This is a genomic window from Mycobacterium sp. IDUB_37 (assembly GCF_055419245.1).
In genome coordinates this window covers 454,743-512,413 of sequence record NZ_JBVAXG010000002.1, presented here as the reverse complement: position 1 = coordinate 512,413, position 57,671 = coordinate 454,743, and the positions used below count along the sequence as shown (strand labels likewise).

The 57,671-nt window shown below is 65.6% G+C and carries 52 protein-coding genes, 1 tRNA gene and 2 pseudogenes (2 of these 55 cut by a window edge); 25 read left to right on the top strand and 30 right to left on the bottom strand.

Going from position 1 to position 57,671, the window contains the following annotated elements; translation table 11 throughout:
* From ACZY1I_RS09020 to ACZY1I_RS08980, 9 genes and pseudogenes are all read right to left on the bottom strand, one after another.
* Positions 1-553 carry the beginning of an O-antigen ligase family protein gene (locus ACZY1I_RS09020; protein ID WP_463754008.1) on the bottom strand. The gene continues 872 nt to the left of window position 1, outside the view, so the window shows 553 of its 1,425 coding nt (coding positions 1-553); its start codon is at positions 551-553; its stop codon lies off the left edge, out of view.
* The gene (locus ACZY1I_RS09015) at positions 546-1,946 is read right to left on the bottom strand and encodes a lipopolysaccharide biosynthesis protein (protein WP_463754007.1); all 1,401 of its coding nucleotides are present in this window, start codon (positions 1,944-1,946) and stop codon (positions 546-548) included. The genes ACZY1I_RS09020 and ACZY1I_RS09015 overlap by 8 nt, the downstream gene beginning before the upstream one ends.
* Complete coding sequence (locus tag ACZY1I_RS09010) at positions 1,943-2,974, bottom strand: YveK family protein (protein WP_463754006.1); 1,032 nt, start codon at positions 2,972-2,974, stop codon at positions 1,943-1,945. The genes ACZY1I_RS09015 and ACZY1I_RS09010 overlap by 4 nt, the downstream gene beginning before the upstream one ends.
* Positions 2,975-3,123: 149 nt before the next feature.
* Positions 3,124-4,077: pseudogene (gene gmd, locus ACZY1I_RS09005) on the bottom strand (GDP-mannose 4,6-dehydratase); the annotation flags it as partial.
* Between the two features lie 37 nt (positions 4,078-4,114).
* A complete protein-coding gene (locus ACZY1I_RS09000; RefSeq protein ID WP_463754005.1) occupies positions 4,115-5,104 on the bottom strand; it encodes a GDP-L-fucose synthase family protein in 990 nt (329 codons plus the stop codon).
* 13 nt (positions 5,105-5,117) lie between these two features.
* Positions 5,118-6,407, bottom strand: a complete 1,290-nt coding sequence (locus tag ACZY1I_RS08995; protein ID WP_463754004.1) for a sugar transferase — start codon at positions 6,405-6,407, stop codon at positions 5,118-5,120.
* A 424-nt stretch (positions 6,408-6,831) separates the two neighbouring features.
* Positions 6,832-8,202, bottom strand: a complete 1,371-nt coding sequence (locus ACZY1I_RS08990) for a PPE family protein (RefSeq protein WP_463754003.1) — start codon at positions 8,200-8,202, stop codon at positions 6,832-6,834.
* An 18-nt stretch (positions 8,203-8,220) separates the two neighbouring features.
* Positions 8,221-8,520, bottom strand: a complete 300-nt coding sequence (locus tag ACZY1I_RS08985) for a PE family protein (protein ID WP_463754002.1) — start codon at positions 8,518-8,520, stop codon at positions 8,221-8,223.
* 520 nt (positions 8,521-9,040) lie between these two features.
* Complete coding sequence (locus tag ACZY1I_RS08980) at positions 9,041-9,727, bottom strand: TetR/AcrR family transcriptional regulator (protein WP_463754001.1); 687 nt, start codon at positions 9,725-9,727, stop codon at positions 9,041-9,043.
* A gap of 215 nt (positions 9,728-9,942) precedes the next feature.
* On the opposite strand from ACZY1I_RS08980, the gene ACZY1I_RS08975 reads away from it, so the two are divergent.
* A complete protein-coding gene (locus ACZY1I_RS08975; protein WP_463754000.1) occupies positions 9,943-11,181 on the top strand; it encodes a cytochrome P450 in 1,239 nt (412 codons plus the stop codon).
* A gap of 7 nt (positions 11,182-11,188) precedes the next feature.
* On the opposite strand, the gene ACZY1I_RS08970 is transcribed toward ACZY1I_RS08975, so the two are convergent.
* Entirely contained in the window at positions 11,189-12,136 is a 948-nt protein-coding gene (locus ACZY1I_RS08970) for an ankyrin repeat domain-containing protein (protein WP_463753999.1), read from the bottom strand.
* 46 nt (positions 12,137-12,182) lie between these two features.
* Between ACZY1I_RS08970 and ACZY1I_RS08965 the strand changes: the two genes are divergently transcribed.
* Positions 12,183-12,488 carry a hypothetical protein gene (locus tag ACZY1I_RS08965; protein ID WP_463753998.1) on the top strand — a complete coding sequence of 102 codons (306 nt, stop codon included), beginning with the start codon at positions 12,183-12,185 and terminating at the stop codon, positions 12,486-12,488.
* On the opposite strand, the gene ACZY1I_RS08960 is transcribed toward ACZY1I_RS08965, so the two are convergent.
* Positions 12,408-13,319 carry a helix-turn-helix transcriptional regulator gene (locus ACZY1I_RS08960; protein WP_463753997.1) on the bottom strand — a complete coding sequence of 304 codons (912 nt, stop codon included), beginning with the start codon at positions 13,317-13,319 and terminating at the stop codon, positions 12,408-12,410. The genes ACZY1I_RS08965 and ACZY1I_RS08960 overlap by 81 nt on opposite strands.
* A 132-nt stretch (positions 13,320-13,451) precedes the next feature.
* Here ACZY1I_RS08960 and ACZY1I_RS08955 point away from each other — a divergent pair, with 132 nt between their 5' ends.
* Both ACZY1I_RS08955 and ACZY1I_RS08950 read left to right on the top strand, forming a co-directional pair.
* Entirely contained in the window at positions 13,452-14,396 is a 945-nt protein-coding gene (locus ACZY1I_RS08955) for an SDR family oxidoreductase (protein ID WP_463753996.1), read from the top strand.
* A gap of 98 nt (positions 14,397-14,494) precedes the next feature.
* Positions 14,495-14,680, top strand: a complete 186-nt coding sequence (locus ACZY1I_RS08950; RefSeq protein WP_463753995.1) for a hypothetical protein — start codon at positions 14,495-14,497, stop codon at positions 14,678-14,680.
* Positions 14,681-14,686: 6 nt separating this feature from the next.
* Here the strand turns inward: ACZY1I_RS08950 and ACZY1I_RS08945 are convergent, their stop codons facing one another.
* On the bottom strand, positions 14,687-15,286 hold the full coding sequence (locus tag ACZY1I_RS08945) for an HD domain-containing protein (RefSeq protein ID WP_463753994.1): 600 nt from the start codon (positions 15,284-15,286) through the stop codon (positions 14,687-14,689).
* A gap of 365 nt (positions 15,287-15,651) precedes the next feature.
* Here ACZY1I_RS08945 and ACZY1I_RS08940 point away from each other — a divergent pair, with 365 nt between their 5' ends.
* On the top strand, positions 15,652-17,151 hold the full coding sequence (locus tag ACZY1I_RS08940) for an ATP-binding protein (protein WP_463753993.1): 1,500 nt from the start codon (positions 15,652-15,654) through the stop codon (positions 17,149-17,151).
* On the opposite strand, the gene ACZY1I_RS08935 is transcribed toward ACZY1I_RS08940, so the two are convergent.
* From ACZY1I_RS08935 to ACZY1I_RS08910, 6 genes are all read right to left on the bottom strand, one after another.
* Positions 17,148-17,558, bottom strand: a complete 411-nt coding sequence (locus ACZY1I_RS08935) for a PPOX class F420-dependent oxidoreductase (RefSeq protein WP_463753992.1) — start codon at positions 17,556-17,558, stop codon at positions 17,148-17,150. The genes ACZY1I_RS08940 and ACZY1I_RS08935 overlap by 4 nt on opposite strands.
* A gap of 153 nt (positions 17,559-17,711) precedes the next feature.
* Positions 17,712-17,784, bottom strand: a tRNA-Ala gene (locus ACZY1I_RS08930).
* A 48-nt stretch (positions 17,785-17,832) separates the two neighbouring features.
* Positions 17,833-18,939 (bottom strand): divisome protein SepX/GlpR, encoded by a 1,107-nt coding sequence (sepX, locus tag ACZY1I_RS08925; RefSeq protein WP_463753991.1) that lies wholly within the window; start codon positions 18,937-18,939, stop codon positions 17,833-17,835.
* A gap of 277 nt (positions 18,940-19,216) precedes the next feature.
* Complete coding sequence (locus tag ACZY1I_RS08920; protein ID WP_463754351.1) at positions 19,217-19,870, bottom strand: GNAT family N-acetyltransferase; 654 nt, start codon at positions 19,868-19,870, stop codon at positions 19,217-19,219.
* 16 nt (positions 19,871-19,886) lie between these two features.
* Entirely contained in the window at positions 19,887-21,179 is a 1,293-nt protein-coding gene (gene glp / locus ACZY1I_RS08915; RefSeq protein ID WP_463753990.1) for a molybdotransferase-like divisome protein Glp, read from the bottom strand.
* Positions 21,180-21,251: 72 nt separating this feature from the next.
* Entirely contained in the window at positions 21,252-22,163 is a 912-nt protein-coding gene (locus ACZY1I_RS08910) for a UTP--glucose-1-phosphate uridylyltransferase (RefSeq protein WP_463753989.1), read from the bottom strand.
* Between the two features lie 89 nt (positions 22,164-22,252).
* Here ACZY1I_RS08910 and ACZY1I_RS08905 point away from each other — a divergent pair, with 89 nt between their 5' ends.
* The 6 genes and pseudogenes from ACZY1I_RS08905 (at position 22,253) to mscL (ending at position 25,623) form a co-directional block, all read left to right on the top strand.
* Positions 22,253-22,846: a 5-formyltetrahydrofolate cyclo-ligase gene (locus ACZY1I_RS08905; RefSeq protein WP_463753988.1), complete on the top strand. Its 594-nt coding sequence runs from the start codon at positions 22,253-22,255 to the stop codon at positions 22,844-22,846.
* Between the two features lie 75 nt (positions 22,847-22,921).
* Positions 22,922-23,266 carry an FmdB family zinc ribbon protein gene (locus tag ACZY1I_RS08900; protein ID WP_463753987.1) on the top strand — a complete coding sequence of 115 codons (345 nt, stop codon included), beginning with the start codon at positions 22,922-22,924 and terminating at the stop codon, positions 23,264-23,266.
* A gap of 92 nt (positions 23,267-23,358) precedes the next feature.
* Positions 23,359-24,030: an SAF domain-containing protein gene (locus ACZY1I_RS08895; protein ID WP_463753986.1), complete on the top strand. Its 672-nt coding sequence runs from the start codon at positions 23,359-23,361 to the stop codon at positions 24,028-24,030.
* Between the two features lie 74 nt (positions 24,031-24,104).
* Positions 24,105-24,287 (top strand): annotated as a pseudogene (locus ACZY1I_RS08890) (polyprenyl synthetase family protein); the annotation flags it as partial.
* Positions 24,288-24,361: 74 nt separating this feature from the next.
* A complete protein-coding gene (locus tag ACZY1I_RS08885; RefSeq protein ID WP_463753985.1) occupies positions 24,362-25,000 on the top strand; it encodes a polyprenyl synthetase family protein in 639 nt (212 codons plus the stop codon).
* Positions 25,001-25,155: 155 nt separating this feature from the next.
* Complete coding sequence (gene mscL / locus ACZY1I_RS08880) at positions 25,156-25,623, top strand: large-conductance mechanosensitive channel protein MscL (RefSeq protein WP_463753984.1); 468 nt, start codon at positions 25,156-25,158, stop codon at positions 25,621-25,623.
* Positions 25,624-25,636: 13 nt separating this feature from the next.
* Here the strand turns inward: mscL and ACZY1I_RS08875 are convergent, their stop codons facing one another.
* From ACZY1I_RS08875 to rpmF, 5 genes are all read right to left on the bottom strand, one after another.
* Positions 25,637-26,182 carry a MogA/MoaB family molybdenum cofactor biosynthesis protein gene (locus ACZY1I_RS08875; protein WP_463753982.1) on the bottom strand — a complete coding sequence of 182 codons (546 nt, stop codon included), beginning with the start codon at positions 26,180-26,182 and terminating at the stop codon, positions 25,637-25,639.
* Complete coding sequence (locus ACZY1I_RS08870) at positions 26,182-27,681, bottom strand: S1C family serine protease (RefSeq protein ID WP_463753981.1); 1,500 nt, start codon at positions 27,679-27,681, stop codon at positions 26,182-26,184. Before ACZY1I_RS08870 ends, ACZY1I_RS08875 begins: the two co-directional genes overlap by 1 nt.
* Before the next feature lie 114 nt (positions 27,682-27,795).
* Positions 27,796-29,358, bottom strand: coding sequence for a sensor histidine kinase (locus ACZY1I_RS08865; RefSeq protein WP_463753980.1), 1,563 nt, complete (start codon positions 29,356-29,358; stop codon positions 27,796-27,798).
* Positions 29,358-30,044, bottom strand: a complete 687-nt coding sequence (gene mprA, locus ACZY1I_RS08860) for a two-component system response regulator MprA (protein ID WP_463753979.1) — start codon at positions 30,042-30,044, stop codon at positions 29,358-29,360. Before mprA ends, ACZY1I_RS08865 begins: the two co-directional genes overlap by 1 nt.
* Positions 30,045-30,354: 310 nt before the next feature.
* A complete protein-coding gene (rpmF, locus tag ACZY1I_RS08855) occupies positions 30,355-30,528 on the bottom strand; it encodes a 50S ribosomal protein L32 (RefSeq protein ID WP_463753978.1) in 174 nt (57 codons plus the stop codon).
* 302 nt (positions 30,529-30,830) lie between these two features.
* Between rpmF and ACZY1I_RS08850 the strand changes: the two genes are divergently transcribed.
* The 9 genes from ACZY1I_RS08850 (at position 30,831) to ACZY1I_RS08810 (ending at position 41,914) form a co-directional block, all read left to right on the top strand.
* Positions 30,831-32,522, top strand: a complete 1,692-nt coding sequence (locus tag ACZY1I_RS08850) for an acyclic terpene utilization AtuA family protein (protein ID WP_463754350.1) — start codon at positions 30,831-30,833, stop codon at positions 32,520-32,522.
* Positions 32,519-33,667: an acyl-CoA dehydrogenase family protein gene (locus tag ACZY1I_RS08845; RefSeq protein WP_463753977.1), complete on the top strand. Its 1,149-nt coding sequence runs from the start codon at positions 32,519-32,521 to the stop codon at positions 33,665-33,667. Before ACZY1I_RS08850 ends, ACZY1I_RS08845 begins: the two co-directional genes overlap by 4 nt.
* Positions 33,664-35,259, top strand: coding sequence for an acyl-CoA carboxylase subunit beta (locus tag ACZY1I_RS08840; RefSeq protein ID WP_463753976.1), 1,596 nt, complete (start codon positions 33,664-33,666; stop codon positions 35,257-35,259). The genes ACZY1I_RS08845 and ACZY1I_RS08840 overlap by 4 nt, the downstream gene beginning before the upstream one ends.
* Positions 35,260-35,264: 5 nt before the next feature.
* Positions 35,265-37,256 (top strand): acetyl/propionyl/methylcrotonyl-CoA carboxylase subunit alpha, encoded by a 1,992-nt coding sequence (locus tag ACZY1I_RS08835; protein WP_463753975.1) that lies wholly within the window; start codon positions 35,265-35,267, stop codon positions 37,254-37,256.
* Entirely contained in the window at positions 37,253-38,419 is a 1,167-nt protein-coding gene (locus ACZY1I_RS08830; RefSeq protein WP_463753974.1) for an acyl-CoA dehydrogenase family protein, read from the top strand. Before ACZY1I_RS08835 ends, ACZY1I_RS08830 begins: the two co-directional genes overlap by 4 nt.
* A complete protein-coding gene (locus ACZY1I_RS08825; RefSeq protein WP_463753973.1) occupies positions 38,419-39,222 on the top strand; it encodes an enoyl-CoA hydratase family protein in 804 nt (267 codons plus the stop codon). Before ACZY1I_RS08830 ends, ACZY1I_RS08825 begins: the two co-directional genes overlap by 1 nt.
* Positions 39,223-39,296: 74 nt before the next feature.
* Positions 39,297-39,899: a DUF1707 SHOCT-like domain-containing protein gene (locus ACZY1I_RS08820; RefSeq protein ID WP_463753972.1), complete on the top strand. Its 603-nt coding sequence runs from the start codon at positions 39,297-39,299 to the stop codon at positions 39,897-39,899.
* A gap of 99 nt (positions 39,900-39,998) precedes the next feature.
* Positions 39,999-40,295: a WXG100 family type VII secretion target gene (locus tag ACZY1I_RS08815; RefSeq protein ID WP_463753971.1), complete on the top strand. Its 297-nt coding sequence runs from the start codon at positions 39,999-40,001 to the stop codon at positions 40,293-40,295.
* Positions 40,292-41,914 (top strand): alpha/beta hydrolase, encoded by a 1,623-nt coding sequence (locus ACZY1I_RS08810; protein ID WP_463753970.1) that lies wholly within the window; start codon positions 40,292-40,294, stop codon positions 41,912-41,914. The genes ACZY1I_RS08815 and ACZY1I_RS08810 overlap by 4 nt, the downstream gene beginning before the upstream one ends.
* Here ACZY1I_RS08810 and ACZY1I_RS08805 read toward each other — a convergent pair.
* The 6 genes from ACZY1I_RS08805 to ACZY1I_RS08780 all read right to left on the bottom strand — a co-directional run bounded on the left by ACZY1I_RS08805 (position 41,911) and on the right by ACZY1I_RS08780 (position 50,123).
* Positions 41,911-43,902 (bottom strand): VWA domain-containing protein, encoded by a 1,992-nt coding sequence (locus ACZY1I_RS08805; protein WP_463753969.1) that lies wholly within the window; start codon positions 43,900-43,902, stop codon positions 41,911-41,913. The two genes, ACZY1I_RS08810 and ACZY1I_RS08805, sit on opposite strands and share 4 nt — an antisense overlap.
* Positions 43,895-45,280: a sigma 54-interacting transcriptional regulator gene (locus ACZY1I_RS08800; protein WP_463753968.1), complete on the bottom strand. Its 1,386-nt coding sequence runs from the start codon at positions 45,278-45,280 to the stop codon at positions 43,895-43,897. Before ACZY1I_RS08800 ends, ACZY1I_RS08805 begins: the two co-directional genes overlap by 8 nt.
* Before the next feature lie 100 nt (positions 45,281-45,380).
* Positions 45,381-46,946: a bifunctional phosphoribosylaminoimidazolecarboxamide formyltransferase/IMP cyclohydrolase gene (gene purH, locus ACZY1I_RS08795; RefSeq protein ID WP_463753967.1), complete on the bottom strand. Its 1,566-nt coding sequence runs from the start codon at positions 46,944-46,946 to the stop codon at positions 45,381-45,383.
* Entirely contained in the window at positions 46,943-47,572 is a 630-nt protein-coding gene (gene purN, locus ACZY1I_RS08790) for a phosphoribosylglycinamide formyltransferase (protein WP_463753966.1), read from the bottom strand. The genes purH and purN overlap by 4 nt, the downstream gene beginning before the upstream one ends.
* A 113-nt stretch (positions 47,573-47,685) precedes the next feature.
* Positions 47,686-49,149, bottom strand: a complete 1,464-nt coding sequence (locus ACZY1I_RS08785) for a cell division protein PerM (RefSeq protein WP_463753965.1) — start codon at positions 49,147-49,149, stop codon at positions 47,686-47,688.
* 59 nt (positions 49,150-49,208) lie between these two features.
* On the bottom strand, positions 49,209-50,123 hold the full coding sequence (locus tag ACZY1I_RS08780) for a DUF5336 domain-containing protein (RefSeq protein ID WP_463753964.1): 915 nt from the start codon (positions 50,121-50,123) through the stop codon (positions 49,209-49,211).
* Positions 50,124-50,317: 194 nt separating this feature from the next.
* Between ACZY1I_RS08780 and ACZY1I_RS08775 the strand changes: the two genes are divergently transcribed.
* Both ACZY1I_RS08775 and ACZY1I_RS08770 read left to right on the top strand, forming a co-directional pair.
* Positions 50,318-51,166 carry an LLM class F420-dependent oxidoreductase gene (locus tag ACZY1I_RS08775; protein WP_463753963.1) on the top strand — a complete coding sequence of 283 codons (849 nt, stop codon included), beginning with the start codon at positions 50,318-50,320 and terminating at the stop codon, positions 51,164-51,166.
* A gap of 139 nt (positions 51,167-51,305) precedes the next feature.
* On the top strand, positions 51,306-52,718 hold the full coding sequence (locus tag ACZY1I_RS08770; RefSeq protein ID WP_463753962.1) for a PE family protein: 1,413 nt from the start codon (positions 51,306-51,308) through the stop codon (positions 52,716-52,718).
* Between the two features lie 9 nt (positions 52,719-52,727).
* Here ACZY1I_RS08770 and ACZY1I_RS08765 read toward each other — a convergent pair whose 3' ends face one another.
* Entirely contained in the window at positions 52,728-54,260 is a 1,533-nt protein-coding gene (locus ACZY1I_RS08765) for an acetyl-CoA acetyltransferase (protein WP_463753961.1), read from the bottom strand.
* A 336-nt stretch (positions 54,261-54,596) separates the two neighbouring features.
* Between ACZY1I_RS08765 and ACZY1I_RS08760 the strand changes: the two genes are divergently transcribed.
* The 3 genes from ACZY1I_RS08760 to ACZY1I_RS08750 form a co-directional block, all read left to right on the top strand.
* Complete coding sequence (locus tag ACZY1I_RS08760; protein ID WP_463753960.1) at positions 54,597-54,857, top strand: hypothetical protein; 261 nt, start codon at positions 54,597-54,599, stop codon at positions 54,855-54,857.
* A gap of 2 nt (positions 54,858-54,859) precedes the next feature.
* Entirely contained in the window at positions 54,860-56,197 is a 1,338-nt protein-coding gene (locus tag ACZY1I_RS08755; protein WP_463753959.1) for a PE family protein, read from the top strand.
* Positions 56,198-56,393: 196 nt separating this feature from the next.
* Positions 56,394-57,671: the 5' portion of a PE family protein gene (locus ACZY1I_RS08750; RefSeq protein ID WP_463753958.1), read on the top strand. The gene runs 39 nt beyond the window's last position; the window shows 1,278 of its 1,317 coding nt (coding positions 1-1,278); the start codon lies at positions 56,394-56,396; its stop codon lies off the right edge, out of view.

Sequence of the window (57,671 nt, the reverse complement as noted above, 5' to 3'; positions counted from 1 at the left end):
AGTCTTTGTGAATGATGAAGGTCAGACCGCTCGCAATCGCGACAATCATGCAGGCGGTGCCGACGCCGAGGTGTATGCCCATCCCACGGGGCGCGACAGTGCAGACCGCCACGACAGCCAGAAACACCAGCGACAGCGGCCGGAACGGATTGTCACCGTGGATGAGTGCCGATTCCGCTGAGACGATCCCCATCAAGAGGAAAAGCACCGCAGGAATGTTGAGGACGGTGTCACCCCGCCGGAATCGCACGACGAACGCAACCGTCGCGAAGAGTCCCAACCCAAGGATGAGGACCTGCATCGCGAGGTGCGCGCTGGCCGGCACCGCCCAGACGGTGCTCTTGTAGTACGCGTTGGTGCTTTTCGTCCAGATGCCGAAGAACGTCACGAAGATTTCCACGGTGCTGACGGTCAGCATCACCATCGCAAAGCCGAACTTGGTTGTACCCGTCCACTCCCCGCGCGCCATCGACTTCCGCAGGGCGCTGAACAGGATCAGCGCGGCGACTATCGACAGCGCCCCCATGCCCGCCGATACAACTGACTCACCCATCGGCCGGCTCCGCGTCGCGCCGGCGGAGTGCGGCTTGCCTGGAAGTGGTGCGGTTCGCGACGACCAACCCGGGGATCAGCTGGCACACGGCCACCGTGATCGCGGAGGCCCAGACCGGTCCGGCGGCCCCCATGGTTCCCGCCAGTACCCAGGACAGCGGCAGGTTTGTGACGACGAGCGCCAGAACGCAGACTGCCTGGAATCGCAGCTGTCCCGGCGAGATCAGCATGATGCCGGACGCCAGGTGGACCGCCTGCACCACCAACAGCGCGGCGAAGGCGAACAACAACGACCACCGCGGGTGGGACGAGTCCGCGCTCATCCATTGAATCGCCAAGGGACTCAGCAGCAGAAATCCCGCCGCTGACACCAGGCCACCTGTACCCAGCACCGCCATTCCGGTCAACCAACTCTTGCGCTGTGCCTCCACAGGCAGGTTCTTGGCGGCGAAATGGGGCCACAATGCCAGTCCCGCAACCGAGATCACCGACCACAAGGGTGTATAGAGCTGAACCACGTAGGAGTAGTCCGAAAGGCTGGCGGGGTCCACTCGGTGCGAAAGGACAATGCGGTCCGACTGCAACGCCAACGGCAGACCGATCATCACCGCAAACATCGGCAGGGCGGTTGCGGAAATCGCCAGGCCCGGAAAGCGCTGCGGTCGAAGCACTTTGCGGAGTAGGCCGGCCATGATGGGCCGGTCGGTGCGGTGCGCGCGCAGCGCGGAGAATATGTAACCGAGTAGCACACCGACCGGGATCGGCAGGACGTACGCGAGGGTTGGGGCCTTCAGGACGTACAGCACCGCAGTGATCGCCAGCGACGCCGGACCGGACACGCCGGCAAGAAGCACCGCTTCGTGCAAACGGCCGCTACCTCTGAGCACATCGGCTCCGAGTGCAAAAGGCAGCGACACACAGAAAGCCGAAAGGGTCAGCACTGCGGCAAGATTCGCATCGGCACTGAAGTTGCTGTCATGCATTCCGAGCAAGGTGGGCCAGGCTCCGAGCAGAGCGATAACGGTCGCGACGACGCCGAGCAGTGCACCGGCACACAACGTGGTGCGGATCGCGGTTAGCAGGGTTCGCTGGAAATGGTCGGCGCCCGTGGGCGTTTCGTGCACCTGGGCGCGTCCCGTCGCGACGGCGGCGCCGGCCCCCAGATCGGCGAACATCAGCAGCTGACTCAGCATGGCCACCAACATGACCGCGCCGAACTGGTCGATGCCGACGGCAAGCGTGGTGAGACGAGAGACGATAAGCCCGCACACCGCACTCACCGGGAGTACGACTACGCGGGCGCCGCCGGTCGCCAGCAGCGATCGCCAAACGGACCTTTGCCGCCCGACCTCGGTGCTACCGACCGTTTCAGGGGACACGAGTTCAGTGGTCACCGGCCCACTTTCCGGGAAAAGTCGCGTCCATCCCCGACCCGAAGCATCACGACGCTCGGGCTGTCGTCGTCCGCGTCCGCCTTCGGTTTCACCGGCACGGCAGGCTCACGGGGGCCGCTCCGGCGGGACCGGATGAAGCGGAAGGCGAGAATGCCCAGGCCCAGCCCGACCACCAGGCCGCCCAGTGTTTTGAGGAATCCGCCGGTGGCCTCTGGCTGCTCCGGCGCGATCGCCGGTTGGACCGGGACGATCTGCACCGGTGGACGTTGGCCGTTGTCGCCCTCCAGCGTCGCGACGGAACGAGCGAGGTTGGCCATGACCGAGTCGGCCAAGTGGGCCGCAGCCTGGGGATCGCGGTCTTCGACCGTCACCCACAGCATCACGCCTCCGGTAGAGGAGACGTTCACATTCTTTGCTATCTCGGCGGCGTCGGGGCGATGTAACTCGTTGATCGCCGCCTGAATAACTTGCGGAGAAGTTGCCAGCTCGGCGTAGCTCTGTACCCGCTGCAAGGCAAACTGTGAGCCGCTGAATGGATCGCTGTGGTACGGATTGTCGGCGGGCAGCGCGGTCATGCTGACCATCGCTGCCGACTGCGACTTGTACATCGCCGGAGCCGAAGCCCCCCAGGTCAATCCCACGAGCAGGCCGAGCACCCCGAGAATCGGGATCAGCAGCCAATGCCGTGGCGAATAGTTGAATTTGAGGCGATGACCGTCGGGCCGTTTCTCGGCAGCGGCAGTCGACGACTTTTTACCCGCATGGGGCGGTCGGCGAAATAGCCGCTTGCGCCGATCCGGCTTGTCGGCTTCCGGTTCATCGGACGACGAGGCCTCGGGCGCAACTTGTGGTTTCGCGGGTGTTCTGCCATCCGGCGGTCCGCCGAGCCGTGACTCGACCCACTCGCTGGGAGACATACCCAGCGCCTGCGGTACACCGAGGCGAGCGCCTTCCTCTACCTGGCGCCGTGCGCCAGCAACAATTTGGCCGAGGCCTACGGTGTATTCTTCGGCGTCTTCGGGATTCATTGGACCTGCTACCCGACTTCGGTGAGATGCGGCTTCACAAATGTAGCGCGGTTATCGTCGCTGGTGGGAACTTGTGCGGGCTTGGCGTCAAACCTGTGGGCGTGCCTCTGGCGCTCTTTGTTGGCAGCCTGATCCATGGCCGTCTCGTAGTCGGCGTCCACCATAAGCCGGGCCAGTTCCGGCATGTAGATCTGCGGCGTCCAGCCGAGCTCTGATTCGGCCTTCGAGGCGTCACCGATGAGCGAGTCCACTTCGGCGGGACGGATGTAGCGCTCGTCGAACTTGACGTACTTCTCCCAGTCCAGGCCTGCGTGATCGAAGGCGACCGAGACGAAGTCGCGCACGGTGTACGACGTGCCGGTGGCCAGCACGTAGTCGCTGGGTTCGGGCGCCTGCAGCATCCGCCACATGCCCTCGACGTACTCCTTGGCGTAACCCCAGTCGCGCGCGGCGTCCAGGTTGCCCAGGTACAGATCCTTATCCAGCCCGGCTTTGATCCGTCCGACAGCCCGGGTGATCTTCCGGGTAACGAAGGTCTCTCCACGCCGGGGCGATTCGTGATTGAACAGGATCCCGTTCACCGCGTACATCCCATATGCCTCGCGGTAGTTGCGGGCCATCCAGTAGCCGTACACCTTGGCAGCGCCGTACGGGCTGCGGGGGTGAAAAGGGGTGTGCTCGTTCTGCGGCGGCGGCGTCGCGCCGAACATCTCCGAACTCGATGCCTGATAGAACCGGCATTCCAGCCCGATCATGCGAATCGCTTCGAGCAGACGAGTCGTGCCGATGCCCGTGGTGTCGCCGGTGAACTCGGGTTCGTCGAAGCTCACCCGCACGTGGGACTGCGCCCCAAGGTGATACACCTCGTCGGGCAGCACTTTCTGCAGCAGCGTCACCAGACGCGAACCGTCAGTCAGGTCACCGTAGTGCAGGAAAAAGCGGGTGTCCTCGTGCGGGTCCGTGTAGAGGTGGTCGATCCGGGAGGTGGTGAACGTGGAGCCACGCCGGATCACACCGTGCACTTCGTAGCCCTTGTCCAGCAGTAGCTCTGCCAGATAAGAACCGTCTTGTCCGGTCACACCGGTAATGAGAGCTTTCTTCACTTTTGTACCGCCTCTGGCAATTTGGTCATGGAGTCACTCACTGAGTCACCGCACTCAGCCGGGCTTCCTCGTGATGCTCGACGAACCACTGATAGGTGCTTTCCAGCCCCGATCGCAGCGTGATCGCCGGGCTCCAGCCGAGGCTGGTAATCCGAGATACATCAAGCAATTTGCGTGGAGTGCCGTCCGGACGACTGGTGTCCTGAACGATGCGGCCGTCGAAACCGACTACGTCGGCGATAGTTTCGGCGAGCTCGCGGATACTGATGTCCTTACCGGTGCCCACATTGATGGTCTGCGCGGAGTCGTAGCTGTCCAGCAGGCGAACGACCGCGTTTCCGAGGTCGTCCGAATGCAGAAACTCCCGCCGGGGAGTTCCACTCCCCCACAGCTCTACCTGCTCGCGGCCATCGCGCGCGGCTTCGTGGAAGCGTCGGAGCAAGCCCGGCAACACATGTGAAGATTCGGGATCGAAATTGTCGCCTGGCCCATACAGATTCGTCGGCATCGCCGAGATCCAGGGCAGCCCGTACTGGCGACGCACAGCGCCGATCTGCGTGATGCCGGCGATCTTGGCGACCGCGTATGCGTCGTTCGTCGACTCGAGTTCGCCGGTCATCAGGCTGGATTCCTTGATCGGCTGCTCGGCGAACTTGGGGTAGATGCAGGACGAGCCGAGGAACAACAACCGATCGACGCCGGCAGCAAGTGCTGCGTCCATCAAATTGACCTGAATGCGGAGATTATCGGACAGAAAGTCAACGGGGAACGTGCTGTTGGCGACGATGCCACCGACCCGGGCGGCCGCGATGACGACCACGTCCGGACGTACCGACTGGACGTAAGCGCACGCGGCTTCCCGGTCCCGCAAGTCAACATCACGTGAAGCCGCGCCGAAGAGATTCCGAAAGCCGGACCGCTGCATGGCTTTCCAGATCGCGGAGCCGGCCAGGCCACGATGGCCGGCTATGTATACCCGCGCGTCTCTTGGGAGCGGTTCACGAACCGCGTTGTCCTGATGATTCATTCGTTGTCTCTACTCAACTACCGCCGTGAAACACGACTTCGGAGAAGGTGCGGAAGATGATCTTGGTGTCGAGCCAGAGCGACCAGTTCTCGATGTAGAAGTTGTCGTAGCGGGCCCGGTCGGCGATCGAGGTGTTGCCCCGCAGGCCACTGACCTGCGCCAGGCCGGTGAGCCCGGCCTGCACCCGGTGGCGGTGGGCGTACCGGTCGAACTGCTGCGAGAACTGTTCGACGAAGTAGGGCCGCTCGGGCCGCGGTCCCACCAGCGTCATGTCACCACGAATGATGTTCCACAGCTGCGGCAGTTCGTCGACCGAGGTACGCCGCAGGAAACGGCCCACCGGACCGATGCGCGGATCGGTTGCCACTGACCAGTTGGTGTCCCCTTCGCGCTGGGTTGCCGGCTTCATCGAGCGGAACTTGAGTAGCTGGAAAGGCTTGCCGTTGTGGCCAATTCGGGTCTGGCGGAATAAGATGCCGGGCCCACCTTCAATGCGGACCGCGATCGCGGCACCCACCAGGATCGGCAGGACGGCCACCGCGGCGATCAACGCGATCACCACATCGAACAGGCGCTTGATGAGCCGAGACGGACCACGGAGGTTGGGCGTGCGAATCCGCATGACGGGGATGGAGCCGATGTGGTCGGCCATGCCGGTCTGAGTGTGGAAGTGGTGCATACGCGGCACGATCAGCAGGTCGGTGCGCTGGCACAGCGGCGTGCGCACCGCATCGTGCAACATACCTTCGGAGAAGTCGCCGTCGGCGATCAACAAGACGTCGGCTCCGGTGCGTTCGACGGCTTCGTCGAGGGCCCGCAGGGTGCCGAGGAACGGCAGCTCGCTCTCCGCCTGGTGGTCGTGACCGTCGTCGACGAATCCCTTGAGCGTCAGACCGTATTCGCGGTGCTCACCGAGAATCTTCGCCAGCTCCGCAGCAATCGGACCGCCGCCGATGCAGATGGTGTTGTGCCGGGTGATTCCGGTACGTCGTCCCAGCGCGATCAGTTGCGTGGTGACGAAACGGCCGATCACCACCAACAGCACCGCCCAGCAGGCCGTCTTGAGGAACATGATGACGGCATCCTGCGGATAGAGCATCGCGATCATCAGTGCAACCGCCGCCGCGGCCGTCAGCACCCGCGCCAGGATCGTCGGCAGCTCGTCAAGCACACTGAGGTGCAGACGCGCACGGTACCGACCGCCACCGGACAGCAGGAGGACCCCGAGCACGGCCATCACCAGCACCGCGTGAACCTGGTACGGTCGCCACAGGATGGGCAGCACGATCATCGCAAAGTCCATGGGAGGCACGCACATCCATGCCCGGACCTGCCGAAGATGCCGTAACCCCATCCGCCCCCTGTCCTTTGACCCGGACATCTCTGCCTCGACATCAGTGGCGGACGACAGGTGCAGCCTCGGCGCTGCCGGGGCCAGAGTCGTCGTTCCACCCGATCGGCGATCGCGGCTCGTCGCACGTTGACGGTCCAGTAGCGAAGCCACTTTAGGGTTCATGGGCCTCTCCGGCATGTCCATGAGGTCTGATGTCGTCATGATCGCTTAACCGTTCCGGCGTGATTCTGTGGATGTCATGGTCAGCTCACCGCGTTGAGACGCCGACCGTGGCTGGTGCGAGTAGGTGATGAAGCTTGCGGCCATTGAAATTCCCTCCCTTGTCTTCATCCGACGTGCGTTGCAAGCAATCACGACGGATGCCCCCCTGATATCAATTAGTCGGAGCGTGTCCGTTGGTCGGCACATACACGATCGCGGGCGTATACCCGGGCGGAGCTTGTCCGCTGAGCGGAAACCCTTCCGGTACTGGATAAGCCGCTGCGGGCGGTCCGCCTGCCCCCGGCCCGTATCCGGCGGCTGGCGGGCGCGTCATCACTGCGGGGAGCGGCAAACCGTACTTGGTGTTACCGCCTGCGGCGCCCCCTCGCGCCCCTCCGCCCATTACCATCGGCATACCGAGGCCAGCAGCAAGATTGGGATCCACCGAACCGATCGGCGCCGCCAGTGGCATGGTGCCAAGCATCGCTGCGGGACCCTTGGCGGCGTACCCCCAGCTCGACGGCACCGTAAGCCCGCCGACCGCGGCGGCCTGAGCCAATCCCGGTATTGCTCCCATACCTGCGAACCCGCCCATGCCACCGAAACCCGCTGCACCCTGCGCAGCGGCTGCCGCCGCGGCACCCTCAGCTGCAGCCTGTTGGGCTGCAGCTGACGAAAGCTGCGACCACAGACCGGGATTCATCAGCGGACCGAGCGCGTTGACGCCCATGAACAGACCGAACAGGCCCGGGTAGGTGGCGTACTGGGCGAGCACCGAGTCGGAGAGGCTGCTGCCGGGGATGCTTCCGAAAAGCCCCCCCAGGGAGGAGCTGTCAGCAGCGGTGGCGCCAGTGGTCCCGCCGGTGAGTCCGGACTGCGCCAGTGCCGTAGACCCAGGCGATGCGAGCTCCTGCAGCGCGCCGGGGACCGCGGTGACCACTTGCGACAATGCCGACTGCACGCCGCCCGACGACGAACCCAATTGGGAGGCCGCCTGCGCGGCGAGCCCGCCCGCGCTGGTGGTCTCCGGCGCCGAGGTGAACGGCGTCACGCCCGTCACGGCTGACACGGCGTTCGCCGCGTACGAGTACATGGCCATCGCGTCCTGCGCCCACATTTCGACGTACTCGGTTTCCAGGGCCGCGATCGCCGCCGTGTTCTGCCCGAGGAAGTTCGTCGCGGCAAGCATCAGCACCTGGGCGCGGTTCAGGGCAACCACCGGCGGCGGCACCGTCATGGCGAAGGCTGACTCGAATGCGCCCGCCGTCTGCTTGACGACGCTGCCGGCCATCTCGGCCTGCGACGCCGTTGCGCTCATCCACGCGACATAGGGTGCGGCCGCGGAGGCCATGGCAGCCGATGACGGGCCCACCCACGGCCCGCTGATCATCGACTCGATCACCGTTCCATACGCGGCTGCCGCTGAACGCAGTTCGAATGACAGGGCATCCCACGCCGCCGCAGCGGCAACCAACGGACCCGAGCCGGGTCCGGTGTACATCCGGGTGGAATTAATTTCGGGCGGTAAGGCTCCGTAGTCCATGGTGCGACCTCTGCAAACTCACTGGACCGTGGCCGCGTTGGCGACCTCGGTAGCCGCGTAGGAAGCAGCGCTGATCCCTAGGACATCGACAAAACGTTGGTGGATCTCGGCGGCCTGCGCACTGATTTGCTGGTATAGCAGCCCGTGCGCGGCGAACTGGACCGTTGTCAAGGTCGAAACCTCATCAGCGGCCGGAGGCAACACCTGAGTGGTCGGGACTGCGGCGGCCGCGTTACCGGCTTCAACAACAGCCCCGATGCTGCCAAGGTCTCCCGCCGCGGCGGTGAGCACCTCCGGCTGTGTATTCAAAAACGACATCTGTCCCCCTACCGACGTGGTCTCAGACCAGGCAGCTTCGTCGCTCCCCATTGGTCCGACTCGGTGTCTGTACCCCCGCTTCAGTCAAGTTATACCTATGTACTCCAATTCTTTGGTGATTCGTACTTTTTGTTTGAACAACTCTGGCGGAGCACAGCTAATAGTCTTTGACAGACGTTCAATAAACCTATTTACCTGTGATGTTTAAGATCGGGCGACACTGGGTATTCACCTTCGCCACGTGTGAGCAATATCCGCTGTCGGAAAAAGCAACTTCGCAGGCCGGGTGCCTGATCCACTATCGGAAGTAGCTGCTGATTCACTGAAAGTTCAATCGCCGGGTCAGACCTCGACCCGCTGCTTGATGTGATTTCGCCCACACTTCTGCAAATCGCACCGCAACGGCGATTTGACGCATCAGACAAATATGGCCGGATATTTCACAGCACCGTCACAGGCGACGCGGATAGCTGTGATCCATTTCACGAGAATGGCGGTACCGGAGGCGGTTCTCGACCGGCTATCCGTGGGCGGTGGGCGCGGGGTCGCCCAGAAGCACGGTGAGAAGGTCTAGCAACTCCCGCAGCACCTCGTCGGCATCCATGTCGATTCCGCCCGCCGCAACGGTGGCCCTGACGGCGCCGACGTTGCCCAACACCCGAAAAGTCAGCGACATCGCCTGCGACAATCGGAACACCACGGTTCCATTGCTCCAACCTGGATGAAGTCTTTCGACGAGAGCACGGAACCGCGTCCCGTGGTCGAAGAATCCTTGCGTCACGACATCAAGGGCCGGGTGGCCAGTGGCGATCATGTTCGAGATGAATCTGATCCATGCATCGCCGCCGGCGGCACTGAGTTCCGCGACCGGGATGGCGAAGGCTTCCGCCAGACCGCGCGCGGTCACCTCCTCTGAGTCCTCCAGATTCTCCAAGAGGCGTGACCTGGTGTTGCGGATTTCGCGACTGCGTTCGTGAATCACGGCTTCGAGCACGGCGTCTTTCGATCCGTAGTGGTAGTGCAATGACGCAACGTTGGTTCCGGCGGCCGCGTTGATAGCGCGCAGAGAGACCGCATCGACTCCCCTCTCCGCGAAGAGCCGTTCGGCCGCAAGCAACAGCCGCCGCTCCGTGGGCAACTCCCGCTCATCCTCGCGAATGAGAACACTCTTGCCCGGGGTCGCATCGGAGACCTCTGATGGCGTCATCGGGGTTGATCTGTTCTACCGGTAGTAGATGTCGAACGTCTGGATGCGGCCAGGTCGGCGCGGTTGACAGCGTCGACGTACGACTCGGCAATCAGACTCACCTGACAACTCCTTCGTAAAGAGTGATCGTCGGCTTGTGTCTATCACATGATTGAAACGTGTGATAGACATCATCGAGATGCTGCACGATGAGGCCGACAACCGAAGGAGTGGGGATGACGCCCGTCTGCCTGTCCGACATCGACCTGACTGATCTGGACAACTTCTCATCGGGCTTCCCGCATGACCTGTTCACATTGCACCGGCGTGAAGCACCCATCTACTGGCACCTCCCGACCGAAAACACCCCTGACGGCGAGGGATTCTGGTCCGTGGCCACGCATGCCGAGACGCTCGAGGTATTCCGCGACCCGACAACGTATTCATCGGTGACCGGCGGAGATCGCCCCTACGGCGGAACCCTGTTGCAGGACTTAGCGATTGCCGGACAAGTCCTCAACATGATGGACGACCCGCGGCACTCGGCCGTCAGGCGACTGGTCAGTTCCGGACTGACGCCGCGGGTGATCAAACGAGTCGAGGATGACCTGCGGGCCCGGGCCCGCCGACTGCTCGACGGCGTCACACCGGGCGAACCCTTCGACTTCCTGGTCGACGTGGCCGCGGAGCTTCCGATGCAGATGATCTGCATTCTGCTGGGAGTGCCTGAGTCCGAACGACATTGGCTCTTTCACGCCATCGAGCCGCAGTTCGACTTCGGCGGCTCACGCAAAGCCGACGTAGGGCAGATGTCGAACGAGGACGCCGCTTCACGCATGTACACCTACGGACAGCAGTTGATTGCGGACAAGCGCGCCAATCCGACCGACGACATGTTGTCCGTCGTTGCCAATGCTTCCGTCGCGGACGGCTCCGGCGAGGAACTCTCCGACCTCGAGTTGTATCTGTTCTTCAGCTTGTTGTTCAGCGCAGGTGCCGAAACCACCCGGAACTCGGTGGCCGGCGGGCTACTGGCGCTGGTCGAACACCCAGACCAGATGGACCTGCTGCGCAACGACCTCAGCCAGCTACCGACGGCGATTGAAGAGTTCGTACGCTGGTCATCGCCGTCGCCGTCGAAGCGTCGCACCGCCACCCGCGATGTCGACCTAGGCGGTTGCCATATCGAAGCGGGCCAGAAAGTCCAGATTTGGGAGGGGTCCGCGAACCGCGACGAGGCGGTGTTCGCGAACGCCTCGACATTCGACATAACCCGTAAACCCAACCCGCACTTGGGGTTCGGCTACGGTGTCCACTATTGCCTTGGCGCCAACCTGGCCCGCCTAGAGTTGAGAGTGCTATTCGAGGAGCTGCTCGACAGGTTTGACTCCATGAGACTGCTGCAGCCTCCGGAATGGACCCGGAGCAACCGTCATACCGGCATCCGACACCTCGTAGTCGAAGTTTGCCGGTAGCACCGTCCTAGTCCTGCAGCGCGGAAATGACGGCTGGCTCAACGGCGTTCGCCGCCAACTCGCGGTCGCGCTCGTTGACCACCGCTCCACCAGCACGCAAGATCTCGACGATGTCGACAACGTCGCCGCGTCGGTATCCGGCCCAGCGCGCATTCGCCGCCCACCAAATCAGCATGGCGGTCAGCGCTTTGGCCGGCGTTGCGCCCAAATCCAGCATGGTCGCCACTGTCGCCGGTAGCAGCCGCTGGGCCGCTCCCTCAATCGGCCGCTGACCGCTCGTCGTCGACGCATTCACGTCCGCGCCGGCGGCGACGAGTGAGCGCACCAGCTCCGGGTTGAGATGGTCGGATCGATCACCCAAACGATGCATCGGCGTCGCGCCGTCAGAATCCCGTAACGACGGGTCAGCCTGTCGAGCCAGCGCGTGTTCGAGCGCCGTCGACCGGCCGAGCAGCACGATCTCGTGCAGGATCGTGGTGAAACATGCTCCCTGCGCAGACAATTCGATTCGGCGGCCGGCGTCGGCGCCGGCGTCGATCAGCACCAGTGCGGCCTGCGGCTGCAGTGAACGCACCGCGTACCAGAGTGGTGTGGCCCCGCATGCGTCGACCGCGTCGACGTCGACCCCCGCTTCAAGAAGTCCGCCAACCGAGGCCCATCCGTTGGCTGCCCGCGCGAAGATCTGGAAAACCTCGGGAGCCAACGGTTCGGTCCATCGCTGCGCCGGCACACCGAGTGCGTCCAGCACCTGCAGTGCACCCGCTTGCCGGTCACGAAGGTCGTACCAGGGCCACGGGCCCTCGCCCTTCGCCACATAGTCGGCCACCGCCATCCGCGACTCCGACACGATCGACTTGCCGTTGTCGTCGAAGTCCGACCAGAACACCAGGTCGTCGCCGTCGCGCGACACGACCACCGAGGCGAATCCCTCCTGGTATCGCGCCAGTTCTTGCACATGCCCATCCTCGCCGACGGATGCCCCCGGCGGCGATAATCAAGCGGTGCCGGTCAAAGACATAGTCGCGCTCGTTCTCGGGCTCGGCATCGCCATCGTGGTGGCTGCGCTCGCGACTCAGGTCCGAGACTCCGGCGATCCGTCGATGAAGTGGGAGGCCGGAGTCGCCGTCGGATTCGGCGCGATCATCTCTCTTGGCCCGTTCTGGATCGCGCAGGCGGTTTTCACTGTTCTAGCGACCTTGGACGACGCAGGCGTGCGTCCGGGGTGGCTATGGGCGTGGTTGTTCTTGGCTCCGGTTATCGGAGCCTCGCCGCCGGCTTCCGGATTGATCCGGTTGCTCAAGCGATAGCGATGGCACGCCGATCACCGACAGCAACTGCAGCTTCTCGTAGCTCTCGCTGCCTGGTACCGCGGTATAGACCAACAGCGCGTGCGACTCCTCGGGGTCCAGCAGGATCTGGCAATTGAGCTCCAGGTGTCCGACTTCGGGGTGCAGGTACCGCTTGATGTCTCTTGGTCTGATACCGACCTCGTGCTCCTTCCAGAGTTCGCGGAAGTCTGCACTCTTGGCGAGGAGGAGGTCGGCAAGTCGTGCGGCCTTGGAATGGGACCCGCGGATGGCGAGCACTCCGCGAAGCCCTGAGACATACATCCGCGAGTAGAACTCGTGGTCCTCGCTGGGGTAGAGGTTTCGCACCGCCGGGTCGGTGAACCATCGGTACCCGATGCTGCGTGCCGGACCGGTGTGCCGGGACATGTCACCGACGAGCGCGACGCCGAGCGGGGTTTGCCGCAGAGTCTCGCCCAACTCGGTGACGATCTCGGCCGGGGTGTCGGTGAGCCGGTCGAAGATCCGCAACATGCCGGGGCCGATGTGGTCGGTGTCAGAGCCCCGGGCCGGCGGCTGTCGCCCGGCAAGCCGGAAGAGGTGGTCGCGCTCGTCGCGGGAAAGGTGCAAACCCTGGGCGATCGAGGCGATCATCGAGTCCGAGGGTTGCGGACCGCGCTCTCGCTCCAGGCGCGAGTAGTAGTCGGTCGACATGTGGCAGAGCGCCGCGACCTCCTCGCGCCGGAGTCCAGTCGTCCGACGGCGCTGCCCACGTGGCAGTCCGACATCCTCGGGACGTAGCGCTTCTCGGCGGCGGCGCAGGAACTCGGCCAGTCCCGTTCGGTCGATCATCCGTGCATCCTCCCCCGGTGTCAGACCAGTTAGCCACGGATCATCAGTCCGTGGATACATCGCCGCCCGCCAGGAAGTGTTGTCGGCAAGTCCCGAACCGGTGCCGAACCACACAAACATAGGAGCGCGCAAATGCCACGCGGGCAATACGACCTCACCATCACCGACCTCTCCGGAAAGCGGGCGGTGGTCACCGGCGCGAGTGACGGCGTCGGACTTCTTATCGCCACCGAACTCGCCGGTGCAGGGGTTGAGGTGGTCATGCCGGTTCGCAACCCCGACAAGGGTGAGGCGGCCGTCGCGACGATCCGCGAACGGCATCCGGCGGCGAAATTATCCCTCGAGTCGCTGGATCTGTCGTCCCTCGCGTCGGTGGCGGCACTCGGCGAGAAAATGCGTGCCGAGGGAGCTCCGATCCACTTGCTGATCAATAACGCGGGCGTCATGACGCCGCCCGATCGGCAGACCACCGCCGACGGGTTCGAGCTGCAATTCGGCACCAACCACCTGGGCCACTTCGCCCTGACTGGCCACCTGCTGCCGCTGCTGAAAGCGGGACGGGCGCGGGTTACGTCGCAAACCAGCATCGCCGCCCGTAGCGGGTCGATCAACTGGGGCGACCTGAACTGGGAGCACAAGTACGACGGCATGGGCGCCTACCGGCAGTCCAAAATCGCTGTCGGCCTGTTCGGCCTCGAACTCGGCCGCCGCAGCGCGGAAGCAGGCTGGGTAATCAGCAGCAACATTTCCCACCCAGGCGTCGCGCCGACCAACCTCCTTGCCGCACGCCCTGAGGTTGGACGGGCCGAAGACACCGTTGGTGTCCGAATCATCCGGTGGCTCTCGAAGCGCGGCCTGATCGTCGGGACGGTAGACAGCGCAAAGCTGCCCGCCCTGATGGCCGCCACCTCGCCGGAAGCCAGCGACGGCGGCTTCTACGGCCCCCAGTGGCCCGGGAACGTCGGCGGCCCTCCCGGCGAACAGAAGCTCTGGGCCCCACTTCGCAACGTGGACAACGCATTACGCATGTGGACGGTATCGCAGCAGCTGACAGGAGTCACTTTCGCGGGATCGTGATCGGTCGCAGTTCATCGCCGCGTAGCACGGTCAGCTCCGGCGCATCGGCATCGCCCGTCCGCGCCTCCCAGCCCAACCGGTCATGCTGGCCTGTGGCGATGACGACGGCCAAGAAGGTCACCGGTGATCTGGTGAGCGAACTGGGCTTCGAGTCTCTTGACCTCGGCGACATCACCATGGCCCGTCTGCTGGAGCCCTACGGACTGATCTGGATCCAGCTCGCACTGCGCCGGGGCCTGAGCACCGACTTCGCCTTCGGACTGCTGAGAAGCGTTGTAGCCTAACAACACTCAGCGATCGATGCCTTCATGGCCGGAACGGACGAGTGCGTTGTTGGGACGCAGGAAGCCGGGCTGCTGGAGCCTTCGGACTGCCCGCAGCGTCCCGGACGGGATCACGCGCTTGAAGAAGACGCGTGCGTCGAACGCGGCGCGCACCTCCTTGACATAGGAATTCGGGAGACCGAATCGGATCAGTCCCTGGCTGACATCGACGAGGTCGGCCCTTCGGAAGGCCTCCACCAGCGGCGCGTGCGGGCGGCCCGGTGCGTAATTGGAGAGGCGATGATGTTGCGCGACGATGAGCGCCAGTTCGTCCGACCAACTCTGCCGGCCGGTCTCTCGCAGCCACGAGTCCTGCGCCTCGATCGACGGCACCAGATAGTCGAGGGTGTCGAACGCGGCCAGGTCATGAAAGGCCGCGGCGATCGCGAATTTGTCGTCGCGGCCCGGTGCGTCGGGAGTCAGCGCGCGGGCGAAGTTGACGACACGATAGACGTGCGCCTTGTAGGCGTCATAGCCGGCGTCGTCGCCGTGGGCGTGCGGGCGGCGGTGGGATTCGAGGATCTCGTCTACCAGAGGCAAGCTACGGAGAATCTCCGGCGTGGTCACGACATGAGCGTACGGCCCAACATGCTGTGTCAGCGTGCGCGAATGAGTGAGGCTGCACTGCTCGTCCCTAATCGGTACCGGCTTTCCAGCCGGTTGATGTGGGTCTGCGCGTTGCGGATGTCTCGTCGCAACACGGCCGCCTCCAGTTGCGAGCCTTGGCGCTCCAGCCTGATCAGCCGGCGGGTCATTCGGTCCAATAATTCGTACAACGCCCGAACCAATTCCGCGGCATGGGCGGCGTCGCGTTCACCCGTCTCAGTAGCGTCGCACCTGGTGGACACTTTCTCGATACCGCGCGGACAACTGCGGAGACAGTCCACGTAACTGCGCCGCCGGGTACGTCAACACCTTGAGCTCAGGCGTCGATGACCGCCAGCGAGGTGCGCGATCGTCTCGATCAGCGGTTCCGGTTGCTGGTCGGTTCCAGGCGTGGGCTTGCACACCACCAGACGCTGCGCCAGGCGGTGGCGTGGTCCTACGACCTACTCGATGAGGCGGAGAAGCCACTGCTGGAAAGTTGTTCGGTGTTCGCCGGTGGATTTGACCTCGAAAGTGCTTGCACTGTAATGGAATCCGGGGAAGAGTTCGCCGTCTTGGATCTACTCGATGCGCTGGTGCGCAAGTCGCTGCTAGTCGTTGACAGGTCGTCGGGGCGGACCCGGTTTTCGATGCTGGAGACGATCCGCCAGTTCGCCGAGCAACAACTCGTCGCCCGCGGCGAAGCCTCCGCGATTCGGGCCGCCCACTCGCGCTACTTCGCCGGACGTGCAGCCGACATCATGGCCCGGTGGGACAGCCCCCGCCAGCGGGAGGCCTATGACTGGTTCACCGTCGAACTGGCCAATCTGCGGTCCGCGTACCGGCGGGCGGCTGAACTCGGCGACCTCGACGTCGCCGCCACCATCGCGACATGGACTGCATGGCTTGGCTTTTGGAGTCACAATTACGAACCGATAGCGTGGGCCGAGGAACTCATCAAACCAGCCCACGTGGCCGATCACCCGAAACTGGCTTTCCTGTACGCGATGGCGTCTTCATGCTGGTGGCTCGGACGGATCGAGGATGCCGTTGGCTACAGCGAAGCCGGCCAGCTGGCGATCGCCAGTGGCCGTTACGACGAGGTGCCTTTCGGCCTCGAAGGTGCACTCGGCTCTGGGTACCTGCACTCCGGCCAACCCGAACGGCAGGTCGAATGGTGCCGCGCCCGGCTTGTCTTCGGTCGCGACACACACGGGATCACCAGGACGTTCCTGACCGTCGCACTATCGCTCGCGGGCTGCGCTGACGAGGCGAGGGCCGCAGCGAATGGCCTGATCGAAGTTGCCGAGGCCACCGGCAATCCGGCTGCGCTTTCATTCGCCCTTTACGCCTATGGTTACGCGTTCGGTGACGCCGATCCCGCCGCGGCGCTAGACGCCCAGCGCCGCGGTCTGGCGATCGCTCAGGGCAGCGGCAACCGCAATACCGAAACACGCCTCGCTGGCAGTCTGGCCCGCCTAGAGGCCGTGTACGGAGACCCGTTGGCCGCGCTCGACTATGTCGCACTTGCGGTCCGGAATTTCCACGACGCGGGCAACGCAACCATGATCCGTTTCCCGCTGACTGTCCTTGCTGCCCTCCTTCACCGACTCGGACACCGCGAACCGGCAGCCGTCATCGCCGGCTTCGCCTCCAGTCCACTCACCGCGACAGCGAACCCCGAATTCACCACCACCGTCAGCGACCTGGGCGATGCGCTCGGCACCCAGAGCTACGAATCGCTGGCCCGCAGAGGTAAGACGATGACGACGGCCGCCATGGCGACCTACGCCTCCAACCAAATCGACCACGCCCGAACAGAACTCACGAACGACTCCTGCATCTAGCCTTCGCCAGGCGGAAGCGTCACTTTGTCCGCCCCAATCGTGACGATGAGCCTGGTCTCGTTCGGGTTGCCGTTGAAATCTGGGTACGGGATTCCGAGGTACTTCTGCGAGATGGCGTCGATGCTTTCACGCCCACCTTCGGTGGTTTTGGCAATAACCCGCCCGCGGACTGCATAGAACCGCGCGAAGTCGTCAGGGTCAACAACGTTGATGGCAACTCGCGGATCCCGGTCTAGGTTCCTCGCCTTCTGCATGCCGTCGACGATGTTGAGGACGATGTTTTCACCGTCGGTGTCGACCCACGTTTGCGTGAGTTGGGGCGAACCGTCTGGCATGAGAGTGGCGACGAAGCACGGACTGGCCTCGCGGAGAAGATCGATTAGACCTTCGGGCAATGACGTAGACATGAACAGTCCTTTCCATTGCACTCACTTCTTCGATGGCCCGGTCATCGAGTTGACTCTGCAGTCACGGCGACAAAGTTCGGGCACACCGCGCCCTGAGCGCAAAGTCAACATCAGCTAGCCGGGCCCACCAGCCACTGGCCTGCTCAATCTTTGTGGAGCTAGGGAGATTCGAACTCCCGACCTACTCGATGCGAACGAGTCGCGCTACCAACTGCGCCATAGCCCCTGACCGCTAGCAGGCTACCAGTCGTGAGCCTGTGGTCCGAACCGCACTCTATTGTCCGACGGCACGCGCGAGGTGTTCCCGGGCGTATCCATAGTGCCGCGAGGCCGTCGCGTACTCCAGGTGCTCGAAGATCGGGTCCTCGTCGTCGATCTCTAGAACTACCGCGCCAGGGCGGCGCAGCCGCGACGGGACCAGGTCGTATTCGCGGTCCTGGGTGTTCTCCACACCAAGCCGGGACCGGGCCATCCGCTGCGACCGGCGCCGGCGCACCCGCTCCTCGATCTTCGTCTGCCGACGCAGGTAGGACAGGTAGAACATGGTGAAGGTGGTGGCGATGCCGCAGATCCACCATGCCATCGACGTGACCTCAAAGGCTGCGATCGCCGACCCCACCAGGACCACTGCCATCGTCACCAACATGCGCTTGCGGAACGTGTACTTGCGGGCGCTGACCGCCGCGGCGGTCTTGTTCTCGAATCGGCGCCGCCGGTTGACGCCCGAGGCGTAGGACGGCGGAGCACCGCGGTCGTCTTCGTCGTCTTCCTCAGGCTCGAGACCGGAGGAATCTTCGATGTATTCGTACTCGTCGTCGGCGAGTTCGTCGTCGTCGTCCTCAGCGTGCTCAGCTTCGACGACCGGTCGGCCGTCGACCGCGAGCGGCGTGGGCCCCTGTGAGCGGGCGCTGGCACCTACCGGGAGGGCCGGTGCGTTCTCGTCGACCACGTCGACGTCCAGGTAGTCCGGCTCACCGGTCCCGGCCGGGTCGGCCTTGTCCGTTCTTGCCATCGCGGTCACGACCGACCTCGACCGCAGCACGACATCGGTGTCCTCTTCCTGTTCTTCAGGCTCTTCCCGTACTTCCGGCTTCACAGCCTCGAGACCATGATCGGTGTCGGCATCGGCGAACGCGCCGTCGAGACGATCGGTGTCCCACTCCTCTTCGTGCTTCCAGTCGGGGTCACTGCGATGACCGGCCGCCGGGCCGGGACGCTTCAACAGGCGGGAATTCCCACCACCGTTGAGCACTCTGGTCGCCAGGGCCACATCGCTGGTGCGCCGTACCGCGTCACGTTTGCTGATCAGCATCGGTACCAGCACAAACAGCCATAGCACCACGAGCGAGATCCACAACAACGACTGCGGAATGCTTGGCATGATGACCTGCTCTCGTTCAGTTCCAATCCGCCGAGGCCAGGTGAGTGGCCAGTGCGGTCGGGTCTCCGTGACCAGGGCAATTACACACCTGTAATTTCCCTCTTTCAAGCATCACACGCCACATATGTCACGCCAGCCACATTTTTATTTCAGTTGCCTCAAGGCGGCGCGCCCGGATGAGCACTTTTGCGGGACTCCCCGCGAGATTGCCCAGATGGTTGTGGTCAACCCACAGACCGCAGCCGGCACCGCAATCTCGGTGACCGACAGTCAAGGATCAAGCCCAGTTGGCGCGACCCGCGCGGACCAGTTGCGACGCCACTGATCCGTAGACCTCTTCGACGGTCAGCGCCACCAACAGGTGGTCGCGCCAAAGCCGGTCCACCTCGAGGTATCGCCGCAACAATCCCTCTTCCCGGAACCCGGCTTTGGCCAGAACGGCTCGGCTGGCCGCATTCTCCGGGCGCACGGTGGCCTCCACGCGATGCAGCATCACCGGACCGAAGCAGTGGTCGAGACCCAGTGCCACCGCCCCGGTAGCCACCCCACCGCCGGTCGCCTCGCTGGACACCCAGTAGCCGATCCAGGCCGATCGCAACGCGCCGTGGGTGATGTTCCCGACGGTCAACTGCCCGCAGAACTGCCCGTCCAACTCGATCACGAAAGGCAGCATCCGGCCCTTGCGGGCCTCGCCGCGCAGGCCGGAGCACACAGCCGGCCACACCGAAACGCCGTGCCGGACCGGCCAGTCGCCCTCCGTGCTCGGCTCCCACGGTTCGAGCTGTGCGCGGTCGGCCAACCGGATCCGGCTCCACTGCGCGCCGTCGCGCATCCGAACCGGACGCAACCGGATGACTCCCGCCGCAACCCGCAGCGGCCCTAGGTTCATCGGCCAGCCCGGGTGCCGGGCGTTGGATCTCAACAAGTGCACCTGCCCGCGGTCACGCTCAGCCGTGCTGAGCCAGAAAAGCGACGTCGACAATCTCACCGGTGCGAACCTGCTCCGCACCGCTGGGAACCACGACCAGGCAATTGGCCTCGGCGAGAGTGGCCAGCAGATGCGACGACGCACCCGGCGCCCCACCCAGGGCCTGAACCAGGTACTCACCGCTCTCCTGGTCCCGCATCAGCTGCCCGCGCAGATAACCCTTACGCCCGGCCACCGAGGTGATCGGCGACAGCGCGCGCGCCTGCACGACCCGACGCATCGGATGTCGCTTGCCCAGCGCCAGTCGGATCAACGGCCGCACCATCACCTCGAAGACCACCAGTGCGCTGACCGGGTTGGCCGGCAGCAGAAAAGTCGGAACGCGGTCGCGTCCGAGTTGCCCGAATCCCTGGACGGACCCGGGATGCATCGCGATCCGGACGACTTCCATGTCGCCGAGTTCAGACAGCACCGCCCGTACCGCCTCGGCGGCGGCACCACCCACTCCCCCGGCGATCACCAGCACCTCGGCCCGATTGAGCTGGCCCTCGACGGTCTCGCCCAGCTCCTTGGGGTTGTTGCTGACGATCCCGACGCGGTTCACCTCGGCACCGGCATCCCGGGCGGCCGCCGCCAGGGCGTAGGAGTTGACGTCATACACCTGCCCGTTTCCGGGATTGCGCGCGATATCGACCAACTCACCGCCCACGGCCATCACCGACACCCGGGGACGCGGATGGACCAGGACCCGCTCGCGGCCGACCGCCGCCAGCAGACCCACCTGGGCTGCGCCGATGATGGTTCCGGAGCGCACTGCCACATCACCGGGCTGCACGTCGTCGCCGGTGCGTCGCACGTAAGCACCTGATGGTGCGCCGCGCAGAATCCGGACTCGGTTCATCCCGCCGTCGGTCCACCGCAACGGAAGGACGGCGTCGGCAAGGGTCGGCAACGGTGCCCCGGTCTGGACGCGCGCGGCCTGGCGCGGCTGCAGCCTGCTCGGTGTGCGCGTCCCAGCGTCGATAGTTCCCATCACCGGCAGGGTCACCACGTCGCGGCCTTCGACACCGACTTCCAGGCCACCGTCCTCGGCGAGAGCTTCGGGAGCGCCCGAATCACCCACGCCCAGTACGTCGACGCTGCGTACCGCGTAGCCGTCGATGGCAGCTTGATCGAACCCGGGTAGCGGCCGTTCGGTGACGACTTCCTCCGCGCACAGCAATCCTTGCGCCTCGGCGATGGCAACTTTGATCGGTCTAGGGGCCACCGCGGACGCCGATATTCGGGCCTGTTGCTCCTCTACAGAACGCACGGTGTGCCTTCCTGCCCTCCGGTCTGGCGGGCGCCGCTTCCGGCGAACTGGGCCCGTGCGCCGGTGTGCCGGCTACTGTTCGGCCAGACCCAATCGCGCCACCAACCACCGCCGCAGTTCAGGGCCGTAGTCGTCACGATCCAATGCAAAGTCAACCGCAGCCTTGAGGTAGCCGCCGGGATTTCCCAAGTCGTGTCGGGATCCGCGATGCACGACGACATGAACCGGGTGGCCCTCGGTGATCAGCAAAGCGATGGCGTCCGTCAACTGAACTTCGCCGCCGGCGCCTTGGTCGATGCGGCGCAGCGCGTCGAAAATTGCGCGGTCCAGTAAGTACCGCCCGGCGGCCGCGTACAGCGATGGCGCGTCTTCGGCCTTGGGCTTTTCCACCATGCCCCTGACCCTCAGCACGTCTTCACTGAGGGACCCGGGAACCGGTTCGACGTCGAACACGCCGTACGCACTGATCTCTTCGGGCGTCACCTCGATGGCGCACAGAACCGTGCCACCGTGTTGAGCCCGTACCTGCGCCATCACCTCCAGGACGCCGGTCGGGAGCACCAGGTCGTCGGGCAGCAGCACCATCACGGCGTCTTCGTCGGCCATGAGGGTGGGCTCGACACAGCTGATCGCGTGCCCCAGCCCAAGCGGCTCGGCCTGCACGACAGACTCGACCTTGATCAGCGCCGGGGCACGCCGGACCTTTGCCAGCATCGCCTTCTTGCCGCGCGCCTCGAGGGTGCCTTCGAGGACCAAGTCCTCGACAAAGTGCGCGACGACCCCGTCCTTGCCTTCGGAGGTGATGATCACCAGACGTTCGGCACCGGCTTCCGCCGCCTCCGCGGCCACCAGTTCGATGCCGGGGGTGTCCACGACCGGCAACAATTCCTTGGGCACCGTCTTGGTCGCAGGGAGGAAACGCGTTCCTAGGCCGGCTGCGGGGACGATCGCCGTGAAGGGGACCGCGATTTCTGGTCGTGACATCGATTCACACCATATCCCTTAGGAGCTGCACAAGGACCGCATGTCGTCAAGAACACCGCGGCCGGAGATCGTCTGTCATCGTGAGAGTCATGGCAACCGCGAGCAAGGCGCAGTTGCGGGAACGGCTCGCTGTTGCCCGGCGTCGGGTCGGCGACCAGGTTCGAGCAGCCGAGGCCAGGATGCTGGCAGATCATCTGGAATATGCGGTGACCAGCGATAGCACCGTATGCGCGTATGTGCCGGTGGGCTCGGAACCGGGTTCGATCGAGCTGCTTGATGTGCTGCTGAGCCGCGCGGGTCGGGTGCTGTTGCCGGTTGCGCGGACGTCGGCGGACGATACGCCGCTGCCGCTGCAGTGGGGCGAGTACCGAACGGGCGAGCTGGTCATAGCCCGCTGGGGCCTGCTCGAGCCGCCCAAACCCTGGCTGGAAGCGTCGGCCCTGGCCGAAGCAGAACTGATCGTGCTGCCTGCACTGGCGGTCGACCGCCACGGGGTGCGGCTGGGACGCGGCCGGGGTTTCTATGACCGCTCGTTGCCGGCTCGGGATCCGCACGCCCGTCTGGTCGCGCTGGTGCGCGACGAAGAGCTGGTCGACAGACTGCCGTCGGAAACACACGATGTGCCGATGACGCATGCGCTCACCCCGACGGGCGGGCTGATCACGCTGCCGGCTCGGGAATGAGAGACATCACGTGGCGGTTCTAGCACTTGAAACGGTAGAGTGCTAAGTCAGTCTTAATATCATCCGGAGGTTTTTGTGCCGACGTACAGCTACGCGTGCACCGAGTGCGACAACCGCTTCGACAAGGTGCAGGCCTTTACCGAAGATGCGTTGACCACTTGCGACAAGTGCTCCGGTCGACTGCGCAAGTTGTTCAATTCCGTCGGCGTGGTGTTCAAGGGCAGCGGTTTCTACCGTACCGACAGTCGCGAGGTCGGCAAGAAAGAGAAGGCTTCGACCAACGGGGCCTCGTCGTCGAGTGACTCCGGGTCGAGTTCAAGCTCGAGTTCGGGCTCTAGCGAGAGCAAGTCGTCGGGGTCGACCGAGAAAGCCAGCAGCAGCAGTAGCAGCACCGCATCCACTGCGGCAGCTTCGAGCTAGCTAGATCCCTCGCCGGCAACGCGTCGGACTTATCCACACCCCAGAGCCGCAGCGGACAGCGCTGCCGCGGAATGCCACCTAGCGTGAGCAAAGTGCGGGAATCTTCGTCGCTCAATCCCACATTGCTCAGCCGCGTTTCGACGGCCTTGCGGCCGGACTGGACTCGGACCGTGCTGGCCCGACGGGTCGCGGCAGGCGGTCTCGTCGTCTTGGCCGGCATCGCGGCGCTACGGCCCGACCCCGACGGCAATCAGATCGACGTACTGGTGGCCGCGCGCGACCTCGCGCCCGGAGCGACCCTTACCGCCGACGATTTCAAACTGGAAAAGCGTTTGGCCACAACGGTTCCCGACGGATCCCAGGCCAATTCCGCAGTGCTGGCCGGTGCGACGCTGGCCAGTCCCACCCGCCGCGGCGAGGTGCTGACCGACGTCCGATTGCTCGGCAGCCGGCTCGCCGAGTCGACCGCGGGCCCCGGCGCACGGATCGTGCCGCTGCACCTGGCTGACAGCGCACTGATCGACCTGGTCAGAGTCGGCGATGTCGTCGACGTGCTGGCCGCCCCGGTCAACGAGACGCCGCCGGGCAGTCAGCCGGCCACCCGGGTGGTCGCCGTCGATGCCGTGGTGGTGCTGGTGTCGGCCAAGCAGCGCGCCCAGGCCGGCGAGAGTGATCGGGTCGTGCTGGTTGCACTGCCGGCCCGCGTGGCGAATACGGTGGCCGGTTCGGTGTTGGGGCAGTCGGTGACGCTAACGCTGCACTAACCCATATCTTAGTAAGCGTGCCCTTACTTACCAGCGTCGTCGCCGACGCCGACGTCCATGACGGCCTCGCCCGCATGGAAGCGCTGATCGCCGATGAGCTTGCGCAGGGCGACGAGGTGGTTCGAGACGCGGCGCTGGTTGGGCTCGAAACCGGAGGCATCCGACTCCGGCCGCTATTCACGGCGCTTGCCGCGCAATTCGGCCCGACTCCGGAGGCCTGGCAGGTCAAGGTCTCCGGCGCCGCCACCGAGCTGATCTACCTGGCAACGCTGTGCCACGACGACGTCATCGAGGACGCCGAGGTGCGCAGGGGCGCAGGGGCGCAGCGAGAATGGGCACCCGCAGCGCCAACAACTCCGCGATCCTGGCCGGTGACTACCAATTCGCAACGGCGTCGCGCCTGGGTTCGCGGCTGGGTCAGCAGGGTTTTCAAGTCATCGCCGAGGCGTTCGCCGAACTGGTCACCGGGAAGATGCGCGAGACTATTGGCGCCGCGCCCAATGCCGATCCGACTGAGCATCACCTCCGGTGCGCTGCGGAGAAGTCGGGCTCGCTGCTCGCAGCGGCCGGGCAATTGGGCAGCACCTTTTCCGGTGCGAATGAGGAACTGCGCGTTGCACTTTCGCTGCTGGGGCGCCTCGTCGGGATCGCCGCTCAGATCTCGAAGGACCTCGTCGACACCGCTGGCGCTTTGCGGCGAGGTGTGCAGACACTGCCGGTGTTTTTCGCGCTGCGCGACCAAGGGGCGGGTGCCGATCGGCTGCGCACCCTGGTGGCCGCCCCGATCGACGAAGACAACATCGCCGAGGCCGTTGCATTGGTGCGCTCCTCCCCCGGCATCGGGCAGGCAAGAAAATTGTTGGACGACTATGCCGAGCGGGCGGGCGAGCAACTGGCCTCGTTGCCCGATTGCGCTGGCCGCCAAGCATTGTCGACGCTCATCGAGGGCCTGATTGCCGGAGGAAATTGAGAATTGGCCGCCGTAAGCGGCTATTCAAACAACAATTCTTGGCCACATGTCGACACGTCAGTGATCTTGAACCATGGAAATCCACTGAATCTGCGTTAGGTTTTTCTCGCGTGCCAATCCGAAATAGCAGATGACCTCTGCAGAAAGGACATCCGATGCTCAAAGGGTTTAAGGAGTTTCTAGCGCGCGGCAATATCGTCGACCTGTCCGTCGCGGTTGTGATCGGCGCGGCGTTCACGACGGTGGTCAAGAGCTTCACCGACGGCGTCGTCAACCCGTTAGTCAGCTCCATCGGCGCAGGCCCGAAGTCAGAGCACGGCATCCTCAAGCAGCCCATTCCGGGCACCGATCAGTTCATCAACTTCAATGACGTGTTGTCGGCGGGGATCAACTTCATCCTCGTCGCCGCAGTGGTGTACTTCCTCATCGTGCTGCCGTACAACAAGCTGCGCAAGAAGGGCGAAGTCGAGCAGGCGGACGACGCGCAGGTCGTCCTGCTCGAGGAGATCCGGGATCTGCTCGCGTCCCAAACCAACGGAAGCTCGTCCGGCAAGCACGGTGGGACACAAGAACCGCCCGTGTTGTCGCCGCCGCCGAACTACGGGCCGCGCGCCGACACCTGAGCCGAGTCTGGCCTCAGATCTCCAGGCTCGACAGCTGCCCGATGATGTAGGCGGCCAGCGGGTTCAGCGTTGCCATCCCGTCGCGCACCGCGTAGCGGGAACCCGCCAGGTTGACCACCAACGTGCTGCCGGAGACGCCCGCCAGCCCGCGTGACAGTCCGGCGTCGGTGATGCCCGCAGACAGACCCGAGCCGCGAATGGCCTCGGCGATGCCGAGGATTTCGCGGTCCAGGATGTCGCGAGTTGCTTCTGGCGCTACGTCGCGCGGCGTCACGCCAGTCCCGCCGACGGACACGACCAGGTCCACCCCACCAATGACCGCGGTGTTCAACGCGTTTCGAATCTCGACCTCGTCGGCCTCGACCGCGACCACACCGTCGACGACGAACCCGGCTTCAGTCAGCAGCTCGGTGACCAACGGCCCGCTGTGGTCTTCATCGCCGTGCGCGGTGCGGTCGTCGACAACGACGACGAGTGCCCGACCGACTACCAACTCCGCACCCTGTTCCATGGGTGCAACCGTATATCCGAGGTCTGAGAGCTGTGCTTCGGCCTTCATCACTGCTCCGCCTTACCCAGCGTGACCTGCACGGTCCGGCTCCCGCCGCCGGGATCCTGGTACGTCACTGACACCTTATCCCCGGGCGCCTTCGAGCGCACCGCGGCAACCAACGCGTCGGCGCTGTTGATGGTGCGGTCGTCGACCTTGGTGACGACGACGCCCTTGGGCACGCCGGCGTTGGCAGCAGCGCCATTGCCGACCACTTCCATCACCTTGGCGCCGGGGACGCCCTTGTCGGTGGTCACCTGCACACCCAGCGAAGCATGTGACGCTTTGCCCGTGCTGATCAGCTCGTCAGCGATGCGCTTTGCCTGATCGACCGGGATAGCGAAGCCAAGTCCGATCGACCCGCTCTGCGCGTCGCCGGTATCGGCACCCAACGTGGCGATGGCCGAGTTGATGCCGACGAGTTGACCGTTCATGTTGACCAGCGCGCCACCGGAGTTACCCGGGTTGATCGCGGCGTCGGTCTGAATCGCGTCCAGCACGGTGTTCTGGTTGCCGGCCTCACCTGTCGTCGAGACCGGCCGATTGAGCGCGCTGACGATGCCGGTGGTCACGGTGCCCGCCAGACCCAGCGGCGACCCGACAGCCAGCACCTCCTGACCGACCCGCAGCCCCGCCGACGAACCCATGACCATTGGAGTGAGGCCAGACGCACCCTGCACCCGGACCACGGCGATGTCGCTCGTCGGATCGGCACCCACGACGGTGAACGTTCCGGTACGCCCGTCGGAGTAGGTCACCGTCGTTTTGGGCGGCGGACTGCCCGCGGGCGGCTTGGCGGCCGCCGCGATGACGTGGTTGTTGGTCAGAATCAGTCCGTCAGCGGACAGAATGACCCCGGATCCTTCCTCGGACTGACGCCCCAGGTCGGTCTCGAGCATGACGACACTGGGTAGCACCTTGGCCGCGATCTGCTCGATCGAGCCCGACGGCGCGTTCCCGGCCGGCACGGTAGGCGCCGCGCCGGAAGCTGCGGTCTTGCCGTGGCCATTGCCGGCGTGTTGGCCTATTTCCACCACCGTGGCGGCAGCACCGCCGATTCCCGCGGACACCACCGCGATGGCCAGTGCGCCGAAGACCAGCGCGCCGGTGCGCCGACGAGGGGGAGGCGGAAGCATCGGCGGGAGCATCCCCGGCATCGGGCCCGGCCCGCCGGGTATCGGGCCTGCGCCGGTACCGCCGGGAATAGGACGGGCTCCGGTGCCACCTGGAATCGGACCCACGCCGGTGTTGCCGGGAATCGGACCCACGCCGGTGTTGCCGGGAATCGGGCCAGACCCGGTATTGCCGGGCTGCGGAGCCAACGCGGTGCTACTCAGCGGGTCGTACGACGAACGGTACGGCGGCTGTGGCTGCTGTTGATAGCGCCAGTCGAACTGCTGGTTGTAGCTTTGCTGCCCCTGGGCATAGGCGGGAGGAACCGGCTGATTAGGCGCGGCGCTGTAACCCGGCTGCTGCGGCGGTGGCGAATACCTCGGGTGATTCGTCATGTCGCTAAGACGCTCTTCCTCTACTTGGGGGCTTACTCAAGGCCGACTCGAGCATGCGTTGCTTGCATGGCTTGGTTTTCAACACTAACTGCACATCCACCTTGCGCGCGCGGACTAAGAATCCACTGAGATATTGTTCGCCGCACCCCGTGACTTCGCAGTATCTACGGCGCCATTTCTGGGGCCTCTATCGGAGCTTCTTACCACGCGCTTGTCCCGGCCGGAATTCTCCCCCTCGCCCGCCTCGGACGGGTACGCCGGATCCGGCATAGGACGACCGGGTAGCAGCACGTAGATCGATGTCCCCGGGGGGTCTCCGTCCGGGTCGGTGTCCTCGACGCGCAGCGATCCACCGTGGTTGAGCAGTACCTGTTTGACGATCGCCAGCCCCAAACCCGAACCTTGCATCCCCCGCGCCGACGTCGACCGATAGAAGCGTTCGAACACCAGGCGCCGCTCGTGCGCGGGAATACCCGGGCCCAGGTCGGACACCACCAGTTCGGCATGCGACGGGTCGAGTTGTCGCAGCATGACTCCGACGTGTCCGCCGGGCGGGCTCCACTTGGCGGCGTTGTCCATCAAGTTCAACGCCGCCCGCGACAACCCGGCGGGGTCACCGTAGACCTGCCAGGGAATGACTTCGACGTCGAAGTGAATATCGTTGCGGCGCCGACGAACTCGTTCCAGACTCCGATCGATGACTTCGGACATGTCGACCGGCTCGTGCACCACTTGACCGGCGTCTCCCCGGGTGAGGTCAACCAAATCGCCTACCAGCGTTGACAATTCCTCGATTTGCGCCAGCACATCGGAACGAAGGTCGACCATTTCCTGTTCGGGCAGTCGCGGCGCCCCCGGCGCCATGGAGGCCATCAGCAGTTCGACATTTGTCCGCAGCGACGTCAGCGGGGTTCGCAGTTCGTGTCCGGCATCGGTGACCAACCGCGCCTGCCGTTCCCGGGATTCGGCCAGCGCCCGCAGCATCAGATTGAACGCCTCGGTGAGCCTGGCCAATTCGTCGCTGCCGAATACCGGGATAGGTCGTAGGTCGTCGGTTCGGGCCACCCGTTCGGCTGCTTCAGTCAGACGACCGACCGGACGCAACCCCGCTCGGGTGACCATTCCGCCGGCAACCGCGGCGATCACCACGCCGACGCCACCGACCATCAGCAGCACGAAGCGCAGTTTGCCCATGACCGCTTCAGTCGGCCTAAGACTCTTGGAGATCAGAAGGGAGCTGCCGTTGGGCAGGTGGATCGCAAGCACCCGCTGGTCGGAGGCGGTGCGCCGGGACATGAACAGGTCGCCGCGGATGACAGCCTTTTCCGGCGTTCCGACGGGCAGCGTCTGCCCGGGTTGGTTGGCCGTGTAGATGGACTTGCCCGGATTGACCAGCATCGCGTTGACGTCCGAGTAGGCGGTGCCCTCGATGGCCTTGCCGGGATCGGCGGCAAGGGAGCCGCTGGCAATCAACAACTGCGCGCGGCTCTGCAACTGGTTGTCGATATCGCTGTAGAGCGCGGCCGAGATCACCGCGTATACGGCGAACGACAGCAGGACGACGACCATCGCCACCATAGACATCGCCAGCAGCATGACGCGCCAACGCAACGACAGCGAACTGGTCGCCCTCAGGGGTGCGCGGCCAACCCGCGCCGAACGACGGAACCAAAGCATCAGGGCGGCGTTTCGCGTAGCACGTAACCCACACCGCGCACGGTGTGGATCAGCCGCGGCTCGCCATCGGCCTCGGTCTTGCGGCGCAGATATCCGACGTAAACCTCCAGCGCATTGCCGGAGGTTGGGAAATCGAAACCCCACACTTCTTCGAGGATGCGGCTGCGGGTCAGCACCCGGCGCGGATTGGCGATGAGCATCTCCAGCAATGAGAACTCGGTGCGGGTAAGGCTGATGCGCCGTTGCCCGCGGATGACCTCACGAGTTACCGGGTCGAGACTCAGGTCGGAGAAGGTCATGGCCACCGATTCGGCGGCGTCCTCCGGCTTGGTACGGCGCAGCAACGCGCGCATCCGGGCCAGCAGCTCTTCAAGGGCGAACGGCTTCGGCAGGTAGTCATCCGCGCCCGCGTCCAGGCCTGCGACGCGCTCCGACACGGAGTCTCGCGCGGTGAGGACCAGGATCGGCAGATCGTCGCCGGTACTGCGAAGCTGGCGGCACACTTCGAGACCGTCCAGCCGCGGCATCATCACATCGAGAACAAGCGCATCGGGCCGGTCGCTGGCGATCACTGCCAGTGCCTCGACCCCGTCATGCGCCAACGCCACGGAGTAGCCATTGAAGGAAAGCGACCTGCGCAGCGACTCGCGCACCGCGCGATCGTCGTCGACGACAAGTATTCGCACGCGGTCCAGTTTCGTACTAACGCCTGAGACTGGCCTGAGAGGCGCGCCGGTGAGCGCCCACGGTAGGCAGGCCGAAGGGGCCGCCGGCCCCCGGAGGACGGCCCTACCGCCAGCGCATTCACCCGAGATTCTGGTCAGCGCCATCGGCGACAACACGTGATCGAGTCACATATGTCACACATGCCCCAGTCCGGGTTCGCGCACTATTCATCGCGACAGATCAAGCCGTCGCACTTGCGGTAGGCAAAACTGCCGCCGACCATCGCGGGACCGATTTCGGTCCGATGGGGGCAGCCGCGGCTAGCTGAAACTAGCGCTTGTCGAGGTCGACCAGGCCGAGGCGAGCGGCCTTGAGCAGGCGACGCGGCACCTTGTGCTTCTGGCCGCCCACATTGACGGTGACCAACTCGATCGCGGTGGCCTTCCACTGCGAGCGTCGGCTGCGGGTATTCGAGCGCGACATCCTGCGCTTGGGTGTGGCCATGGTCGGGCCTTACTCCTCGTTCGGGGTTTCGGTTCGGGCGTGTCGCGCTCCATGGCCTCACGGCCGAACGACAACAGTTGTTGCTAAGGGTAGTCGGTGAGCCGCTGGTCACCAAAATGAGCCCGTACGCGGCGGGGCTTCTTGGTGATCTGGCCGCCGGCCGCTCCGATGATGCACTGTGCTGAGCCGGTTGACGCGACACCCGCAACACCCGATAGCCTACCGGGTGGTTGGTTGATAAATTGCGCCGGCCGAGTTTCCCAATGGAGGGAGGACTCGCATTGGCTCCTGAACCTGGTGCCGTGCGTATCGCGAACTGCTCCGGTTTCTACGGCGACCGGTTGTCAGCCATGCGCGAGATGCTCACGGGCGGCGAAGTGGACTATGTCACCGGCGACTACCTGGCCGAACTGACCATGCTGATCCTGGGCCGTGATCGGATGAAGAACCCGACCGGCGGCTATGCGAAAACCTTCCTAAAACAACTCGAACAGTGCCTGGGTCTGGCCCACGAGCGCGGCGTGCGAATCGTGGCCAACGCCGGCGGCTTGAATCCTGCGGGTTTGGCCGACGCCGTGCGAACGCTGGCCGAGAAGTTGGGCATCCCGGCGCGGGTGGCGCATGTCGAAGGCGACGACCTGCAACCGCGTGCGGCCGAACTGGGTCTGGGTTCACCGCTGACGGCCAACGCCTACCTGGGCGGCTGGGGCATCGCGGACTGCCTCAACTCCGGTGCCGACGTGGTGGTCACCGGCCGGGTCACCGATGCCTCGGTGATCGTGGGGTCGGCGGCCGCGCACTTCGGCTGGGCTCGCACTGACTACAACCAGCTCGCCGGCGCCGTCGTGGCGGGCCATGTCATCGAGTGCGGCACCCAGGCCACCGGCGGCAACTTCTCCTTCTTCACCGAAGTCCCGGACTTAGCCGACCTCTTACACCCCGGCTTTCCGTTGGCCGAGGTGAGCGCAGACGGTTCCTCGGTGATCACCAAGCACGCCGGCACCGGTGGCCTGGTCAGCGTCGACACCGTCACCGCCCAGCTTCTCTACGAGATCACCGGCGCGCGCTACGCGAATCCAGACGTGACGGCCCGAATGGACACCATCGAGCTGTCCGATGACGGCCCCGACCGGGTGCGCATCAGCGGCGTCGTCGGCGAACCGCCGCCGCCTACCCTGAAGGTGTCGCTCAACAGCATCGGCGGGTTCCGCAACGCAATGACATTCGTGCTGACCGGACTGGACATCGAAGCCAAAGCCGAATTGGTGCGACGGCAGCTCGAGACCAGCCTGACGGTCAAACCGGCAGAGCTGGAGTGGACGCTGGCCCGCACCGACCGACCCGACGCCGATACCGAGCAGGCCGCCAGCGCACTGCTGAGTTGCGTGGTGCGCGATCCCGATCCGGCGAACGTGGGACGCAAATTCTCCGCGGCCGCAGTCGAATTGGCGCTTGCCAGCTATCCGGGTTTCACCTCGACCGCCCCACCCGGAGACGGCCAGGTCTACGGCGTGTTCACCCCCGGCTACGTCGACGCCGCCGCGGTGCCACACATCGCAGTCCACGCGGACGGTAATCGCACCGAAATCGACCCTGCCACGGACACTTTGAAACTCGCGCCGGCGGACGTGCCAGCGCTGCCAGAACCGTTACCGGCCGGCCCGACCCGGCGCGCACCGTTGGGCGTGATTGCCGGTGCCCGCAGCGGCGACAAGGGCGGCTCCGCCAACGTCGGGGTGTGGGTCCGCACCGACGAGCAGTGGGCCTGGCTGGCCAACACACTGACGGTCGAATTACTCAAGCAACTGCTCCCCGAAGCCGCCGATCTCGAGGTGACCCGGCATGTGCTGCCCAACCTTCGAGCGGTGAATTTCGTGATTGAGGGAATCCTCGGGCAGGGCGTCGCCTACCAGGCGCGTTTCGATCCACAAGCCAAAGGGCTGGGCGAATGGTTGCGCAGCCGCCATATCGATATCCCGGAGAGGCTTTTGTGAGTATCTGGAACACGCCGGAGCGCGAGCAACTACGAAAGACGATGCGCTCATTCTGTGAACGAGAGATCCTGCCCAACGCCGACGAGTGGGAACGCACCGGCGACCTGCCCCGTGAGTTGCACCGGCGCGCGGGAGCCGCAGGCCTGCTCGGTGCGAACTTTCCCGAAGCAGTGGGCGGTGGCGGCGGCGACGGTGCCGACGCGGTCGTCATCTGTGAGGAGCTGCACCAGTCCGGCGCACCGGCCGGGGTGTTCTCGTCGTTGTTCACCTGCGGTATTGCGGTACCGCACATGATCGCATCGGGCGATCAGCGCCTGATCGACACGTTTGTGCGGCCGACGCTGGCCGGCGAGATGATCGGCGCACTGGCGATCACCGAGCCCGGCGGCGGTTCCGACGTCGGGCACCTGCGGACCTCCGCCGTCAAAGACGGCGATGACTACGTAATCAACGGCGCCAAGACCTACATCACCTCCGGGGTACGCGCCGACTTCGTCACCACCGCGGTACGCACCGGCGGGCCAGGTGCCGCCGGAGTTTCGCTGGTGGTAGTCGAGAAGGGCACACCAGGCTTTGAAGTGACCCGCAAGCTGGACAAGATGGGCTGGCGCTCGTCCGACACCGCCGAATTGTCCTACACTGACGTGCGCGTTCCGCGAGCCAACCTGGTCGGCGTTGAGAACACCGGCTTCGGCCAGATTGCACAAGCGTTCGTGTCCGAACGCATCGCCCTTGCCACACAGGCATACTCGAGCGCGCAACGATGTCTGGACATCACCGTGCAGTGGTGCCGTGACCGGGAAACATTTGGCCGCCCACTGATTTCGCGGCAGTCGGTGCAGAACACACTCGCCGAGATGGCCCGCCGGGTCGACGTCGCCCGGGTGTATTCACGCAGCGTCGTAGAGCGTCAGTTGGCCGGCGAGACCAACCTGATCACCCAGGTGTGTTTCGCGAAGAACACCGCGGTCGAGGCCGGCGAATGGGTTGCCAACCAAGCGGTTCAATTGTTCGGCGGCATGGGCTATATGGCCGAATCCGAGATCGAACGCCAGTACCGGGACATGCGAATCCTGGGCATCGGCGGCGGAACCACCGAGATCATGACCGCACTGGCCGCCAAACTCCTGGGGTATCAATCGTGACCACATTGCGCTCCACCCTCGACCCCTCAGTCGACGCGTTCACCGACGCGGCCGCGGCGGCGACAGCCAAACTCGACGAGATCGCAGCGGAGTTCGCCAACGCGGTCGATGGCGGTGGCCCGAAGTACGTTGAGCGCCATCACGCGCGGGGCAAATTGACCGCCCGGGAACGAATTGAGTTGCTCGTCGACGCAGACTCGCCGTTCCTGGAGCTGAGCCCACTCGCGGCCTGGGGCAGTGCGTTCAAGGTCGGCGCCAGCACCGTCACCGGAATCGGCGTCGTCGAGGGTGTCGAATGCATGATCGTCGCCAACGACCCGACCGTCAAAGGCGGCACCAGCAATCCGTGGACGCTGAAGAAGATCCTGCGGGCCAACCAAATCGCTTTTGAAAACCGGCTTCCGGTGATCTCCCTGGTGGAATCCGGTGGTGCGGACCTGCCTACCCAGAAGGAAATCTTCATCCCCGGCGGGCGGATGTTCCGCGACCTGACCCGGCTGTCGGCGGCCGGAATCCCAACCATCGCATTGGTATTCGGCAACTCCACCGCGGGTGGCGCCTACGTGCCGGGTATGTCCGATCACGTGGTGATGATCAAAGAACGCTCCAAGGTCTTCCTCGCCGGTCCCCCGCTGGTGAAGATGGCCACCGGTGAGGAGTCGGACGACGAATCACTGGGTGGGGCCGAAATGCATGCCCGGATATCGGGTTTGGCGGACTATTTCGCGCAAGACGAGCTCGATGCGATCCGGATCGGACGTCGTGTGGTGGCCCGGTTGAACTGGGTGAAGCAGGGTCCGAAACCCAAGCCGGTCACCGAACCGTTGTTCGACACCGAAGAATTGATCGGCATCGTACCTGCGGACCTGCGCATCCCATTCGACCCGCGGGAGGTGATCGCCCGCATTGTCGACGGTTCCGAGTTCGACGAGTTCAAGCCGCTTTACGGGTCCTCCCTGGTGACAGGTTGGGCACGGCTGCACGGCTATCCGATCGGAATCCTGGCCAACGCACGCGGCGTGCTGTTCAGCGAGGAATCCCAGAAAGCTACGCAGTTCATCCAGCTGGCCAACCGGTCCGACACCCCACTTTTGTTCCTGCACAACACCACCGGCTACATGGTGGGCAAGGACTACGAAGAGGGCGGGATGATCAAGCACGGCTCGATGATGATCAACGCCGTGTCCAACTCGAAAGTCCCGCACATCTCGCTGCTGATTGGTGCTTCCTACGGGGCCGGCCACTACGGTATGTGCGGTCGCGCCTACGATCCCCGGTTCCTGTTCGCCTGGCCCAGCGCCAAATCCGCAGTGATGGGCGGCGCCCAGCTCTCGGGCGTGCTGTCGATCGTGGCGCGCGCGGCCGCCGAGGCGCGCGGGCAGCAGGTCGACGAAGCGGCCGACGCCGCGATGCGGGCCGCCGTCGAAGGCCAGATCGAGGCCGAGTCGCTGCCGCTGGTGTTGTCCGGAATGCTCTACGACGACGGAGTGATCGACCCACGCGACACCCGCACCGTGTTGGGAATGTGTTTGTCCGCCATAGCCAATGGCCCGATCAAGGGGACGTCGAACTTCGGCGTCTTCAGGATGTGATGCAGATGCCGATCACTCGAGTGCTGGTTGCCAACCGCGGCGAGATCGCCCGTCGGGTGTTCGCCACCTGTCGGCGACTGGGCCTGGGCACCGTTGCCGTCTACACCGAACCGGACGCGGCCGCCCCACATGTCGCCGAGGCTGACGCCCGGGTCAGGCTGGTCCAGACCAACGACTACCTCAACGCCGAGGCCATCATCGCGGCCGCACAGGCCGCCGGCGCCGACGCCATCCACCCCGGCTACGGATTCCTCTCGGAGAACGCCGAATTCGCCGCGGCCGTGCAAAGCGCGGGCCTGACCTGGATCGGGCCGCCGGTGGATGCGGTCCGAGCGATGGGTTCCAAGATCGAGTCCAAGAAGTTGATGTCCGCCGCCGGGGTGCCGGTGCTCGAGGAACTCGACCCGGAGACCGTCACCCAAGAGCAGCTTCCGGTACTGGTAAAGGCCTCCGCGGGCGGCGGTGGCCGCGGTATGCGGGTGGTGCGTGAATTGTCCTCACTGTCAGCGGAAGTCGAGGCGGCGCAGCGCGAAGCCCAATCGGCGTTCGGCGACCCGACGGTGTTCTGTGAGCGCTACCTACCCACCGGCCATCACATCGAGGTGCAGGTTATGGCCGACACCCATGGCACCGTGTGGGCGGTCGGTGAGCGCGAATGCTCTATCCAGCGGCGTCACCAGAAAGTCATCGAAGAGGCGCCGTCGCCTCTGGTCGAGCGAGTACCGGGTATGCGCGACAAGCTGTTCGAGGCCGCCCGACTGGCCGCGAGCGCCATCGGCTACACCGGCGCGGGCACGGTGGAGTTCCTTGCCGACGACGCGGGTGATTTCTTCTTCCTGGAGATGAACACCCGGCTTCAGGTCGAGCATCCGGTCACTGAGGAGACCACCGGACTGGACCTGGTCGAGCTGCAGCTCGACGTTGCCGCCGACGGCAGACTGGCGGCGGAACCTCCCGCGGCGCAGGGACATTCGATCGAAGCTCGGCTGTATGCCGAGGACCCGGCCCAATCGTGGCAGCCGCAGGCTGGTGCCGTGCACAGGTTCCACGTGCCTTCGGTGCGCGCTGAATTCAGTCTGCTGGGACACCGCACCGGAATTCGGCTGGACTCCGGCATCGTCGATGGCTCAGTTGTGTCGATCTATTACGACCCGATGCTGGCTAAAGTCATTTCATATGCCCCCACCCGCCGGCAATCAGCGCTGGTGCTCGCGGACGCGCTGGCCCGCACCCATGTGCACGGGCTGCGCACCAACCGCGAATTGCTGGTGCATGTCCTACGTCATCCCGCGTTCCTCGAGGGTGCCACGGACACAGCGTTTTTCGACACCCACGGGCTGGCGGAGCTCTCAGCGCCGCTGGCCGACGCCGCCACGGTTCGGTTGTCGGCGATTGCGGCCGCACTGGCCGACGCCGCACAGAACCGCGCCACGGCAAAGCTGTCCGGAGCACTCGGCTCGGCGCCCAGCGGCTGGCGCAACCTGGTCTCGGGTTTCCAGGCCAAAACCTACCGAGACGACACGGACACCGAGCAACTCATCGAATACCGATTCACCAGAACAGGATTAGCTCTTCCAAACGATCCCACGGTGCAGCTGATCTCGTCGTCGCCGGACGAGGTGGTGCTGGCCGAGCACCGAGTTGCCACCAGTTTCGCGGTCGCCCGATTCGGAGATGACGTCTACGTCGACTCGGCCCGCGGACCAGTGCATCTCGTCGCACTGCCTCGCTACCCCGAGCCGGGGTCGGCGGTGGAGCAGGGATCGCTGGTTGCGCCCATGCCCGGCAACGTCATCCGCATCGGCGCCGAGGTCGGTGCGACCGTCACCGCCGGCCAGCCGTTGATCTGGCTGGAGGCGATGAAGATGGAACACACCATCGCCGCGCCGTCCGACGGGGTGCTCGCGGAACTCAATGTGCAAACCGGCCAACAGGTCGAGGTCGGTCAAATCTTGGCGCGTGTAGAAGCGGCCGAATCAGGAGGGGAAAACCAATGAGTGACACCAGCTTCATCGAGAACGAGGACCGTCAGGCGCTGCGCAAAGCCGTTTCGGAGTGGGCGGCCGGCTACGGCGCCGAGTACTACCTCAAGAAGGCGCGCGCCCAAGAGCACACAGATGAATTGTGGGCTGAGGCAGGCAAACTCGGCTTCCTCGGCGTCAACCTGCCCGAAGAGTACGGCGGCGGCGGCGCGGGGATGTACGAGCTCGCACTGGTGATGGAGGAAATGGCAGCCGCTGGATCGGCGCTGTTGCTGATGGTCGTCTCGCCGGCGATCAACGGCACCATCATCAGCAAGTTCGGCACCGAAGAACAGAAGAAGCGCTGGGTGCCGGCCATCGCCGACGGATCGTTGACCATGGCGTTCGCCATCACCGAACCCGACGCCGGCTCCAACTCGCACAAGATCACCACGACCGCGCGGCGCGACGGCAGCGACTGGATTCTCAAGGGCCAGAAGGTCTACATCTCCGGTGTCGACCAAGCGCAATCGGTGCTGGTGGTGGGTCGTACCGAGGAGGCCAAGACCGGCAAGCTTCGACCGGCGCTGTTCGTTGTTCCCACCGATTCGCCCGGCTTCAACTACACCCCGATCGAAATGGAGCTGATCAGTCCCGAACGTCAGTTCCAGGTCTTCATCGACGATGTGCGACTGCCATCCGACGCGCTCGTCGGCGCCGAGGACGCTGCAATCGCACAGCTGTTTGCGGGATTGAACCCCGAACGCATCATGGGTGCGGCAAGCGCGGTCGGGATGGGCCGGTTCGCGCTCAACAAGGCCACCGACTACGTCAAGACCCGCAAGGTGTGGTCCACACCGATCGGGGCGCACCAAGGTCTGGCGCACCCGCTGGCGCAGTGCCACATCGAGGTCGAACTGGCCAAGCTCATGATGCAGAAGGCCGCGACACTCTACGACAGCGGCGACGACGGCGGCGCCGCCCAAGCGGCCAACATGGCCAAGTACGCGGCAGGCGAGGCATCGACCCGCGCGGTCGACCAGGCGGTGCAGTCGATGGGCGGCAACGGGCTTACCAAGGAGTACGGGGTGGCCGCCATGCTGACCGCGTCGCGACTGGCCCGCATAGCACCGATCAGTCGCGAGATGGTGCTGAACTTCGTCGCGCAGACGTCGCTCGGCTTGCCCCGCTCGTACTGATGGACACACTCGTCGAGTACGCACGCGATGGTGCGGCCGCCAAGCTGACACTGAACTCGCCGCACAATCGCAACGCGCTGTCCACCGCGCTGGTCACGCAGCTACACGAGGGCTTGCGGACGGCCGCGGCGGATCCCGAAGTCCGGGTGGTGGTGCTCGGGCACACTGGCGGCACGTTCTGCGCGGGTGCCGATCTGAGCGAAGCCGGCGGGGGTGACCCGTTCGACTTGGCCGTTTCGCGCGCTCGGGAGATGACGGAGCTACTGCGCACCATCGTCTCCTCGCCGCTTCCCGTGATTGGCGCCGTCAACGGGCATGTTCGGGCCGGTGGTTTCGGGCTGATCGGCGCGTGCGACATGGTGGTGGCCGGGCCGAAGAGCACCTTCGCCCTGACCGAGGCACGGATCGGCGTCGCCCCGGCGATCATCTCGCTGACGTTGCTGCCGAAGTTGTCGGCACGGGCCGCGGCGCGCTATTACCTCACCGGTGAAACGTTCGGTGCCGGCGAAGCTGCCGAGATCGGGTTGATCACCGTGGCCGCCGACGACGTGGAGGCGGCGGTGGCAGGCCTGGTCGCAGACGTTGGCCGCGGATCGCCACAGGGGCTGGCAGCGTCCAAGGCGTTAACCACCGCTGCCGTATTGGCAGGCTTCGACCGCGACGCCGAGCGGCTCACTGAGGAGTCGGCGCGGCTATTCGTGTCCGACGAAGCGCGCGAAGGCATGCTGGCATTTCTGCAAAAACGTCCGCCGACGTGGGTTTCGCTGCCGGAGGAAACGCCCCAACCAGGCACTTCCGGCTAGAAGCCGGCGCGAAGGTTGCAGTTTAGCCAACACCTCTTGCAGCAATATCTTGACGTCGTAAGCTCGCGGGTGAGATGACCAACCCAGCCCAGCGTGACGCGAGAGCCACGCGCGACGAATTGTTGCGCGCCGAGGACACCGATCGCATCCAGCTTGCACAGTTGCTGGCCTACGCGGCCGAGCAAGGTCGTCTGCAGCTCAACGATTACGAAGACCGGCTAACCAAGGCCTATGCCGCAACCACCTATCGCGAGCTTGATCAACTGCGGGCGGACCTGCCCGGCGCGGCGGTAAGCGCGCGACGCGGCGGCAACTGCAATCCCGCGCCGTCGACATTGCTGCTGGCCATCATGAGCGGCTTTGAGCGCCGGGGCCGGTGGAACGTGCCCAAGAAGCTGACCACCTTCACGTTCTGGGGCAGTGGCGTGGTGGACCTGCGCTACGCGGACTTCACCTCGACCGAGGTCGAGATTCACGCGTACTCGATCATGGGTGCGCAGACCATCCTGCTGCCGCCGGAAATCAATGTCGAGATCTCCGGCCGCGGAGTGATGGGGAACTTCGACCACTCGGTTGACGGCGCGGGCACGCGCGGTGCGCCCCACGTGAGGATTCAGGGGTTCTCGTTCTGGGGCGGGGTCGGCATCAAGCGCAAGTCGCGCAAGGCTCATACCTAACCTCCAGTTCTGATCCACAGGGCCGCTCAAAGTGAGTGGCTGATCCTCCTGCCCATTGCCAAACTTCGTCGAACATTGCGTCGGCGAAGGCGGGTTGATGTGGCAGAAGAGTTGAATGCGATTCCCGATTTGCTGTCTCACGTGGGCAGTGAATTGGCCACCCACGGTCAGTCTTTACTGGCCTTGCAACTGAGCTGCCATCGAGACGCCGACGAGGCACGGCCCGGTTGGGTCGGCGCTTCGGCAGGCGCGTTGTCGGAACTGCTGGACCGCTGGTACACAGCCAGCGCGGGTCACCAAGCCCGCTTCGGGCAGCACGCCCGCGGCTTGGGTGTCGCCGCGGCCCGACTTCGGCAGATGGAGCGTCAAAACGCCATCGCGGTCAGTCGGCCATGACGCTGACCCTCAGCGATATCGACCGCTGGGATGCCCAAGCGATCAGGACCGTCTTAGATGCCGCGATCAGGCGCGCACACGGCACCCGTACCGCATCCGGGGCCATCACCGAAATGATGCGACTCGTGAGTTTCGGTGGTGAAGCCGCCGACGCCGCACATGCCGCGACCCAGCACACCAGGCTGGCGCTGGACAACCACGCCGACGAGTGCGACGCAGTCGGGCGGGCAGCCGAACAATCGGCCGACGAAGTCGACTCGATCAAGTTGCGCCTCAACGCAATCCGCGGCATGGCAGCCGAAAGCCAGTTGCGCATCAACGATGCGACCGGCGCGGCATTGCCGCCGTCGAACTTGTCCGCGTTCGCCGCCGGCGACCAACAGGTGATCCTTGAGACCGCGGTGCGGCTGACCGAGAGTCTGCAATGCTTGCTGGCGGCTGCGGAGAACGCCGACGAGGATCTGGCCGCGGCGATTCGCGGCGCCGACGGTGACCTCTCGCCCGACCGAGTTGATGCGCAACTGAGTCATCAACCGCCCGGCATGCCGTCGCTGCCGCCGTCGGGAAACACTCCTGAGCAGGTGAGCAGCTGGTGGCATGGACTGACCCCGGGCCAGCAGGATCGGGTCAGGGAATGGTTTCCCAACGCCATTCGCAACCTCGACGGCATCCCCGTCGTCGTCCGCAACCAGCTCAATGTTCCTGTGTTACAACGCGAAATCAATCGGCTGCAGCAGGGCTGGTATGACGGCGCCGGCCTCTGGCACACAGATCGCGAGAAGGCAGCCGACCTGCGGTCACTACAGATGGCGCTGGACGCCAACCCCGGATCCAGCCTCATCCTGCTGGACACCACCGGAAATCCCGGAAAAGTACTGGCGGCAGTTGGAGTTGGTGACGTCGACAATGCGGAATGCGTCGGCGTGACGGTGGGCGGCTTGAATACCCGGGTCAGCGTCACCGCCATCGATGCGACGAATCAGGCTGCGGCGCAGCGCAATAAAGCACGTGATCTGCGGATGGCGGCGGGCCGGCCGAACGCCGACGCGGTTGCATCGATAGCCTGGCTCGGATACGACGCACCCGACAGCCTGCGCGACGTGACTCATGACTGGCATGCGCGCGCCGGAGCGGATCGGCTAAATGCCTTCTACAAGGGGCTGGCCGCGTCGAGCAACGTTGTGAATCAAAGAATCACGGCATTCGGCCACTCCTACGGTTCCCTGGTCACCAGCCTGGCGCTGCAGCAGGGCGCGCCGGTGAGCGACGTCGTCCTCTACGGCTCTCCGGGTGGCGAAATCACCGACGCGTCGCAACTCGGGGTGCAGCCGGGGCACGCCTATTACCTGATCGGTGTCAATGATTATGTGGCCGAGGCTATCCCAGGCTTCGGAGCGTTCGGCCCAGCCTTGCAGGACGTGCCGGGCATGATGCCCTTGTCGACCGCCACCGGCGTGGCGCCGGCTCATGAGTACGGGGACGGTCAACTTCACCAAAGGGCATACGGACATTCGGACTATGCCCGCACAGGAAGCAACGGCCAACTCCGGATGAGCGCTTACAACATGGCGGTGGTACTCGCCGGCTTACCCGACGATCTCGTCAGACCTGCCCGCTAGCGCCGTCGCGACCGCAGGTAGTCACCCACCACTGCCGCACCCAACCCGTCGAGATCGGGTACCACGACTCGGCCTTTCACTCGCCGCGCCACCTGATCGATGAACCGGGCCAATCCGGGATCGCTGCCGAGCCGGAAAATAGTGACCTGTGCGCCAAGCCGGGCCATATCATCGAAGCCCTTCACCGTGAAGGAGATGGTGCGCGGGTGCGGCGGATAGTCGAAGAAGACCGAGGTGCCGTCGCCGTCGTAGTCCTCCAGGTGAGCCGTTGGTTCACCATCGGTGACAACCAACACCACAGGTTGTGCGTTGGGGTGCCTGCGCAGGTGACGCCCGGCCAGCGCGAGCGCGTGATGGAGGTTGGTGCCTTGTTCGTAGACGCCCTCCAGGCCCGCCAGCTCGGCAGCGGTCACCGTCCGCGCGTAGCGGCCAAAAGCGATGATTTGCAGGGCATCTGAGCGGAACCGGGTGGCCACCAGGTGATGCAACGCGATCGCTGTTCGCTTCATCGGAAGCCAGCGGTTCTCCATCACCATCGAGAACGAGGTGTCCACCAACAGCGCTACCGCGCTTTGGGTGCGGGTTTCGGTCTCGGACACTTCGACGTCGTCGACGGTGATGCTCAGCGAAGGGTTCGCGCCGTCGAGAGTGCGGGTGCCCGACTGCCGCAGCACGGCATTGGTGAGTGTCCGGGAGATGTTCCATGGCTCGGTGTCCCCGAACTGCCACGGACGCGTGGCGCCCGTCAGCTCACCGGCCGCCCCGGCGCGGCGGTGATCACGCTCGCCGCGTCGCCCTGACAGTTGTTGTGCCACATCGCGCAACGCCGTCTCACCAAGTCGGCGCATGGCCTTGGGCGAGAGTCGCCACTGGCCGTCGGAGCCCCGGTCCAGGAAACCTTGGTTGACCAGCGCGCGTTCGAGTTCGGCCAGTGTCCGGGCATTGACGGCAGCCTCGTCGCCGAGTTGGCGAGCCAGCGCGTCGAGGTCCACGTCGTCCATGCTGGCGCCCGGATATGCCTGCGACAGCTGATCGGCCAGCTGCTCCAGCTCGCCGATATCCGACAACGCCTGCGCGCCTTCGCCCATCCCCAACGGGTTTTCGCCGGAGAACTCCTGAGATCCGGACCAGTCCTCGCCGGGCCGGGCCGCCTGCAGATGCGCGTCCAGGCGATTCAGCGACTGCATCAGCTGCGGCGATCCAAATGCCTGCTGCGCCAAAGCATCCAGCTCGTCGCGCTGCTCTTGGCTCAGACTGTTCCGGAACCGCTGTGCGGCAGCGGCACGCTTGGCCAGCGAGTCCAGTAATTCCTCGACGTTGCTCGGGTTCTCCGGGAAATATTCGCCGTGCTTGTCCATGAACTCTTGAAAATCCTGCTGGGTGTCCTCGCCGCGAGAGTGCTTGTCCAGCAGGTTGTTCAGGTCGTCCAGCATTTCGTTGATGCGCTGGCGATCCTCGTCGGTGGCGCCCTCGAGCGCCTGCTTCATTCCAGAAAAGCGCTGATCGAGCATCTCGCGGCCCAGCAAATCCTTGATCTGCTCGTACTTTTGGCGGGCCTCGCCACTACGCCAGTCGTACTCGGACAACTCCTGGACGGCCTTGGCCGGGGACGGCGGCAGCGCCTCGAGTTGCAATTCGGAGAACCGGGCGTCGTCGTCGAGTGCGCGGGCGAGTTCCTTACGTTCGGCCAGCACCGCTTCGTCGAGCAACTTCTTGATCTCTTGCAGGGTTCCATCCAAATTATTGCGGCGCAACAGTTCTCGTCGCTTCCGATTGGCTTCGGCAGCCAGCCGGTCGGCACCGCGCATGTTCTCGGTGCCTCGTCGCAGCAACTCGGACAGCGCCCGGCGCGGCGATGTGCCCGACATGACGTCCTGGCCGATCTGTTCGAGCGCCTCACGCAGATCAACCGGCGGTGCCAGCGGGTCGGGCCCGCCAGAGTACGCCGAATATCGCGATGAGTTACCCCTCGAACCGGGTTTAGCCATAGACGGTCTGCCCCTCCCCGGATACCTTGTCGACGCGCTTCGCGAGATACAACGCCTCCAGCGCCAGTTCCAATGCCGCGGCCCGCTCACCCTCGGACTCCGCACCCAGCTTCGCCGCGATCTTGTCCACCACCGGTAGCCCCGGCACCGCGGCCAGCACGTCCTTGGCCGACACCCGCTCGCCCGTCGTCACCGCGGAACCACCCTCGACGGCGGTCACCAACGTGGCGACGTCGATGCCGCCCAGGACGCGGGAGGCGGTGTCAGCGGTCGAACGGCGCAGCAGATGTTCCAGCACGGCCTGCTCGCGACCCTCCTCGCCGGATTCGAATTCCAGCTTGCCGCGCAGCACGTCGATCACCGTGCCCAGATCCACCACCCGGGCCACCGGGTCGGTCTCGCCCAGGATCGCGCCGCGGTGTCGGGCCGCGGCGGCCACCGTCTCGGCGGCGGCAATGGCGAACCGCGCCGACACCCCGGAACGCTGGTCGACCGAGCTGGATTCCCGCAGGTAGCGCGCGAATCGCGCGATCACCTGCATCAGGTAATCGGGCACCTGCGCGGTCAGGTGCGCCTCTTGGGCGATGACACCGATCTCGGCATTCAACTCGAGCGGATAGTGGGTGCGGATCTCGGCGCCGAACCGGTCTTTGAGTGGCGTGATGATGCGGCCCCGGTTGGTGTAGTCCTCCGGGTTGGCGCTGGCTACGACAAGGACGTCGAGCGGCAGCCTCAGCGTGTAGCCGCGGACCTGGATGTCGCGCTCTTCCATCACGTTGAGCATCGATACCTGGATGCGCTCGGCGAGGTCGGGCAGTTCGTTGACGGCGACGATGCCGCGGTGCGCACGCGGGATGAGTCCGTAGGCAATGGTCTCTGGGTCCCCAAGACTGCGGCCCTCGGCGACCTTGATCGGGTCGATGTCACCGACCAGGTCGGCGACGCTGGTGTCGGGCGTGGCCAGCTTCTCCGTGTAACGCTGGCTACGGTGTTTCCAGCTGATCGGTAGGTCGTCCTGGGCCTGGGCGGCGCGGCGGATCCACTCCGGCGTGATCGGCGTGTACGGGTGCTCGCCCAGTTCGGATCCCTCGATCACCGGCGTCCACTCGTCGAGCAGGCCGGTGAGCGCGCGGAGCAATCGGGTCTTGCCCTGGCCACGTTCGCCCAGCAGAACAAAGTCGTGGCCGGCGATCAGGGCGCGTTCCAGCTGAGGAATCACGGTGTCGTCGAAGCCCAGGATGCCGGGCCAAACGTCGTCACCCTCGGCCAACGCGGTCAGCAGATTCTCGCGGAGTTCCTGCTTGACCCCCCGCTCTCGATGACCGGAGGCACGCAGCTCGCCGACGGTACGGGGCAGGTTGCTCGGTGAAGTCACCACTCCAAAGTACGACGCCGGACGGATCCGCGTTACCCGCGCCGGTTTTCCCGGCGGACTTTGCAGCGTGTCACGCCGTGGATTTCACTCACAGCCGAATTCGCTAGTGCGCGAAATGGCGTGCCCCGGTGAGGTACAGCGTGATGCCGGCCCTGGTCGCCGCCTCGGTCACCACGTCGTCACGTACCGAACCACCGGGGTGCACGATCGCTTTGACCCCAGCGGCCGCGAGCGTTTCCAGGCCGTCGGGGAACGGGAAGAACGCATCGGAAGCCCCGACCGCGCCCTTGACCCGCTCGCCCCCGCGTTCCACCGCAAGCCGGGCGGCGTCCACTCGGTTGACCTGCCCCATGCCAACCCCGATGGTCGCGCCGCCGGCGACGATCACGATCGCGTTGGACTTCACCGCGCGGCAGGCGCGCCACGCGAAGACCAGGTCGGTGAGGGTGGCAGGGTCGGCGGGTTCGCCGGTGGCCAGTGTCCAGTTGGCCGAGTCGTCCCCGGGAGCGTCGAGCTGGTCGCGCTGCTGGATCAGCAGTCCGCCACTGATCGGCCGCAGTTCGTGCCCGCCGAGGAGCGGTTCCGAGGCCAGCAGCACCCGGATGTTCTTCTTGCGCGTCAGCGCGTCGAGGGCGCCGGGCGCGTAGGCCGGCGCGACGATCACCTCGGTGAAAATGGTGCTGACGAACTCCGCCATTTCGAGGCTTACTTCGGTGTTCGTCGCGATCACGCCACCGAACGCGCTCAGCGGGTCGCATTCGTGGGCCTTGCGGTGCGCATCGGCCACCGAGATTTCGGAGATCGCGATGCCGCAGGGATTGGCGTGCTTGATGATCGCCACACACGTCTGCTCGTGGTCGAAAGCTGCCCGCCAGGCCGCGTCCGCATCGGTGAAGTTGTTGTAGGACATCTCTTTGCCGTGCAGCTGCTCAGCTTGCGCCAGGCCCGGCCACGCAGCGGGGTCGGTGTAGAGCGCTGCCCGCTGATGTGGGTTCTCGCCGTAGCGCAGCGTTGTTTCGCGGCGCCAGTTCCGGGCGAAGAAATGCGGGAACTCCTGCGCCGGCTCTTCCGGAGCCAAGGTCTGTTGCATCCAGGCCGCGACCGCGATGTCGTACTCGGCGGTGTGCTGAAATGCCAACGAAGCCAGCTTTTTGCGCTCGCCGAGGGTAAATCCGCCGTCACGCACGGCAGCGAGGACTCCGTCGTATCCACGAGGGTCAGTGACGACGGCAACGCTGGGATGGTTCTTGGCCGCCGCGCGCACCATCGAGGGCCCGCCGATATCGATCTGCTCGACGCACTCGTCGATGCCGGCGCCGGAATCGACTGTCTCGCTGAAGGGATAGAGGTTGACGACGACGAGTTCGAAGGCCTTGACTCCAAGCTCTTGCAGGGCCGCCTCGTGTGCGGGCTTGCGAAGATCGGCCAGCAGACCGGCGTGGACCTTCGGGTGCAGGGTTTTGACGCGTCCGTCGAGCACCTCGGGGAAACCGGTCAGCTCTTCGACCCGGGTGACGGGAATCGCTTTGTCGGCAATGGTCTTCGCCGTGGATCCGGTCGACACGATCTCGACCCCGGCGGCGGCCAGGCCTTGGGCGAGGTCGACCAGCCCGGTCTTGTCGTACACGCTGATCAACGCGCGACGGATCGGCTTTCTGTCGATGCTCATCCTATGAGTGCCTTTCTTGCAGTCACCGTCACGCCGCCAGTTGCTATCGCTGCCACCACGTCCACCAGAAGTTGTCGTTCCACGACCTTGATGCGTTCGTGCAACGTCTCTTCGTTGTCATCGGCGAGCACCGCGACTGGTTGCTGAGCCAGAATTGGACCGGTATCCACTCCGGCGTCTACCAGATGCACCGTACAGCCAGTGACCTTCACTCCGTAGGCCAGCGCGTCACGAACGCCGTGCGCGCCGGGGAAGGCGGGCAACAACGCCGGGTGCGTGTTGAGGGTACGTCCGCTGAATCGCGAAAGAAATTGCGGTCCAAGGATTCTCATGAACCCCGCGGATACCACTAAGTCGGGTTGGTGTGCCGCGGTGGCTTCGGTGACGGCAGCGTCCCAAGCGTCGCGGGTGGGGTGGTCACCGACCCGAACCGTGTAGGACGGTATCCCTGCGTTCGCGGCGATCTCGGTGGCCCGGCAACCACGGTCCACCCCAACAGCCACCACTCGAGCCGGGTATTCACCAACCGCGGCGTCCAGCAGGGAGTTCAGCAACGAACCGGTGCCGGATGCCAGCACCACCAGTCGTGCCGGTGCACTCGGGGGTACACGGAGCGGTTCCAGCACACGGCGAGCCTAGCCGGGCTCCCTTGGGCGACCACTCCCGGCCGCTGCGCTGATTGCCGGAGCCGAGGCTGCACTCAGGGCATCCAGACTGCGTCCCGCCGACAGCAATACCGCTACTCGTCGCGCCTGCGACCCTCGCGGGGATCCGCGGCCGGTCCGTCGGGCATCAGCGTGTCCGAGTCGGCGGACCACCCGTCATTCGAACGGTGAATATCGCCCCGAAACTCGTCGTCCCGGAATTCTTCGCCGCCCCGGAACTCGTCGTCCACGTAGAAATCGTCCGCGTACTCCGAGCCGTCAGCGGACGCATCGTCCCCTTCGCCAGCGGCGATGTCGTCGTCGTAGGCCCCCAACAGCGAATCTTCATCGTCACCGGGATCAGGGCCGGGATCCGGTGCAACCGGCTTGGGCCGCGCCCGCCGGGGGCGCCGCCTGATACCGCCGGCCATCACGACGGTGCAGGCACCAACGACGGAGAACCAGAAGAACACCCCGATAATGAGCGCGCCGATGTCGACGCCGACCGAGCCGAAGTTGCCGAGCTTTCCGCCTCCGCCGTACCCCAGCAGCGCCATCACGAGCGCTCCGACGACGGAAGCGACCAACAACTTGGCGATGGCCTGGAAGAACGGCAGCGCATGCCGAGCGCACTGCTGCCCGACCGCGACTCCTGCCGACGCTCCGATGATCAGCAGTGCCACCCATACCGGCCCGAGTGGTGGCGTGGGCGACGCGGCCAGGATCGGCAATGCCGGGATGTCGCCTCCGAACACCGTGAACGGGCTGAACGTCGCGAAACCGATGTGCGCGCTGGAACCGACCGCTATCGCCGAGGCGCCGACGATGACATTGGGGGCGTACAGCACCGACAGCACGGTCAGGTTGAACTGACCCCAGATGGAATCGGTGATCCCGTACAGGTCCTGCATGGTCGCCCAGTGCACGACCAGGGACCCGGCAGTCACCGCACTGGACAGCCCGAGCAAGGCCAGTACCCCGGCAGTCGCGGCACGTAGCGAGTCACCCAGCCAATTGGGCAGTGGTGATCGCGCCAGCGCCCGTCGCCCCATGCGCGACCACACCCCGATCGACGCCCCGACGAGGTGCACCACCAGCACGCTGGTAAACGCCCGCAGGGCGCTAGGTGTCTCCAGCTCGGTGAGCACCGACGACGCGTCGTGGATGACGGCGAGGGCGATCGCCGTCAGCAGTATGGGCCCGCCCAAAGCCGACGCGATCACCCATCGGGCGACCAGCAACGACGAGTAAGGCGACGTGGCCCGCGCGGTGGTGCGTGCGGTGCCCCACACCATGAGCAGAGCGGGCAATAAGGGCATAACACCCAGTTCGCGCCCGCCGATCGAGATCGGCACCTGGTGCACGCCGAGCCACATGCTGGCGATAGCGCCCAACGCGCCGGTCATGTCGCTGTTGGCGATCAGCAGTTCGATGAGGGTGATCGCCGCGATGACCACCAGCGCCACCACCGCGGGGGCAAACGCGACTCGAACGAGGTCGCGCGCTTGCCGAGCGCCTGCCGCTCGGCTGTCCTCGCCTCTTCCCGACACTCTGTTCACTCTTCGAGCACGAGGTTCACTCGCCGCGCACGAGCGCGGTCAGGCGCGAGAGCGCACGGTTAGACCGGTGCCGCACCAGGTGACGACTGTTGCCCCTGGCCGTAGGACGATTGCTGCCCGCCGGCCGCGTTGCCGTAGTTGACCGGCGCCGATCCACCCTGCGATCCGCTGCCGGCGTTGACCGGAGGCGGCGGGCTGAAGCTCGGGAAGCCGGTAGGCGGAGTGTGAGTGGACGGACCCTGCTGTTGCTGCTGGGGCACCTGCTGCGTGGGCTGCGCCGCGAATCCGCCCGACTGCGGGTTAGGACCGGACTGATAGCCGCCGCCACCGCCATACTGCGCACCGTAACCGGAGGCCTGGGCCGGGTTCTGCGCGGGCTGCTGTGCATTCGGCTGACCGTAGTACCCGCCTGGCTGTCCGCCGAACTGCCCATACTGTCCGTACTGGCCGTAGCCCCCGAACGGGTCGTACTTGGGCCGCGGCGTCGGGGCGGAGATCACACCCGAATCCAGCAGCAATGCACCGACCGCGGCCACCGCCTGGAAGACGATGCACACCAGGACGATCCACAGCGCCCACCCGGTCGCGAACGAGTCTGGCTTGTTGAACGTCGAAGAGATGATCAGGAGCACGCCGACTACCGAGAGAACCGCCACGATCGGCACGTAGCTCTTGGCCTTCGGCAGCAGGCCGACGCCGGCCAGCAGCGCTGCCAGCACCGCGACGGGAATCGCATATCCCGCGTCGCCGGAGATATCTCCCAGTCCACTGAGATCCGACTTGTAGGTGAACATCGGTCCGAAACTGAAGAAGTACGCCAGCAGACCCAGGGCGGCTACCGCAATTCCCAGGTACAGGCCCAGCTTGCTCTCGCCAGGCTCACCCGGGGCAGCGGGAGCAGGCGCCGCAGCGCCGTAGGAGCCGGCCGGCTGCTGAGCGGGTGGATAGCCGGGACCACCGGGCGGGTAGGTCATGAGTCCTCCTGTTGCTTTTCGATGCCGCATGATGCAGCAGATGCGACGCGGCGCTGCTGCCGTGGCTTCGATGCCGTTCGACCAACCACGCTAGCGCACCTTCAGGAACAAATGCCGCTCACTGCTCGGCGCCAGCGTCGCCTGAACAGGGGCCCCGCCCGCGAACAAAAGTAGAACACGTTCTAAATTGGGGCATGGACTACGGCCTCGTTCTGTTCACCAGCGACCGCGGCATCGCCCCGGCGGCAGCCGCTAAACTTGCCGACGAGCACGGTTTTCACACTTTCTACGTGCCTGAGCACACCCACATTCCGATCAAGCGCGAGGCGGCCCACCCGACCACCGGCGACGAGACGCTGCCCGACGACCGCTATATGCGCACGCTGGATCCATGGGTGAGCCTGGGCGCTGCGTCGGCGGTGACGTCGCGGGTCCGGCTGTCTACCGCCGTCGCGCTACCCGTCGAGCACGACCCGATCACCCTGGCGAAAAGCATTGCCACGCTGGACCATCTGTCCGGCGGGCGGGTCAGCGTCGGCGTCGGATTCGGTTGGAACACCGACGAACTCGCCGACCACAACGTGCCGGCCGGCCGTCGTCGCACCATGTTGCGCGAATACCTCGAGGCGATGCGGGCGCTGTGGACGCAGGAGGAAGCCGAGTACGACGGCGAGTTCGTGAAGTTCGGGCCCAGCTGGGCCTGGCCGAAGCCGGTGCAGTCCCACATTCCGGTGCTGGTCGGCGCCGCCGGCACCGAGAAGAACTTCAAGTGGATCGCGCGCAGCGCCGACGGCTGGATCACAACTCCGCGTGACTTCAACATCGACGAACCGGTGAAGTTACTCCAGGACACCTGGGCCGCTGCGGGTCGCGATGGCGCCCCCCAGATCGTGGCTCTGGACTTCAAGCCGGATGCCGAGAAGCTGGCGCACTGGGCCGAAATCGGTGTGACCGAAGTCCTATTCGGCATGCCGGACACCGGCGAGGACAAGGTCGCTGCCTACGTGGAGCGACTGGCCGGCAAGCTGGCCTCGTTCGCCTGACGACCGAACGGCAAACGCCTTTCGGCTAGCGGGATTGACGCCCGAAATAATTAGGTAGTCAGCTACGCTATGCCCTCCTTCCTGCGAAAACGATCCTGATGACACTGATCGTCATTCGTCGTTTTCCGGGAGATATGAGATGTCGTTTGTCATTGCAACGCCAGAGTTTGTGACGGCCGCCGCTTCGGACCTGGCGCATATCGGCTCGGCGATCAGTCAGGCCAACGCGGCGGCTTTGGCCCCGACCGCGGGGGTGCTGGCCGCGGGTGCCGACGAAGTGTCGGCCGCGATCGCCGACTTGTTCGGAGCGCACGGACAGGCCTATCAACAGCTCAGCGCTGACGCGGCGGCGTTCCACGCCGAGTTCGTTGAACGGATGACGGCAGGTGCCGGGCAGTATGCGCTGGCCGAAGCCGCGGCCGTGTCGCCGTTGCAGGAGATTGTCCAGCAGGTGCTCGATGTGATCAACACACCGACCCGGCTACTACTTGGACGCCCGCTGATCGGCAACGGCGCAAACGCGGCGCCAGGTACTGGGGCCAACGGCGGCGACGGTGGACTGCTGTTCGGCAGTGGTGGCGCCGGTGGATCCGGGCCACGCGACGGCGGAACCGGAGGGGCTGCCGGACTGTTCGGCAATGGTGGAACCGGCGGCGGCGGCCTCAACGGCGGAAATGGTGGGGCTGGGGGGCTCATCTTCGGCACTGGCGGCGACGGCGGCTTCGGCAGGGTTAACGGTGGAACCGGTGGCGCCGCAGGCCTGTTCGGCAACGGCGGTGCCGGCGGGCCAATTCACACCTCTACCTTCATCAACGTTGCGAAGGGTGGCACCGGGGGGGCTGGCGGAATGATCTTCGGCTCAGGCGGGGTAGGCGGTACCGGCAGCTCCCCGTTCACAGACCACGCCGCCGGCATAGGCGGCGCAGGCGGAAACGGCGGCGCAGCAGGCCTCTTCGGTTTCGGTGGCGCCGGGGGCGCCGGCGGGTTCGGCCAAGCCGCAGGAGGTTCTGGTGGCACTGGCGGTGCCGGCGGCACACTCCTCGGATTCGGTGGAGCCGGCGGAGCGGGCGGTATCAGTGGCACCGGCGGCGCCACCGCACAAGGCACGGGCGGGTCTGGTGGGCACGGCGGGGTCGGAGGATTTCTCTACGGCACCGGCGGCGCCGGCGGCACCGGCGGGTACGGCTACTACGGCGGTGCAGGTGGCGAAGGCGGTGGCGGCGCGATGTTGGGCGGCGATGGAGGAGAGGGCGGTGCCGGTGGCTACGGCTACATGCGCGGGGGCGCCGGCGGGGACGGCGGCCAAGCCGGCGTCCTGATCGGCTCCGGTGGCAGCGGCGGCGCCGGCGCGCGATCTGCCGCATTTGGCGGTGCCAACTCCGGTGGAGGAACAGGCGGTAACGGCGGGGATGCGGGGTTTTTCGGCAACGGGGGCAACGGCGGCAACGGCGGGGACCTCGGCGGCCAACCCAGCTTCAGCGGCACCGGTGGGACGGGCGGGGCAGGCGGACCGATATTCGGCGCGAACGGCTTGCCCGGCCTACACGGATGACGCAGCTCTTCAGGCGGGTAAGCACCGATTCCCGTATTCGTACGAGCTGACCCGCACCGACGATCCGAGCGGGTCACTGTCTGTCAGGCGGGAGATCAGCGCGTCGTCCTCGGTGGTCGCCAGAAAACGGGTCCCGTCGGCCGTCAGTCGACCGATGATGATTCCGGTGGCACGCCCGCTGTCGCGCCGCACGGTATAGGTCTCAATGGTGGCGGAGCCGTCGGGAGTCTCGGTGACCGGCACCGTCGGCCAGCCGCGGACTTCGGCCTGCAACTCAGCGCTGCGATCGGGCCGCCAATCCCCCGGTGTCGTCGAATACACGCCCACCGAATACTTGCTCTGGATCCCGCCGTTGGCCCCAACAAGTCCGAATTGCCCTGGTGCGCGTCGCATCCGGGCCACCGTCTCGGCAACTCCGTGCATCGAGTAGTTATTGCCCGCGCCGCCGAAGAACGGCAGTCCGCCCGTCAGGGTCAATCCGCGCGGGTCGTCCGTGGCGACGCCAAGGCCGTCGCAGATGTTGAACACCGGCACCGGAAAGCAGCTGTACAGATCGAAGGTGGCGACGTCGTCGACACCGATGCCTGCCACGTTCAGTGCCTCACGCGCCGCCAGCACCGCCGACGGCGCATGCCCGAGGTCCGGGCGCTCCAGCATCGCCTGTTCTTCCATATCGGCGTGCCCGCGCAGATACACCCATCTGTCTTCGGGCACGCCGAGGCGCTTGGCCGTTCCGACCGACATCAGCAGGGCCGCCGCACCCTGGTTCACCTGATCGCGGGCGACCAGCAGTCGCGGGTAGGGCTCGGCGATCATACGGTTGCTGTCGGTGACAGTGATCAGTTCGTCGACGGTCCGCTCAACCGGGGCGGCGGAGAACGGATTGGCCGCGGCGACCTTGCTGAACGGCGCAAACAGCTCAGCCATCCGCCGCAGGTACTCCGCCGGCCCAAGCCCGAGCGCTGCCCGTCGGGCGTTTTCCATCAACGCATACTGGGTCGGCGCATCGATCAGCCCGTGAATCACCGTGTAGCGCGACATCAACTTCTCGATGCCGGGTCCGCGGTCTTCCAGGTCACCGTCGACGGTCTCGCTGAAGTCCGGCTTCTCCTCTTCTGCGGCCTGGGCAAAGTGCCGCAGGGTCGACGTGGCATCCGATCCGAAGATCAGCGCAACCTCCGAGCGGCCCGCAGCGATCTCCCCAGCCAGCTCGGTGATCAGGTGCTGGGGCCCCTGCCCCCCGACGATTTCCAAGATCGCGCGGCGCGGTTCGGCGCCGATCCGTTTGGCCACCGAGCGCGGGTAGTTGTTGGACCGGCCCAGCGGGGCGTTCGCGGCCGGGCCGGAGATCTCGAACTGCCGCAGCGCGGCGATGGTGTCGATTTCGGCGGCGACGGCGGCGGCACGGCAATCATCGATCGCGGCCTGGGCGGCGGCCGCAGCCAGTTCGACGGGTGACATCGCCCGGTAGTCGGCGTCATCGATGCGTTCCGCCGCTTGCCCTACTCCGACCACCACGGGCGTCCGCGGGTCAAGATTCATAGATCAACTATCTACCGTAGAGATCTCTTCCCGACGCAGTCGGGGCACTGTTCGATGATCAGCCGGGCCAATTCGGCGGCCCCGGTTTGCCCGAATTATCAGCGGATTCGTAGGCTCTGACTCCGAAAACCGGACAAGCCGTCGAGTTGACGGTGTCGGCTCAGCAAGCGCTTAGCTTCGTCTCAGCAACGGCCCCTCTACTGAAAGGGCGTCGCGACCAGGCCGATAGCCCAGATTTGAAGTCGCTGTGAATCAGACCAGGGATCGGTTGGCGGGACGTACGATTCACTATCGGCGGTCCTTCGGGGGGACCGTCGCATTGGTCGGAGGTCGGGGATGTCCTTTGTGACCGCGGTGTCGAAGATTCTGGCGGGGCAAACGCTGGATCTGACGAATTTCGCGCCCGACTCCCGCACGGCAATCGAATCATCCGAGCGTCTGCTCAAAATTTCCTCCGAAGCGCTTCGCGATCTGAAAAGCGTTGCTATCGCGTCCGATAAATCACCCAACAAAGTTGGGATCGGTAGACATCGTGTCGCGGATACGTTCCTGCTACTCGGCGGCCCGCGGGCGGTCGCCGCTGCATACGGAGGGTGACTATGTCATATGTAATCGCGGCACCGGAGTTCCTGACGGCAGCGGCATCAGATCTGGCCAACCTCGGCTCCTCGATCGGCGCCGCCAACGCGGCGGCGGCGGCGCCGACGTCCGCGCTGATGGCCGCGGGTGCCGATGAGGTGTCGGCCGCCATCGCGACACTGTTCAGTGCGCACGCGCAGGCTTATCAATCGGTCAGCACCGGAGCGGCGGAGTTCCACCAGCAGTTTGTTCAGCTGCTGACCTCTGGTGCCGGTTCCTATGCCAGCGCCGAAGCAGCCAACTCCAATCCGTTGCTCGCCTCGATCAATGCGCCGTTCGAGCGGTTCCTGGGACGCCCGCTGATCGGTGATGGCTTTAACGGTGTCGACGGGACCGGGGCCAGTGGCCAAAATGGCGGGTTGTTGTGGGGTAACGGTGGCAACGGTGGGTCTGGCGGTCCCGGTCAGAACGGTGGAAACGGCGGAAGCGGCGGGTTCCTATACGGCAACGGCGGTCGCGGCGGGGCTGGTGGGGCATCCAATGGCGGCTTCGTCGGCCTTGGCGGCAATGGCGGTAGCGCGGTCGGTTTGTTCGGCAGCGGTGGCGCCGGGGGAATCGGTGGCGCCTCTGTCAATGGCGTTGCGGGCGATGGCGGGACCGGCGGGGACGGCGGGATCATCTTCGGCAACGGCGGGGCCGGCGGAGCCGGCGGGCGCGGCTTCGTTGCGGGCTGGGGCGGTTCCGGAGGCTACGGAACCGGCCTCCTCTACGGTCTGGGTGGAGTGGGCGGTGCCGGTGGCGCTGTCAGCCAAAGCGGCGGGACCGCAGGCCTCGGCGGGTTCGGCGGCGGCGGCAACATCCTCGGTGTGATCGGCACCGGGGCCGCGGGCGGCGCCGGCGGGGAGGGCATGGGCGCCACCATCGGCGGCCAGGGCGGCCAGGGTGGCTTCGGCAACGGCCAGTTCTTCGGCATCGGTGGGGCCGGCGGGGCCGGCGGCGCCAACATGACCGGCACGGGTGGGGTCGGGGGCTACGGCGGGGACAGCACCGGCTTATTCGGCATCGGTGGTGCCGGCGGCGACGGCGGCGCCGGCGGCTTCCGAGGAGGGGCCGGCGCTCTCGGTGGCACCGGCGGCATCTTGTTCGGCCTTGGCGGTGCGGGCGGCAACGGCTACGGGGGCCCCGGCGTGACGTTCGGCGGCAACGGCGGACAGGGCGGTACCGGCGCCCAGATCTTCGGCATCGGCGGCGCCGGCGGCAACGGCGGCGGCGCGGCGAACCCGGGCATCGGCGGCCCCGGCGGATTCGGCGGATTCGTTCTCGGCGGCCCGATCGGAGCCTCCGGGATTTCACCTTAAGGACCTACCGAGCAGCACCGAATCGCACGTCTCCGCCAAGGAGGCGTGCGATTCTCACTTACTCCGCAGCTAACCGTGTGAATTGGCTGTGTCTGGTGTAGGAGCGGGCTACGCTGAGCATCTCTCGGGCGTGCGCCGACTGAGACGCTGACGATCGACCGCCGACCGCCATGGTTGCGTCCGGGGAGGTGACCCCATGTCCTTTGTCACCGCACTGCCCGAAGCCGTGACCGCAGCCGCAGCAAATCTGGCGAATCTTGGTTCCACGATCAGCCAAGCCAACGCGACAGCGGCGATCCCGACAACAGGATTGCTTGCAGCGGGCGCTGACGAGATATCGGCGGCAATTGCCGCGGTGTTCGGCCTGCATGCCGAGGGTTATCAGGCCCTCAGCGCCGAGGCGACAGCTTTTCACGAGCAGTTCGTTCGGCTCTTGTCCACCGGCGCGGGCCAGTACGCGACCGCTGAAGTCGCGGCCGCCACCCCGCTGCAGTCACTCGAGCAACAACTACTCGCTCTGATCAACACCCCCACCAACCTGCTGCTGGGTCGCCCACTGATCGGTAACGGGACCAACGGAGCACCTGGGGCGGACGGCCAGGCCGGCGGGCTGTTATTCGGCAATGGCGGCGCGGGCGGGGCGGGCACCACCGCCCATCCCGCCGGCGGTAACGGCGGAGCCGCCGGGTTGCTGGGCAACGGTGGCGCCGGCGGGCCGGGAAGGGCCAACAGCGTGAGATCCGCGGGGGGCACCGGGGGGGCCGGCGGGCTGCTGTTCGGCGTCGGCGGTGCCGGCGGCACCGGCGGGTCGGGCATTGGTGGCGTTGGTGGCGCCGGCGGGACCGCCGGGCTGTTCGGCACCGGCGGCGCGGGTGGCATCGGCGGGACATCGCCGCTCGGCGCCGCGGGCGGGGCGGGTGGCGCCGGCGGCGCCGGCGGACTGTTCGGCACCGGCGGGGCCGGCGGCCGCGGTGGGACGAGTTTCGACGGTCTGGGCGGAAAGGCCGGCGCGGGTGGTGCGGGTGGCGCCGGCGGTGCCGGCGGGATCGTCCTCGGCTCCGGCGGGGCCGGCGGTGCCGGCGCGGACGCAAGTGGGAGTCCAGCTGGGATCGGGCCCGCTGGCGCCGGCGGTATCGGCGGCAAAGGCGGATTCCTCAACGGCAATGGCGGCGTCGGCGGTAGCGGTGGATTCGGCGGGGGTTCCGGAGGTGCGGGCGGGGCGGGCGGGATGCTGACCGGCTCTGGCGGTGCAGGCGGAGCCGCCGGCAGCGGGGGTACCGGCGGAGCGGGAGGCGACGCCGGGCTGCTAATTGGCGACGGCGGCGCCGGCGGCGCGGGAGGACCCACGGGCGGGGGCCCCGGAGGTAACGGCGGAAACGGCGGGCGAGCCGCGCTGCTGATCGGCTTCGGCGGGAACGGCGGAAACGGCGGGCCAGGGGCTCCTCCAGGCACCGGGGGTCAAGGCGGCGACGGC

Bases quoted from the DNA above. Each gene is read 5' to 3' on its own strand.
- ACZY1I_RS09010 (WP_463754006.1), bottom strand. From the start codon at position 2,974: ATGAATCCCGAAGACGCCGAAGAATACACCGTAGGCCTCGGCCAAATT.
- ACZY1I_RS09000 (WP_463754005.1), bottom strand. From the start codon at position 5,104: ATGAATCATCAGGACAACGCGGTTCGTGAACCGCTCCCAAGAGACGCG.
- ACZY1I_RS08995 (WP_463754004.1), bottom strand. From the start codon at position 6,407: ATGGACTTTGCGATGATCGTGCTGCCCATCCTGTGGCGACCGTACCAG.
- ACZY1I_RS08990 (WP_463754003.1), bottom strand. From the start codon at position 8,202: ATGGACTACGGAGCCTTACCGCCCGAAATTAATTCCACCCGGATGTAC.
- ACZY1I_RS08985 (WP_463754002.1), bottom strand. From the start codon at position 8,520: ATGTCGTTTTTGAATACACAGCCGGAGGTGCTCACCGCCGCGGCGGGA.
- ACZY1I_RS08980 (WP_463754001.1), bottom strand. From the start codon at position 9,727: ATGACGCCATCAGAGGTCTCCGATGCGACCCCGGGCAAGAGTGTTCTC.
- ACZY1I_RS08975 (WP_463754000.1), top strand. From the start codon at position 9,943: ATGACGCCCGTCTGCCTGTCCGACATCGACCTGACTGATCTGGACAAC.
- ACZY1I_RS08960 (WP_463753997.1), bottom strand. From the start codon at position 13,319: ATGATCGACCGAACGGGACTGGCCGAGTTCCTGCGCCGCCGCCGAGAA.
- ACZY1I_RS08955 (WP_463753996.1), top strand. From the start codon at position 13,452: ATGCCACGCGGGCAATACGACCTCACCATCACCGACCTCTCCGGAAAG.
- ACZY1I_RS08950 (WP_463753995.1), top strand. From the start codon at position 14,495: ATGACGACGGCCAAGAAGGTCACCGGTGATCTGGTGAGCGAACTGGGC.
- ACZY1I_RS08940 (WP_463753993.1), top strand. From the start codon at position 15,652: ATGACCGCCAGCGAGGTGCGCGATCGTCTCGATCAGCGGTTCCGGTTG.
- ACZY1I_RS08935 (WP_463753992.1), bottom strand. From the start codon at position 17,558: ATGTCTACGTCATTGCCCGAAGGTCTAATCGATCTTCTCCGCGAGGCC.
- sepX (WP_463753991.1), bottom strand. From the start codon at position 18,939: ATGCCAAGCATTCCGCAGTCGTTGTTGTGGATCTCGCTCGTGGTGCTA.
- ACZY1I_RS08910 (WP_463753989.1), bottom strand. From the start codon at position 22,163: ATGTCACGACCAGAAATCGCGGTCCCCTTCACGGCGATCGTCCCCGCA.
- ACZY1I_RS08905 (WP_463753988.1), top strand. From the start codon at position 22,253: ATGGCAACCGCGAGCAAGGCGCAGTTGCGGGAACGGCTCGCTGTTGCC.
- ACZY1I_RS08885 (WP_463753985.1), top strand. From the start codon at position 24,362: ATGGGCACCCGCAGCGCCAACAACTCCGCGATCCTGGCCGGTGACTAC.
- mscL (WP_463753984.1), top strand. From the start codon at position 25,156: ATGCTCAAAGGGTTTAAGGAGTTTCTAGCGCGCGGCAATATCGTCGAC.
- ACZY1I_RS08875 (WP_463753982.1), bottom strand. From the start codon at position 26,182: ATGAAGGCCGAAGCACAGCTCTCAGACCTCGGATATACGGTTGCACCC.
- ACZY1I_RS08870 (WP_463753981.1), bottom strand. From the start codon at position 27,681: ATGACGAATCACCCGAGGTATTCGCCACCGCCGCAGCAGCCGGGTTAC.
- ACZY1I_RS08865 (WP_463753980.1), bottom strand. From the start codon at position 29,358: ATGCTTTGGTTCCGTCGTTCGGCGCGGGTTGGCCGCGCACCCCTGAGG.
- rpmF (WP_463753978.1), bottom strand. From the start codon at position 30,528: ATGGCCACACCCAAGCGCAGGATGTCGCGCTCGAATACCCGCAGCCGA.
- ACZY1I_RS08835 (WP_463753975.1), top strand. From the start codon at position 35,265: ATGCCGATCACTCGAGTGCTGGTTGCCAACCGCGGCGAGATCGCCCGT.
- ACZY1I_RS08830 (WP_463753974.1), top strand. From the start codon at position 37,253: ATGAGTGACACCAGCTTCATCGAGAACGAGGACCGTCAGGCGCTGCGC.
- ACZY1I_RS08825 (WP_463753973.1), top strand. From the start codon at position 38,419: ATGGACACACTCGTCGAGTACGCACGCGATGGTGCGGCCGCCAAGCTG.
- ACZY1I_RS08820 (WP_463753972.1), top strand. From the start codon at position 39,297: ATGACCAACCCAGCCCAGCGTGACGCGAGAGCCACGCGCGACGAATTG.
- ACZY1I_RS08810 (WP_463753970.1), top strand. From the start codon at position 40,292: ATGACGCTGACCCTCAGCGATATCGACCGCTGGGATGCCCAAGCGATC.
- ACZY1I_RS08805 (WP_463753969.1), bottom strand. From the start codon at position 43,902: ATGGCTAAACCCGGTTCGAGGGGTAACTCATCGCGATATTCGGCGTAC.
- purH (WP_463753967.1), bottom strand. From the start codon at position 46,946: ATGAGCATCGACAGAAAGCCGATCCGTCGCGCGTTGATCAGCGTGTAC.
- ACZY1I_RS08780 (WP_463753964.1), bottom strand. From the start codon at position 50,123: ATGACCTACCCGCCCGGTGGTCCCGGCTATCCACCCGCTCAGCAGCCG.
- ACZY1I_RS08775 (WP_463753963.1), top strand. From the start codon at position 50,318: ATGGACTACGGCCTCGTTCTGTTCACCAGCGACCGCGGCATCGCCCCG.
- ACZY1I_RS08770 (WP_463753962.1), top strand. From the start codon at position 51,306: ATGTCGTTTGTCATTGCAACGCCAGAGTTTGTGACGGCCGCCGCTTCG.
- ACZY1I_RS08765 (WP_463753961.1), bottom strand. From the start codon at position 54,260: ATGAATCTTGACCCGCGGACGCCCGTGGTGGTCGGAGTAGGGCAAGCG.
- ACZY1I_RS08760 (WP_463753960.1), top strand. From the start codon at position 54,597: ATGTCCTTTGTGACCGCGGTGTCGAAGATTCTGGCGGGGCAAACGCTG.
- ACZY1I_RS08755 (WP_463753959.1), top strand. From the start codon at position 54,860: ATGTCATATGTAATCGCGGCACCGGAGTTCCTGACGGCAGCGGCATCA.